This window comes from Microbacterium sp., assembly GCF_046295495.1.
In the GTDB taxonomy this organism is placed as follows: domain Bacteria; phylum Actinomycetota; class Actinomycetes; order Actinomycetales; family Microbacteriaceae; genus Microbacterium.
On sequence record NZ_JBKBNC010000019.1, the window covers coordinates 1 to 51,453 of the forward strand.

Annotated in this window: 44 protein-coding genes and 1 pseudogene; 20 read left to right on the top strand and 25 right to left on the bottom strand. The window is 72.3% G+C overall.

Translation table 11 applies throughout. The features are described from left to right. Positions 1 to 60: 60 nt before the first annotated feature. Positions 61 to 1,338, bottom strand: a complete 1,278-nt coding sequence (locus ACK4LS_RS09030) for a hypothetical protein (protein ID WP_409716289.1) — start codon at positions 1,336 to 1,338, stop codon at positions 61 to 63. 51 nt (positions 1,339 to 1,389) lie between these two features. Here ACK4LS_RS09030 and ACK4LS_RS09035 point away from each other — a divergent pair, with 51 nt between their 5' ends. The 10 genes from ACK4LS_RS09035 (at position 1,390) to ACK4LS_RS09080 (ending at position 11,838) form a co-directional block, all read left to right on the top strand. Continuing rightward, a complete protein-coding gene (locus ACK4LS_RS09035; RefSeq protein WP_409716291.1) occupies positions 1,390 to 2,073 on the top strand; it encodes a hypothetical protein in 684 nt (227 codons plus the stop codon). Then, positions 2,073 to 3,107, top strand: a complete 1,035-nt coding sequence (locus ACK4LS_RS09040) for an HAD-IIA family hydrolase (RefSeq protein ID WP_409716369.1) — start codon at positions 2,073 to 2,075, stop codon at positions 3,105 to 3,107. The genes ACK4LS_RS09035 and ACK4LS_RS09040 overlap by 1 nt, the downstream gene beginning before the upstream one ends. Before the next feature lie 19 nt (positions 3,108 to 3,126). After that, positions 3,127 to 3,312 carry a hypothetical protein gene (locus tag ACK4LS_RS09045; RefSeq protein ID WP_409716293.1) on the top strand — a complete coding sequence of 62 codons (186 nt, stop codon included), beginning with the start codon at positions 3,127 to 3,129 and terminating at the stop codon, positions 3,310 to 3,312. Then, entirely contained in the window at positions 3,309 to 4,109 is an 801-nt protein-coding gene (locus tag ACK4LS_RS09050) for a TlyA family RNA methyltransferase (RefSeq protein ID WP_409716294.1), read from the top strand. Before ACK4LS_RS09045 ends, ACK4LS_RS09050 begins: the two co-directional genes overlap by 4 nt. Continuing rightward, the gene (locus tag ACK4LS_RS09055) at positions 4,106 to 5,026 is read left to right on the top strand and encodes an NAD kinase (protein WP_409716296.1); all 921 of its coding nucleotides are present in this window, start codon (positions 4,106 to 4,108) and stop codon (positions 5,024 to 5,026) included. The genes ACK4LS_RS09050 and ACK4LS_RS09055 overlap by 4 nt, the downstream gene beginning before the upstream one ends. After that, the gene (gene recN, locus ACK4LS_RS09060) at positions 5,023 to 6,717 is read left to right on the top strand and encodes a DNA repair protein RecN (RefSeq protein WP_409716298.1); all 1,695 of its coding nucleotides are present in this window, start codon (positions 5,023 to 5,025) and stop codon (positions 6,715 to 6,717) included. Before ACK4LS_RS09055 ends, recN begins: the two co-directional genes overlap by 4 nt. 133 nt (positions 6,718 to 6,850) lie before the next feature. Next, the gene (locus ACK4LS_RS09065; RefSeq protein ID WP_409716371.1) at positions 6,851 to 8,545 is read left to right on the top strand and encodes a CTP synthase; all 1,695 of its coding nucleotides are present in this window, start codon (positions 6,851 to 6,853) and stop codon (positions 8,543 to 8,545) included. 1 nt (position 8,546) lies between these two features. Next, on the top strand, positions 8,547 to 9,125 hold the full coding sequence (locus ACK4LS_RS09070; RefSeq protein WP_409716300.1) for an NUDIX domain-containing protein: 579 nt from the start codon (positions 8,547 to 8,549) through the stop codon (positions 9,123 to 9,125). 1 nt (position 9,126) lies between these two features. Continuing rightward, positions 9,127 to 10,056, top strand: a complete 930-nt coding sequence (gene xerD / locus ACK4LS_RS09075) for a site-specific tyrosine recombinase XerD (protein WP_409716302.1) — start codon at positions 9,127 to 9,129, stop codon at positions 10,054 to 10,056. Between the two features lie 141 nt (positions 10,057 to 10,197). Beyond that, the gene (locus tag ACK4LS_RS09080) at positions 10,198 to 11,838 is read left to right on the top strand and encodes an ABC-F family ATP-binding cassette domain-containing protein (protein WP_409716304.1); all 1,641 of its coding nucleotides are present in this window, start codon (positions 10,198 to 10,200) and stop codon (positions 11,836 to 11,838) included. 202 nt (positions 11,839 to 12,040) lie between these two features. Here the strand turns inward: ACK4LS_RS09080 and ACK4LS_RS09085 are convergent, their stop codons facing one another. The 9 genes from ACK4LS_RS09085 to ACK4LS_RS09125 all read right to left on the bottom strand — a co-directional run bounded on the left by ACK4LS_RS09085 (position 12,041) and on the right by ACK4LS_RS09125 (position 22,647). Next, the gene (locus ACK4LS_RS09085) at positions 12,041 to 12,385 is read right to left on the bottom strand and encodes a LysR family transcriptional regulator (protein ID WP_409716306.1); all 345 of its coding nucleotides are present in this window, start codon (positions 12,383 to 12,385) and stop codon (positions 12,041 to 12,043) included. Positions 12,386 to 12,494: 109 nt separating this feature from the next. Next, positions 12,495 to 14,045 (bottom strand): GMC family oxidoreductase, encoded by a 1,551-nt coding sequence (locus ACK4LS_RS09090; protein WP_409716308.1) that lies wholly within the window; start codon positions 14,043 to 14,045, stop codon positions 12,495 to 12,497. Beyond that, positions 14,042 to 15,436 (bottom strand): alpha/beta fold hydrolase, encoded by a 1,395-nt coding sequence (locus tag ACK4LS_RS09095; RefSeq protein ID WP_409716310.1) that lies wholly within the window; start codon positions 15,434 to 15,436, stop codon positions 14,042 to 14,044. Before ACK4LS_RS09095 ends, ACK4LS_RS09090 begins: the two co-directional genes overlap by 4 nt. Positions 15,437 to 15,737: 301 nt before the next feature. Beyond that, complete coding sequence (locus ACK4LS_RS09100) at positions 15,738 to 16,640, bottom strand: SDR family oxidoreductase (protein ID WP_409716312.1); 903 nt, start codon at positions 16,638 to 16,640, stop codon at positions 15,738 to 15,740. 73 nt (positions 16,641 to 16,713) lie between these two features. Beyond that, a complete protein-coding gene (locus ACK4LS_RS09105) occupies positions 16,714 to 17,769 on the bottom strand; it encodes a glycosyltransferase family 4 protein (RefSeq protein WP_409716314.1) in 1,056 nt (351 codons plus the stop codon). Positions 17,770 to 18,122: 353 nt separating this feature from the next. Beyond that, positions 18,123 to 19,310 (bottom strand): nucleotidyltransferase family protein, encoded by a 1,188-nt coding sequence (locus ACK4LS_RS09110; RefSeq protein ID WP_409716316.1) that lies wholly within the window; start codon positions 19,308 to 19,310, stop codon positions 18,123 to 18,125. Between the two features lie 177 nt (positions 19,311 to 19,487). Further along, positions 19,488 to 20,483 carry a LacI family DNA-binding transcriptional regulator gene (locus ACK4LS_RS09115; protein ID WP_409716318.1) on the bottom strand — a complete coding sequence of 332 codons (996 nt, stop codon included), beginning with the start codon at positions 20,481 to 20,483 and terminating at the stop codon, positions 19,488 to 19,490. 173 nt (positions 20,484 to 20,656) lie between these two features. Further along, positions 20,657 to 21,811 (bottom strand): Gfo/Idh/MocA family protein, encoded by a 1,155-nt coding sequence (locus tag ACK4LS_RS09120; protein WP_409716320.1) that lies wholly within the window; start codon positions 21,809 to 21,811, stop codon positions 20,657 to 20,659. Next, positions 21,808 to 22,647, bottom strand: coding sequence for a class I fructose-bisphosphate aldolase (locus ACK4LS_RS09125; protein ID WP_409716322.1), 840 nt, complete (start codon positions 22,645 to 22,647; stop codon positions 21,808 to 21,810). Before ACK4LS_RS09125 ends, ACK4LS_RS09120 begins: the two co-directional genes overlap by 4 nt. 129 nt (positions 22,648 to 22,776) lie before the next feature. Between ACK4LS_RS09125 and ACK4LS_RS09130 the strand changes: the two genes are divergently transcribed. The 8 genes from ACK4LS_RS09130 to ACK4LS_RS09165 all read left to right on the top strand — a co-directional run bounded on the left by ACK4LS_RS09130 (position 22,777) and on the right by ACK4LS_RS09165 (position 32,098). Then, positions 22,777 to 23,775 carry an aldose 1-epimerase family protein gene (locus ACK4LS_RS09130; RefSeq protein WP_409716324.1) on the top strand — a complete coding sequence of 333 codons (999 nt, stop codon included), beginning with the start codon at positions 22,777 to 22,779 and terminating at the stop codon, positions 23,773 to 23,775. Between the two features lie 85 nt (positions 23,776 to 23,860). Next, entirely contained in the window at positions 23,861 to 25,162 is a 1,302-nt protein-coding gene (locus ACK4LS_RS09135; RefSeq protein WP_409716326.1) for a substrate-binding domain-containing protein, read from the top strand. Next, the gene (locus tag ACK4LS_RS09140) at positions 25,159 to 26,199 is read left to right on the top strand and encodes a class I mannose-6-phosphate isomerase (RefSeq protein ID WP_409716328.1); all 1,041 of its coding nucleotides are present in this window, start codon (positions 25,159 to 25,161) and stop codon (positions 26,197 to 26,199) included. The genes ACK4LS_RS09135 and ACK4LS_RS09140 overlap by 4 nt, the downstream gene beginning before the upstream one ends. Then, positions 26,196 to 27,587 (top strand): FGGY-family carbohydrate kinase, encoded by a 1,392-nt coding sequence (locus ACK4LS_RS09145; protein ID WP_409716330.1) that lies wholly within the window; start codon positions 26,196 to 26,198, stop codon positions 27,585 to 27,587. The genes ACK4LS_RS09140 and ACK4LS_RS09145 overlap by 4 nt, the downstream gene beginning before the upstream one ends. Positions 27,588 to 27,589: 2 nt before the next feature. Beyond that, positions 27,590 to 28,369 carry an ATP-binding cassette domain-containing protein gene (locus ACK4LS_RS09150; RefSeq protein WP_409716332.1) on the top strand — a complete coding sequence of 260 codons (780 nt, stop codon included), beginning with the start codon at positions 27,590 to 27,592 and terminating at the stop codon, positions 28,367 to 28,369. Further along, positions 28,366 to 29,448, top strand: coding sequence for an ABC transporter permease (locus ACK4LS_RS09155; protein WP_409716334.1), 1,083 nt, complete (start codon positions 28,366 to 28,368; stop codon positions 29,446 to 29,448). Before ACK4LS_RS09150 ends, ACK4LS_RS09155 begins: the two co-directional genes overlap by 4 nt. Before the next feature lie 41 nt (positions 29,449 to 29,489). Then, positions 29,490 to 30,476: an ABC transporter substrate-binding protein gene (locus ACK4LS_RS09160; protein ID WP_409716336.1), complete on the top strand. Its 987-nt coding sequence runs from the start codon at positions 29,490 to 29,492 to the stop codon at positions 30,474 to 30,476. Between the two features lie 158 nt (positions 30,477 to 30,634). Continuing rightward, entirely contained in the window at positions 30,635 to 32,098 is a 1,464-nt protein-coding gene (locus tag ACK4LS_RS09165) for a mannitol dehydrogenase family protein (RefSeq protein ID WP_409716338.1), read from the top strand. A 61-nt stretch (positions 32,099 to 32,159) separates the two neighbouring features. Here the strand turns inward: ACK4LS_RS09165 and ACK4LS_RS09170 are convergent, their stop codons facing one another. The 8 genes from ACK4LS_RS09170 to ACK4LS_RS09205 all read right to left on the bottom strand — a co-directional run bounded on the left by ACK4LS_RS09170 (position 32,160) and on the right by ACK4LS_RS09205 (position 40,914). After that, a complete protein-coding gene (locus ACK4LS_RS09170; RefSeq protein WP_409716340.1) occupies positions 32,160 to 33,296 on the bottom strand; it encodes an alpha/beta hydrolase in 1,137 nt (378 codons plus the stop codon). Continuing rightward, on the bottom strand, positions 33,293 to 34,216 hold the full coding sequence (locus ACK4LS_RS09175) for a hypothetical protein (protein ID WP_409716342.1): 924 nt from the start codon (positions 34,214 to 34,216) through the stop codon (positions 33,293 to 33,295). The genes ACK4LS_RS09170 and ACK4LS_RS09175 overlap by 4 nt, the downstream gene beginning before the upstream one ends. Next, positions 34,213 to 34,674: a hypothetical protein gene (locus ACK4LS_RS09180; protein WP_409716344.1), complete on the bottom strand. Its 462-nt coding sequence runs from the start codon at positions 34,672 to 34,674 to the stop codon at positions 34,213 to 34,215. The genes ACK4LS_RS09175 and ACK4LS_RS09180 overlap by 4 nt, the downstream gene beginning before the upstream one ends. Positions 34,675 to 34,696: 22 nt before the next feature. Further along, positions 34,697 to 35,341 (bottom strand): helix-turn-helix domain-containing protein, encoded by a 645-nt coding sequence (locus ACK4LS_RS09185; protein ID WP_409716346.1) that lies wholly within the window; start codon positions 35,339 to 35,341, stop codon positions 34,697 to 34,699. A 231-nt stretch (positions 35,342 to 35,572) separates the two neighbouring features. Next, a complete protein-coding gene (locus ACK4LS_RS09190; protein WP_409716348.1) occupies positions 35,573 to 37,231 on the bottom strand; it encodes an alpha-amylase family protein in 1,659 nt (552 codons plus the stop codon). A 154-nt stretch (positions 37,232 to 37,385) separates the two neighbouring features. Continuing rightward, positions 37,386 to 38,357 carry a LacI family DNA-binding transcriptional regulator gene (locus ACK4LS_RS09195; protein ID WP_409716373.1) on the bottom strand — a complete coding sequence of 324 codons (972 nt, stop codon included), beginning with the start codon at positions 38,355 to 38,357 and terminating at the stop codon, positions 37,386 to 37,388. A 210-nt stretch (positions 38,358 to 38,567) separates the two neighbouring features. Further along, entirely contained in the window at positions 38,568 to 39,455 is an 888-nt protein-coding gene (locus ACK4LS_RS09200; protein WP_409716350.1) for a hypothetical protein, read from the bottom strand. Between the two features lie 64 nt (positions 39,456 to 39,519). Next, positions 39,520 to 40,914, bottom strand: a complete 1,395-nt coding sequence (locus tag ACK4LS_RS09205; protein ID WP_409716352.1) for an FGGY family carbohydrate kinase — start codon at positions 40,912 to 40,914, stop codon at positions 39,520 to 39,522. 56 nt (positions 40,915 to 40,970) lie between these two features. Between ACK4LS_RS09205 and ACK4LS_RS09210 the strand changes: the two genes are divergently transcribed. Next, a complete protein-coding gene (locus ACK4LS_RS09210) occupies positions 40,971 to 42,212 on the top strand; it encodes an HAD-IA family hydrolase (RefSeq protein ID WP_409716354.1) in 1,242 nt (413 codons plus the stop codon). Positions 42,213 to 42,251: 39 nt separating this feature from the next. Here ACK4LS_RS09210 and ACK4LS_RS09215 read toward each other — a convergent pair whose 3' ends face one another. Next, positions 42,252 to 42,974: a TetR/AcrR family transcriptional regulator gene (locus ACK4LS_RS09215; RefSeq protein WP_409716356.1), complete on the bottom strand. Its 723-nt coding sequence runs from the start codon at positions 42,972 to 42,974 to the stop codon at positions 42,252 to 42,254. A 102-nt stretch (positions 42,975 to 43,076) separates the two neighbouring features. Between ACK4LS_RS09215 and ACK4LS_RS09220 the strand changes: the two genes are divergently transcribed. Further along, positions 43,077 to 43,967 (top strand): NAD(P)H-binding protein, encoded by an 891-nt coding sequence (locus ACK4LS_RS09220; protein WP_409716358.1) that lies wholly within the window; start codon positions 43,077 to 43,079, stop codon positions 43,965 to 43,967. A 129-nt stretch (positions 43,968 to 44,096) separates the two neighbouring features. Here the strand turns inward: ACK4LS_RS09220 and ACK4LS_RS09225 are convergent, their stop codons facing one another. The 6 genes and pseudogenes from ACK4LS_RS09225 to ACK4LS_RS09250 form a co-directional block, all read right to left on the bottom strand. Next, entirely contained in the window at positions 44,097 to 46,949 is a 2,853-nt protein-coding gene (locus ACK4LS_RS09225) for an FAD-binding and (Fe-S)-binding domain-containing protein (protein ID WP_409716360.1), read from the bottom strand. Further along, entirely contained in the window at positions 46,946 to 48,010 is a 1,065-nt protein-coding gene (locus tag ACK4LS_RS09230; RefSeq protein WP_409716362.1) for a 1-phosphofructokinase family hexose kinase, read from the bottom strand. Before ACK4LS_RS09230 ends, ACK4LS_RS09225 begins: the two co-directional genes overlap by 4 nt. After that, a complete protein-coding gene (locus tag ACK4LS_RS09235; protein WP_409716363.1) occupies positions 48,007 to 48,834 on the bottom strand; it encodes a class II fructose-bisphosphate aldolase in 828 nt (275 codons plus the stop codon). The genes ACK4LS_RS09230 and ACK4LS_RS09235 overlap by 4 nt, the downstream gene beginning before the upstream one ends. 241 nt (positions 48,835 to 49,075) lie before the next feature. Continuing rightward, positions 49,076 to 50,062, bottom strand: coding sequence for an ABC transporter substrate-binding protein (locus tag ACK4LS_RS09240; RefSeq protein WP_409716365.1), 987 nt, complete (start codon positions 50,060 to 50,062; stop codon positions 49,076 to 49,078). A 69-nt stretch (positions 50,063 to 50,131) separates the two neighbouring features. After that, positions 50,132 to 51,214 carry an ABC transporter permease gene (locus ACK4LS_RS09245; RefSeq protein ID WP_409716367.1) on the bottom strand — a complete coding sequence of 361 codons (1,083 nt, stop codon included), beginning with the start codon at positions 51,212 to 51,214 and terminating at the stop codon, positions 50,132 to 50,134. After that, positions 51,211 to 51,453, bottom strand: a pseudogene (locus ACK4LS_RS09250) (sugar ABC transporter ATP-binding protein); the annotation flags it as partial. The gene ACK4LS_RS09245 and the pseudogene ACK4LS_RS09250, both read right to left, overlap by 4 nt.

Below are 51,453 nucleotides of genomic sequence, written 5' to 3' on the forward strand. Positions count from 1 at the left end.
CAGCGCCGATGGTACTGCAGGGGGGACCCTGTGGGAGAGTAGGACACCGCCGGACTTCCTTTACCGAAATGGCCACCCAACGCTGGGTGGCCATTTCGCATTTACGGGCACAAAAACCCCGGGAGGACAGTCATGTCGACGGACGACGCGAACGACCGCAAGCGCAGCGAGGGTTCCTCGCGCGATCGCGCACCGGGAAACCGGTCGTCCTCTCGGGATGGCGGGTCCGCACCGCGTGGAGAACGTCCCTTCCGCCGGGAAGGTGAGCGGCCGGCCCGCCGCGATGGTGACCGCCCGGTGCGTCGTGACGGCGACGCGCGTCCGTTCCGTGGCGATGGCGACCGCCCCGCCCGTCGCGATGGTGGGGCTCGTCCCTTCCAGCGTGACGGTGAGCGTCCCGCGCGCCGTGACGGTGATGCCCGCCCGTTCCGTCGTGACGGTGAGCGTCCGGTGCGTCGCGATGGTGATGCCCGTCCGTTCCGTCGTGATGGTGACCGCCCGGTGCGCCGTGACGGTGATGCCCTTCCGTTCCAGCGTGACGGTGATCGTCCGGTTCGTCGTGACGGTGACCGCCCGGTGCGCCGTGACGGTGATGCCCGCCCGTTCCAGCGTGACGGTGACCGACCGGTGCGTCGCGATGGTGACCGACCGGTGCGTCGCGATGGTGATGCCCGTCCGTTCCGTCGCGATGGTGACCGCCCGGTGCGTCGCGATGGTGATGCCCGTCCGTTCCAGCGTGATGGTGACCGACCGGTGCGTCGTGATGGTGACCGACCGGTGCGTCGCGATGGTGATCGGCCGGTGCGCCGTGACGGTGATGCCCGTCCGTTCCGTCGAGATGGCGAGCGTCCGGTGCGTCGTGACGATGGTGGTCGCCCGTTCGCGCGCGACGGCGAGCGACCCGCACGTCGTGAGGGGGACTCGCGACCGTTCCGTCAGGGCGGAGACCGTCCCGCTCGACGTGAGGGCGACTCGAGCTCCTTCCGCGGTGACGGCGGCGACCGCTCGTCGTACCGGAGCGGCGAAGGTCGTCCCGTGCGTCGTGACGGCGACTCCCGTGGTTTCGGCGGCGGGGATCGCCGTCCTTCCCGCGATGGGCGCCCCGGCGCCGGCGCGCCTCGTCGATTCGACCGTGACGATGCCCGCGCGACCCGGCCTCCGCAGGACCGTCGCGAGCGCGGCCCGGAGCTGCCCGAGGACGTCACGGCCTTCGACCTGCCCGGTCAGGCCCGCAACGAGCTGAAGACCCTGAGCAAAGACAACGCCGACAACGTCGCGCGCCACCTCGCGATGGCGGCTCGGCTCATCGATGAGGACCCGGCGGCGGCGCACGAGCACGCTCTGGCAGCGTCGCGCAGCGCCGGCCGTGTCGGTGTGGTGCGTGAGACGGTGGCGATCACGGCCTATGCGGTGGGCGATTTCGCCCTCGCCCTGCGCGAGCTGCGGACGCACCGCCGCATCACCGGTTCCGACGAGCAGCTCCCCCTCATCGTCGACAGCGAACGTGGTGTGGGTCGCCCCGATCGCGCCCTCGAGGAGGGGAGAGCGGTCGACCGTTCGACACTCTCCGTCCCCGTGCGCGTTCAGCTGGCCATCGCGATGTCGGGAGCCCGACTCGACCTCGGCCAGACCGATCGTGCCCTGCAGGAGCTCGAGATCCCCGAGGCCGACCCGGATCGCGCATTCGAATGGAGCCCCGCCCTCTTCGCCGCGCGCGCCGCCGTACTCGAGGAGCTGGGTCGTGACGACGAGGCGGCCGAGTGGGAACGTCGCGCGGAGATCGCCGCCGAGGCTCTCGACGCCGCGGCAGGTGTGGCAGACCGCGAGGTGATCGTCGTCGAGGAGATCGAACTCATCGACGACGAGGGCGGAGTCGACGTGGCATCCGGGGTCATCCCGGTCGAGCACGACGATGACGACGACACGGCCGAGCTCGACGACGTCGTCGACGCGTCCGATGTGGACGGGCCGGCGGACGCCGCGGCGCCCGACAGCGCAGACGCCTCCGCGTCGGTGGAGGCGTCCGCCGAGAACCACACCTCGGCGGAGGACGAGGCGGGAGGATCGCGGTGATCTTCCGCCGAACTCCGGAGCCGCCCACGCCCCTGGACGGGGTCGACGTGGTGCTGGCCGACCTCGACGGCGTCGTGTACGCCGGACCCGGCGCCCTCCCTCACGCGGTCGACAGCCTGAACCGGGCTCAGGATGCCGGCCTTCGGCTCGGCTACATCACCAACAACGCCTCGCGCACGGACGTGTCTGTCGCAGAGCACCTCACGACGCTGGGACTGCGGGTCGCCCCGGACGACGTCACCACGAGCCCGCAGGCGGCCATGCGTCTCATGCGCGACCTCGTTCCCGCGGGGTCGACGCTGCTGGTGATCGGCGGAGAGGGGCTCGTCGTCGAGGTCGAGAAGGCCGGCTTCGTCGTCACCCGCAGTGCCGACGACCGGCCGGCGGCCGTGGTGCAGGGCTTCGCGCCCGAGGTCGGCTGGGCGCAGCTCGCCGAGGCCGCGTACGCCCTCGCGACGCCGCCCGAGGAGGGCGGCATCCCGTGGATCGCGACGAACACGGACTGGACGATCCCTCAGGCGCGGGGGATCGCTCCGGGAAACGGCACGCTCGTGTCGGCCGTCCACACGGCGGTGGGGCGGCTGGCGACGATCGCCGGCAAGCCCGAGCGGCCGATCTTCGACGAGGCCGTCACCCGCACGGGCGCCCGGACGCCCCTGTTCATCGGGGATCGTCTCGACACCGACATCCAGGGCGCGCGCACGGCCGAGATGCGCTCCCTGCTCGTGCTGACCGGGATCGACCGCCCGAAGCAGGTGCTCGCCGCCCCGCCCTCCCAGCGGCCGGACTACATCGTCGAGGACCTGCGGCAGCTCTTCGAGCCCTACCCCGCCACGATCGTCAAGGGCGAGCGCACGCGAGTGGGCGACGCGGTCGTCGAGATCGACGGTGTCGACCTCCGCATCGTCTCGGAGGGCGCGCGTCAGATCGACCTTCTGCGGGCGGGAGCCGCCGCCATCTGGAACTCCGGACGGGCCATCTTCGGCTTCCGAGTGCCCGAGCAGCTCTACGCCGACCCGTTCCGCGTTCGCTGACCTCGGTAGCATGGCATCCATGTCGGACAGCGCCGCCCCGGATGCCTCCCCCGAGTTGATCGATCGGCTGCGCCTCATCGAGGAGCAGCCCCTCGAGGCGCGCGCTGCGGCCTACGCCGCGGTGCACGACGAGCTCGCCCGCCGACTCGCGTCGGCTCCGACCGACCGCGCTTCGACCGACCCGGCTGCGACGTCGAGATCGTGACGGCGCGCCTCGACGCCGAACTCGCCGCACGGGGACTCGCCCGCTCACGATCACACGCCGCTCAGCTGATCGCCGCGGGCGCGGTGAGCGTCGACGGACGCCCGGTCGTGAAGGCGGCGACGCCGGTGGGGTCCGAGAGCGAGATCACGGTCGCCGGCGCGGACCACTACGTCAGCAGAGCCGCTCACAAACTCCTCGCCGCGTTGGAGGCCTTCCCGGTCGACGTGCGGGATCGGGTCGCGCTCGATCTCGGGTCGTCGACCGGAGGCTTCACCCAGGTGCTCCGCGAGCGCGGGGCGCGACCGGTCATGGCGGTCGACGTCGGTCATGGGCAGTTGTCCACCGTCGTGGCATCCGATCCGGAGGTCAGGTCGGTCGAGGGGTATAACGTGCGGTTCATGACCGCCGCCTCCCTCTCCGCCGCCACCGGCGTCGCCGAGGCGCCGCGGGTGGTGACCGGTGACCTCTCGTTCATCTCGCTGCACCACGTGCTCCCCGCGATCGCCGAGACCGCGTCGAGCGACGCCGACATCGTGCTGCTCATCAAGCCGCAGTTCGAAGTGGGACGCACCGCCGTCAAGGGAGGCCTCGTCACCGATCCGGCCCTGCGTTCGGATGCGGTGCACGGTGTGCTGTGGGCGGCGTGGGACGTGGGCCTTCGTACCGCGGGTCTGATCGCCTCGCCGATCGTGGGAACGCACGGCAACCAGGAGTACGTCGCGTGGTTCTCGGCCGCCCAGGGCGGCGAGCCCTCAGAATGGGAGAGCACCGTGACCCGACTGACCGGAAGCCGATGACCCCCAGCGATCGCCGAATCCTCCTCGTCGTCCACTCTCGCCGAGACGACACCGTCCACGCCGCCGAACGCATCATCACGGCCGTGCGTGCGGCGGGGGCGATGCCGGTCGTGTCCGCCGAGGACCGCCCCGAGCTCGCCGAGCGACTGCCGCTCGACGGCGTGGGGACCCTGGGGGTCGACGTCAGCATCGACGACCTGGAGCTCGCCATCGTGCTCGGCGGCGACGGCACGATCCTGCGCGCGGCCGAGACGGTGCGCGGGGGGACGGCACCGATCCTCGGCATCAACATGGGCCACGTCGGCTTCCTCGCCGAAATCGAGCGCGACGACATGGACGACGCGGTGCGCCGCGTGATCGCCCGCGACTACACGGTCGAGGAGCGGCTGGCCCTCGCCGTACGGGTGCTCGACGCCGACGACGAGGTGATCTTCGAGACCTGGGCGTTGAACGAGGCCACCGTCGAGAAGGCCAGCCGCGAACGCATGCTCGAGGTCGTCATGGAGGTCGACGGGCGTCCGCTGTCGTCGTTCGGGTGCGACGGCGTCGTCATGGCCACGCCGACCGGCTCCACGGCCTACAACTTCTCCGCAGGCGGCCCCGTCATCTGGCCCACCGTCGAAGCGATCGCCGTGGTGCCGCTGTCGGCTCACGCCCTGTTCGCCCGCCCGCTCGTGGTCAGCCCCGACGCGACGGTCGCCGTCGAGGTGCTCGAGCGCACGAGCGGGAGCGGCATCCTGTGGTGCGACGGTCGTCGGTCGCACGAGCTTCCCCCGGGAGCGCGCGTGGTCGTGCGCCGGTCGTCGCGGCCCGTGCGCCTCGCGCGCCTGCATCCGGCCGCCTTCACCGATCGCCTCGTGCGCAAGTTCCGACTGCCGGTCACCGGGTGGCGCGGATCGACCGGGGGTGCCTCGTGATCGAGGAGATGCGCCTGCGCGATCTCGGAGTGATCGCCGACGCGACGCTCCCCATCGGGCGCGGATTCACCGCCATCACCGGCGAGACGGGTGCCGGAAAGACGATGGTCGTGACGGGACTGGGCCTCCTGCTGGGCCAGCGCGCCGATTCGGGCGCCGTCCGCTCGGGCGCCGCCCAGGCCGCGGTCGAGGGCGTCTGGCTCGTTCCCGAGGACGGGGCCGTGGCGGCTCGCGTGCGCGAGGCGGGCGGCGACGTCGAGCCCGTGGGGGAGGGGACCGCGGAGCTGTACCTCGGCCGCACGGTCTCGAGCGAAGGACGAGGCCGCGCCACGGTCGGAGGTCGCACGGCGCCCGCCGGCGTGCTCGCCGACCTCGCCGACGATCTCGTCGTCGTGCACGGCCAGTCCGACCAGTTGCGGCTGAAGACATCGTCGGCGCAGCGCGACGCGCTCGACCGTTTCGGCGGCGAACCGGTGCAGACCGCGCGAGCGGCGTATCGCACCGCGTGGGACACGTGGCGGGCCCTCGACGCCGAGTTGACGGCCCTCACCGGGGACCGCGACGATCGCGCCCGCGAGGCGGAGCGGTTGCGCGCGGCCATCGCCGAGATCGAGGCGGCCGCCCCCGTGGTGGGCGAGGAAGACGAGCTCGCGCGCCGCGCTGAGCGTCTCGCCAACGCGGAGGAGCTGCGCATCGCGGCGGTCACCGCGCACGCCGCGCTCTCGAACGACGACGGCTCGCCCGACGTGATCACGCTGCTCGCGGAGGCCCGACGTGCGCTCGAGCGGATCTCGGACTCCGATGACGCCCTCGCCGCCATCGGCGAGCTGGTCGCCGACCTCGGCTATCGCGCGACCGACGCCTCGGTCGCCCTCTCGGGGTACCTCGCCGACCTCGACGAGTCGGGACCGCACGAGTTGGCCGCCGTGGACGAACGTCGAGGTGTGCTCGCGGGCCTGGCCCGCGCGCACGGTTCGGTGGACGCCGCGATCGCGCTGCTCGAGACGGGGTCGGCGCGCCTGGTGGAACTCGACGACGACGATGACCGACTGGAACGGCTGACGATACGACGCGACGCGGCCGCGGTCGACCTCGACCAGGCAGCCGACGCTCTGACGGCCGCCCGGCGGGAGGCCGCCGAGCGCCTGGGCGCCGCCGTCACCGAGGAACTGCACGCCCTGGCCCTCCCCGACGCCCGCCTGACGGTGGAGGTGGCCCCCGCCGCCGCGGCCGGGCACGGGCGCGACGAGGTGTCCATCCTCCTCGCGCCGCACCCGGGTGCGGATCCGCGCCCGGTCTCGCGCGGTGCGTCCGGCGGCGAACTGAGTCGCGTCATGCTCGCGATCGAGGTCGTCATCGCCGGGGTCGACCCGGTCCCCACGTTCGTCTTCGACGAGGTCGACGCCGGCATCGGCGGGGCGGCGGCGATCGAGGTGGGGCGTCGCCTCGCGCGGCTGGCGGAATCGTCGCAGGTCATCGCCGTCACTCACCTCGCCCAGGTCGCCGCGTTCGCCGGGAACCACCTCACGGTGGTCAAGGGCAACGACGGCTCCGTCACGGCATCCAGCGTGCGCCGACTCGACGGCGCGGAACGCGAGGCGGAGATGGCGCGCCTGCTGTCGGGGCTCAGCGACTCCGACGCGGCGCTGACGCACGCCCGCGAGCTTCTGGAGACCGGGCGCGCGCGCTGAGCGGGGGCCCGCGGCCGGCGCCTCGCACGATCGTCCGACGCGATGTCGGAGGGGGATGCCAGACTCGTCAGGCGAGCCGGACGGAATCGGCGAGAACCACCCACCGACGCGACTGATAGGATCGAAGCCCGTGATGCAGACTTCGGACGCGGGACATTCAGACACGACTTTCACGACGAAGCACATCTTCGTGACCGGAGGAGTCGTCTCCTCCCTGGGTAAGGGCCTGACGGCGGCAAGCCTCGGCAATCTCCTCACGGCCCGCGGGCTCCGCGTGGTCATGCAGAAGCTCGACCCCTATCTCAACGTCGATCCGGGAACGATGAACCCGTTCCAGCACGGTGAGGTCTTCGTGACCGACGACGGGGCCGAGACCGACCTCGACATCGGCCATTACGAGCGCTTCCTCGACATCGAGCTCAGCCAGGCGGCCAACGTCACGACGGGCCAGATCTACTCGCAGGTGATCGCGCGCGAGCGCCGCGGCGAGTACCTCGGCGACACCGTGCAGGTCATCCCGCACATCACCGACGAGATCAAGCGCCGCATGCGGCTGCAGGCGAGCGAGAGCCCGCAGCCCGACGTCATCATCACGGAGATCGGCGGCACGGTCGGCGACATCGAGTCGCAGCCCTTCATCGAGTCGGCCCGTCAGATCCGTCACGAGCTGGGCCGCAAGAACGTGTTCTTCGTGCACGTGTCGCTCGTGCCCTTCATGGGCGCCTCGGGCGAGCAGAAGACCAAGCCGACGCAGCACTCCGTCGCGACGCTGCGCTCGATCGGCATCCAGCCCGACGCACTGGTGCTGCGCAGCGACCGCCCCGTCACCGAGTCGAACAAGCGGAAGATCGCGCTCATGTGCGACGTCGACGAAGACGCGGTCGTCAACGCGATCGACGTGCCGAGCATCTACGACATCCCCACGATGCTGCACGACCAGGGACTCGACGCCTACATCGTCGACGCCCTCGACATCGCCACGGCCGCCGACGTCGACTGGTCGCGCTGGAGCCGCGTGCTGCAGGCGGTGCACAACCCCAAGCACGAGGTCACCATCGGTCTGGTCGGCAAGTACATCGACCTGCCCGACGCGTACCTCTCGGTCACCGAGGCGATCAAGGCCGGCGGGTTCGGTCAGGAGACGCACGTGAAGATCACGTGGATCCCCTCCGACCTGTGCGAGACGCCCGAGGGCGCGGCCAAGGCCCTGGGCGCCGTCGACGGGATCATCGTGCCCGGCGGTTTCGGCATCCGCGGCATCGAGGGCAAGCTCGGTGCGCTTCGGTTCGCCCGCGAACAGGGCATCCCCACGCTCGGCATCTGCCTCGGCCTGCAGTGCATGGTCATCGAGTACGCGCGCACCGTCGCCGGACTCGAGGGCGCGTCGTCGAGCGAGTTCGACCCCGACACCGCGCACCCGGTCGTCGCGACGATGGCCGAGCAGGTCGACATCCTCCAGAGCGGCGACCTCGGCGGAACCATGCGCCTCGGGCTCTACCCGGCGGCTCTGGCCGAGGGGTCCCTCGCGGCCGAGGTCTACGGTCAGCCGCAGATCTCGGAGCGCCACCGCCACCGCTACGAGGTGAACAACGCCTACCGTCAGCAGCTGAGCGACGCCGGGCTCGTCTTCTCGGGGCTCAACCCCGACCTCGACCTGGTCGAGTTCGTCGAGCTGCCGCGCGACGTGCACCCGTACTACATCGCGACGCAGGCGCACCCCGAGCTGCGCTCGCGCCCCACCGAGCCGCACCCGTTGTTCCGCGGTCTCGTCGCCGCCGCGCTGGACCGTCACCGTTCGAGCGAGCTGTTCGACGTCGAGGAGGACTGACGTGGAAGAGTTGCGTGACGAACGCGTCGACCTCGAGATCGTCTCGAGCGAACTGGTCTACGAAGGCGCGGTGTGGGACGTCCGCAGTGACACCGTCCGCTACGGCGACGGGGAGATGACGCGCCAGTACGTCGACCACCCCGGGGCCGCAGCGGTCGTGGCGATCGACGACGACGAGCGCGTCGTGCTCATCCAGCAGTACCGCCACCCGATCAAGGAGCGCGACTGGGAGATCCCGGCGGGTCTGCTCGATGTGGCGGGCGAGCCGCCCCTCGAGACCGCCCAGCGCGAGTTGACCGAGGAGGTCGATCTCGAGGCCGAGCGGTGGCAGCACCTGCTGTCGATGCACACGACACCCGGCGGCAACGACGAGATCGTGCACATCTTCCTCGCTCGAGGGCTGCGCCCGGTCGAGACCGACTACCAGCGGGAGCACGAAGAGTCCGACATGCGCGTGGAGCGGGTGGCCCTCACCGACGTCATCGACGGCGTGATCGCGGGGCGGCTGCGCAACGGCATCCTGGCCGCGGGCGCGCTCGCCGCGGCCGAAGTGCTGCGCCGCGAGGCCGCGTCGGCCTGACGTGAAGCTCGAGCGCGCGGTCGAGACCTACCTCCGGCACGTCGCGCTCGAGCGGGGTCTCAGCGACCACACCGTCGCCGCGTACCGCCGTGATCTCGCGGTGTACGCCGAGTGGCTGGGCCTGCGCGGCGTCGTCGATGCGGGAGCGGTGACGCCCGACCTGGTCGCAGATTTCGTCGCGGAGCGCGCATCGGCCGAACCCCCGCCGGCAGCTTCGTCGCTCGCGCGCCTGCAGTCGTCGGTGCGCGGTCTGCACCGCTTCCTCGTGCGGGAGGGGCGGGTCGACGTCGATCCGAGCGGACGGCTCCGACCGCCCAAGACGCCCCGCCGTCTGCCGAAGGCGCTGACGATCTCGCAGATCGACGAGCTTCTGGATGCCGCGGGACCCGCGCCCGGATCGACCGACGCATCGGCGGCGGAGCCGGCGGCCGTCCGCGATCGTGCGCTGCTCGAGCTGCTGTACGCCACCGGAGCGCGCGTGTCGGAGATCGTTCAGCTCGACGTGGACGACACCGCGCACGGCGACCTGCTGCGCGTGCGGGGCAAGGGCGACAAGGAGCGCGTCGTGCCCGTCGGCTCGTACGCGCGCGCGGCGGTCGAGGCGTACCTCACCCGCGTGCGCCCGCAGCTCGCCGCGCGCGGACGCACGACGCCGCGGCTGTTCCTCGGGGTGCGAGGTGCCCCGCTGTCGCGCCAGAGCGCGTGGCTCGTCATCCAGGCCGCCGCCGAACGCGCGGGGCTGACCGCGCACGTGTCGCCGCACACCCTCCGGCACTCGTTCGCGACGCACCTGCTGCAGGGCGGTGCCGATGTCCGCGTCGTGCAGGAGCTGCTGGGCCATGCCTCGGTGGCGACGACGCAGATCTACACGCACGTCACCGTCGACGCACTGCGCGACGTCTACGCGACGGCGCACCCGCGCGCGCGCTGACGGCCGGCGCGGATCTGCGGTTCGTCGACGCCCCGGGGCCCCGGGACTCGCGCGAGCGGGGGGCCCGCCGGCATCCCGCCCTCTGCGCGTGCGCGGACCGCCGGGAACACGGTGTCGCCTCGACCCTGAGAAACTGGATCCATGACCGCCACCCTCGTCGCTCAGAACCTCGCCGGGGGACACGGCCACCGCACGCTCTTCGACGGCGTCGACCTCACCGTCGCGCCGGGAGACGTGATCGGCGTGGTCGGGGCCAACGGCGCGGGCAAGTCCACGCTGCTGCGCCTTCTGGCCGGAGTCGACGAACCTCAGGGCGGCTCGATCAGCCTCGCTCCCTCCGACGCCTTCGTGGGCTGGCTCCCGCAGGAGCACGAACGCGTGGGCGGTGAGTCGGTCGCCGCCTACATCGCCCGTCGCACCGGGTGCGCCGAGGCGACGCGCGAGATGGATGCCACGGCAGCGGCGCTGGGCGACCCCGGGGCCGTGGGAGCAGACGACGCCTACGCCACCGCCCTCGAGCGCTGGCTCGCCAGCGGCGCGGCCGACCTCGACGAGCGGATGCCGCAGGTGCTGGCCGACCTCGGGCTGGAGGTGGGGCCCGACGCGCTCATGACCGGACTGTCGGGCGGACAGGCGGCGCGCGTGGGGCTGGCATCCCTGCTGCTGTCCCGGTTCGACATCGCCCTGCTCGATGAACCCACCAACGACCTCGACCTCGACGGGCTGGAGCGACTCGAGACCTTCGTGAAGGGCCTGCGCGGTGGGGTGGTCCTCGTCAGTCACGACCGCGAGTTCCTCGCTCGCTCGGTGACCCGCGTCCTCGAGCTCGACCTCGCGCAGAACACGCATCGCGTGTATGGCGGCGGCTACGACGCGTACCTCGAGGAGCGGGCGACGCTGCGCCGCCGGGCGCGGGAGAAGTACGAGGAGTACGCCGACACGAAGGCGGATCTCGTCGCCCGTGCCCGCACGCAGCGGGAGTGGTCGAGTCAGGGCGTCCGCAACGCGATGAAGAAGTCGCCCGACAACGACAAGATCCGCCGGAAGGCCGCGACCGAGTCGAGCGAGAAGCAGGCGCAGAAGGTGCGGCAGATGGAGAGCCGCATCGCGCGGCTCGACGAGGTGGAGGAACCGCGCAAGGAGTGGCAGCTCGAGTTCACCATCGCCTCGGCGCCGCGCTCCAGCTCGGTCGTCTCCACCCTCTCCAGTGCCGTGTTCCGCCAGGGCGACTTCACGCTGGGGCCGGTTTCGCTCCAGGTCGACGCGGGGGAGCGGATCGGCATCACCGGTCCGAACGGTGCCGGCAAGTCGACGTTGCTGCGCGGCATCCTGGGCCGTCAGACGCCGGATGACGGGACGGCGAGCCTCGGTGCCAGCGTCGAGATCGGCGAGATCGATCAGGCGCGTTCGCTGCTGGTGGGCGAACGGCCCCTGGCCGCGACGTTCGAGGGCTTCGTGCCGGAGATGAACGCGGGCGAGGTGCGGACGCTGCTGGCGAAGTTCGGCCTCAAGGCCGACCACGTCACGCGCCCGGTCGACCAGCTCTCGCCGGGCGAGCGCACGCGCGCGGGGCTCGCCCTGCTGCAGGCGCGCGGCGTGAACGTGCTGGTGCTCGACGAGCCCACGAACCACCTCGACCTGCCGGCGATCGAGCAGCTGGAGCAGGCCCTGGAGTCGTACACGGGCACGCTGCTCCTGGTCACGCACGACCGCCGCATGCTCGCGGCCGTGCAGACCGATCGCCGCTGGCGCGTCGAGGCCGGGGTCGTGACCGAGCTGTAACGCGGATGCCGGGCGGCAACCGGCGCATAAACGCGATTCACTCGCGTAAACACGATGACAGCGCGTTTATGCGCGCGAATCGCGTTTATGCGTGGGTGGGGTGGTGGCGCGCCGGGGCCGGATGGCGCGTCGGGCCGGGTGGGGCGACGGGGCCGGGTGGGGCGCGGGGGGGGGGGGGGCGCCGGGGTCGGTGGGCGCCGGCTCAGCGGCCCTGGCGCTTCTTGTAGGGTTTCGGCTCGCCCTTCACGATGGGCGCGCGACCCTTCCCCTTCGATGCCCTGGCCTTGCCCCCGCCGGGGGCCTTCTGCTTCGGTGCCGGGGGTGGGGCGTCGGCGATGCGGTGATGCGCCTCCTCGAGCAGCAGCCGCCCGGCGGGCGTGAGCTGCGTGGGGGGAGTGCGCGACACGATGGGCTGGCCGACCTCCTCCTCGAGCTTGTCGATGGTCGTGTACAACGACGCGAGGGGGATGCCGAGTTTCTCGGCCGAGCGCGGGAAATGCAGCTCCTCGGCGAGGGCGGCGAACCGGCGGAGATGCTCGAGCTTCATGGCATCCATTCTCCCGTGCCCCGCGGCATCTCGCTGAGTGTCCCGAACACGCCGCATCGCACGAGGGGCGAACGGCGTGTTCTGGACACTCAACAGGGGGGACGGGGGGTCAGGCGGCGGAGGTGAGGAAGCGGTCGGCCGTGCGCAGCGAGAGCGCCATGATCGTCAGCGCCGGGTTCGCGGCGATCGCCGAGGGGAAGACCGAGTTGTCGCAGATCCACAGGTTGGGGATCTCGTGCGACCGGCCGTCGGCGTCGACCACGCCGTCGGCGGGATCGGTCGACATGCGGCACGTGCCGATCGTGTGCGCCGTGCGGGCGAGGACCAGGGTCTCGCGTGCCCCGGCGGCTTCCATCACCCGCAGCATGAACGCCGTCGCGTGCCGGTCGATCGCCTTCTCGTTCTCGCCCGCCGTGAACGTCACCCGCGCGCGGGGGATGCCGAACTCGTCGGTCTCGTCGGCCAGCTCGAGGCGGTTGTCGTCGGAGGGCAGGCAGTCGGCGTTGATGCCGATGCCGGCCATGAACCGCGCCTGCTCCAGCCGTTGCACGAGTTCCGGGCCCCACAGGCCGCCACCGCGCACGAGCGTGGTCGCGAAGGTGAGGGGCATGACGCCGAGGCTCTGCACGAGGTAGCCGCCGGCGAAGTCGGCATCCGCCGGGCGCATCATGTCTTCGGAGATCAGCGACGAGGGGTACCCCCGATGCCCGCGCACGGGCTCGTCGAACCGCCCCCACACCTGGGTGGCCCCGTGCGCGAGGAAGTTGCGGCCCACCTGGCCGTTGTCGTTCGCCAGCCCCGTGTGCAGGAGCAGACGAGGCGTCTCGACGCCGCCGCCGGCGAGCACCAGCGCACGGCAGCGCACGCGGTGATCGGCGCCGTTCTTGCGGTAGACGACGGCCTCGACGTGGCCGCGGGCGTCGCGCTCGATGCCGTGGACCATCGCCTCGCTGCGGATCTCGGCCCCGGCGGCGACCGCCGCGGGCAGGTACGTGTTGGCGGTGGTGGCCTTGGCATCCACCCGGCATCCCTGGTGGCACTCGCCGCAGTTGACGCACGCGCCCCGCTCGCCGTGGTGATCTTGCAGGCGCGCGCGGGTGAGGACCGCCGCGGGCGCGTCGGCCCAGCGCACGCCGAGGGCGTCGCAGCCCTTGGCGACGAGGTTCGCGGGGGCGTTGCGCTTCGCCGGGGCGTAGGCGTAGCGGCGCGAAGGGTCCCAGGGATAGGGGGTCGGGCCCGAGACGCCGATGTCGCCCTCGACCCGCTCGACGTACGACAGCAGTTCGTCGGGGTCGACGGGCCAGTCGCGACCCACGCCCGACTCCGTGTGCAGGGCCAGATCGCGGCGGTCGGGGCGCGGGGTGAACGCGCCCCAGTGCAGCATCGAGCCGCCGACGCCGCGTCCGCTGTTGTTCGGGCCGAACGCGGTGGGATCGCCGCCGCCGCTCAGGCGCTCCGACATCCAGTTGATCTCGACCGCCTCGGTCTCATCGGGGGTGAGGTCGTCGAGCGCGAAGTGGCGCCCGGCCTCGAGGGCGACGACGCTCAAGCCCTTCTTCGCCAGCTCCGCGGTCAGGGGCGCGCCACCGGCGCCCGTGCCGATCACCACGACGTCGACGATCTCGTCGTCGGCGAAGGTGCGCATCGTCTCGAGGTTCATGCCGCGTCTCCCGTCGCGATCGTGCCGCCGACTCCGGACGGCTCCCAGTCTTCCCGGCGCCCGAGGCGCAGTTCGACGTATCCGCGCATGGGGCGGCCGCCGGTGGCGAACCCGTCGTATCCCACGCGCGCCATGCTCGCGGGGTGCGCGAGCCACTGGCGCGCGAGGTCGTTGCGGACGTCTTCGAGCCACGCCGTCAGCCGGGCGGCGTCGAGTGGGCCGACGGCATCCGAGGTGCCCTCGATCGCGGCCCCCAGCACCCGTTCCCGCGCGGCGGGGTCGGTCGGCCAGACGGCCGCGAGGGTGTTGAGTCCCGCGCGGTACGCCTCGGGGTCGGGCGGGAGATCGGCGTTACGCCATCCGTCCCCCTCGCCGCGCTCGAGCTGAGCGTCCACGCGGGCCGCGATGTCGATCGCGGGCCCCTCCTGCGGCACGACGAGATCGGCGATCTCGCGCAGTAGCGTCAACTGCGCGACATCGAGCACCGCGGGGGCGTACCCGCGGTCGTCCGGGACGGCGCGGATGTTCAGGATGCCGCGCACCCGGGCGTCCACGCGGTCGCTCGCGATGAGAGCAGCCCACTCGTCGGGCACGACCGGGCCCACGAGCACCTCGTCGGCGACGAAGTCGGCGATCGCCTCGGCGGCCTCGGGGGCGCGCTCGAGCGGGATCATGTGTCCGGTGTCGTCGAGGGAGACGAATCGGGCCCGCGGATAGACGGAGGCCAGGAGGCCGGGCTGGGCGGCGGCGCCGAGGTCGGCGTCGTCGGTGCCCGCCAGCACGAGGACCGGCAGGTCGAGGGTGCCCACCTCCGCCGTCGCGTCGATCCGGCTGCCGGTCTCGAGCCATGCGCGCCAGGCGGTGGGCGAGGTGCGGCGCAGATCGGCGAGGGCCAGGCTCTGGGCGCCGGGATCGAGGGGCTCGGCGGTGTTCTGGTCGATGAAGGTCTCGGCATCCTGATCCGAGATCGCCCCGTCGGCGACCCACGAGAGCATGAGCTCGCGTCGTTCCTCGTCCATCGGCTCGGGGCGCGGGGGTGACGGCGCCATGAGCACCATGCCGCGGAGTCCCACCAAGGGCGCGTCTCCACGGAGCACGCGCGACGCGACGAGGGCGGCGATCTTGCCGCCCATGCTGTGGCCGCCGAGCATCCACGGCCCACCGCGGTGGGCGGTGAGGCGCTCGACGACGTGGTCGACGGTCTGCTCGAGTGTGGCGTCGGGGGACGAGGTCGCCGAGCCGAATCCGGGGAGGTCGATCCCCTCGACGTGCACGCGGCCGGTGAGATGTGCGGACAGGCGGTCGAAGGAGCCCGCGCTCGCGCCCAGGGCGTGCAGCAGGTACAGGGTGACGGGCGCCCCGCCCGGGGCGGTGGCGTTCTCGATGGGCATGTCTTCACGCTCGCCTACCGGCGGGGTGGGCGAGGGTCGCTTGCGGTTCGAGACGTTTTGCGCAAGCACCCCGGCGGGGTGGGGGTCGCCGGTGGCGGGCGGGTGCGGGCGGCGTGGTCTTCGGCCGAGCGGGACGCGTGCCGGGCTCCGGAGAAACCGCGCGGCGGGCGACCGTGGAGGCGGGCCCGAGGGCGAGGAGGCCCGGGAAATCCGGAGCCCGGGCCGCGGGGTGGGTGCGCGACCTGCACGAACCGACGCCCCGGACCGCGCGGGGCGGACCGGGGCGTCGAGGGGGGCGGTGTTACGGCGTGACCATGCCGCCGTTGACGTTCAGCGTCTCGCCGGAGACGCAGCTCGACTCCGCCGACGCGAGGAAGACGAAGGCCGGAGCGATCTCGGCGGGCTGACCGGCGCGCTGGTACGTGCTCTCGTCGTCGAAGTGTTCCATCTGATCGTCGGAGACGCCCTGGCTCACCTGGAGTGCCGACCAGGTCGGTCCCGGTGCGACGACGTTGACCCGGATGCCGCGCGGAGCGAGCTGCTGCGCGAGCCCCTTCGACAGGTTGTTGACGGCCGCCTTCGTCGCGGCGTAGTCGAGCCGATCGGGCGCGGGCACGTACGCCTCGAGGGAAGCGGTGTTGATGATCGTTCCCCCCTCGGGCAGGTGCGCGAGCGCCGCCTTCGTGATCCAGAAGGGGGCGAAGACGTTCGTGCGGAAGGTCTGCTCGAACTGCTCGTCCGAGAGGTCGTCGACCTTCTCGACCATCACCTGCTTGCCGGCGTTGTTCACGACGATGTCGAGTCCGCCCAGGGCCTCGGCGGCGTGGGCGACGAGCTCGCGGCATGCGGCGGGGTCGGTGATGTCGGTCGCAATCGAGACGCCGGTGCGGCCGGCATCCCGGATCTGGCCCAGGATGTGATCGGCGTCGCGCTGTTCGTCGGGCAGGTGCACGATCGCCACGTCGGCGCCCTCACGCGCGAACGCGATGGCGACCGCGCCGCCGATGCCCGAGTCTCCGCCGGTGATGAGGGCCTTGCGGCCGATGAGCCGACCGAGGCCGCGGTAGGTCTTCTCGCCGAGGTCGGGGACGGGCGTCATGTCGGCCTGCACCCCGGGCTCGGGCTGGTGCTGGACGGGCGGCTCGACGCGCGCGTAGCGGGTGACGGGGTTGTCGAAAGTGAACTGGTCGCGATCGGAGGTCATGCCTCGACGGTAGGCACCGTCACCCGGACGCGACGAGCCCTTGACGAACGGGGGACCCGGGTCGTCGCGAGGGTCATCGGGCGTTGACGACCTGGTCGATCACCGCCGAGACCCGTTCGGCGGACTTCCGCCAGGAGTATCTCCCCGCGTTGCGCAGGCCGGCCGCCGTGAGCTGCGCGCGGAGGTTCTCGTCGTCGGCGACCCGGGTCATCGCCGCGGCCATGTCGGATTCGTCGTGAGGATCGACCCAGACGGCGGAGTCGCCGAGCACCTCGGGCAGGGATGCCGCGCGGGCGGCGATGACGGGGCATCCGCACTGCTGCGCTTCGACGGGTGGGATGCCGAATCCCTCGTAGAGGGAGGGGAAGAGGAACGCGAGCGCGCCGCGGTAGAGGGCGGTCAATTCGTCATCGTCGACGCGGCCGAGGAACCGCACCCCCTCGCCGGCGGTGTACTGCTGCCGCGAGAAACTGTTCGTCTGGCTGCCCACGACCCGCAGCTCGACACCGGGGTGGGAGGGGGAGAACAGGGCGAAGGCCGCCAGCATGCGTTCGAAGTTCTTGTGCGCGTTCGGAGAGGACACCGCCAGGAAGTAGGGGCGGCCCCCGGGCTCCGGCGGGACTTCGCCGGGGTGGAACCGCGCGTCGGCCGCGCAGGGGATGACGGTGTAGCGCTCGCGGGGGACGCCGAAGTGGGAGGCCAGCTCGGAACGCGAGAACTCGCTGATCGTCAGCAGGTGCTCGCTGTGCGCGACGACCCGCGGGACGATGAACCCGTACAGCAGGCGGAACCGGCGGCCGAAGCTCTCGGGGTGACGGACGTAGGTGATGTCGGTCTGCGTGGAGATCTGGGGGCGGTACCAGAGCGGACCGGTGCCGCTGAGGGTGAGCAGCAGGCGGCGCTGCCGGCGCGCGTAGAGGGGGAGATCGAGATGCTCCCACGCTCGACCACCGCGCCGGCCGATCTGCACGATGCGGTGCGGGTCGAGGCCGGCGGCGTCGAACGGGCCGGGTGGGACCGCGAGTGTGAGGTCGGGGCGCAGATCGAGCAGCTCCCGGCTGATCTCGGTGGCGAACCGCTGGGTGCCGGTCGTGCTCTGCGTGAGGAAGCGGGCGTTGACGAGGGTCATTCCGAAACTCCCTCGACGGAGAAGGTCGCGGATGCGGCGAGGAGCGCGGGCGAGGTGACGTCGCGCCCCCTCGTCTCGGTGGCGTGCGGCACGTTGCTCATGCGGTCGTCGTCTCCATGCGGGTTCGGGGGTGGCCCCGGGTGGCGATCCGGGGAGCGCGCCGGCTGACCGGCGGGGCTCGGACTGCTCGACGATGCCCGTCGCGCGAACGAGCCGCTCCCGCCCGCGGAAACCACGTGCGGGGTGAACCGGAGGTCCCGCCGGGCGGTCCGTCGGAGCCGCGCCCACGGGGGCGTCCCCGGTCGTCGGCCCCGTTCGCCAGCTGGTTCGCCTGGGCCGCCGGGAACCTCACCTCAGCGGCCCGGGGACGCCCGACGCCGTCTCACCGCCGCGTCGCGAGCCATTCGCGCAGACCGCGGCGCAGGCGCGACCAACGCGCTCGTCGCGGTGTCGACGGCGTCTCGCCGGCCTGCTGGGCCGAGGCGAGCGCGACGTCGTCCGGCGGCCAGAGGAACCGCAGCACGAGACGCAGGCGCATGGGCAAGGGCTCGGAGCGCATCGCCATCCGGTACGCCCGCACGTGATCGGGCTGCTGCCGCCACACCCAGTCGCGCGGGGTCCCGACGTCGTCCGCCGCCAGCGACCCCGGCGCCACGAGGGGGTCGAGCACGCGGCGCAGGGCCGGCACCGCGCCCATCTCGCGCGCCCGGTGCACCGACCCCGGCGCACGCGTGAGCAGCTCCCGCGCCGCGGCGGCGGCGGGCGGGGGGAGGGGGCCCCGCGCCGATCAGCGGGCGCACAGCGTGCAGCGCCGCGAGCACGGCGTGGGTGGCCGGGTCGGGGACGAGCAGGTCGACCGAACCGAAGCGCATCGGGATGGCGTCGCGGTGCACGAGATCGAAGGAGGTCGCGTCGTCCAGGACGAGGCCGGGGATGCGACGGTGCACGTCGATCTCGCAGCCCCAGCTCCGGGGAGCGAGCGTCACCGTGTGGTGCACGGTCGTCCCGCGCCAGGGGTCGGCCGCCCGTCGCCATCCCCACTCCTCCAGCGCCACGACGAGGTCGTCGATGCGCGCCGGGTCGCACCACACGTCGACGTCACCCGAGTGCTCGCGGTCGCGGAGACCCTGGAGGTGCAGTGCCGGGCCTTTGACGAAGACGCACCGGATGCCGTGGGCCTCGGCCACCCGCGCGACCAACGCGTAGACGAGCTCGTGCAGGGCGGAGGAGAGCACCGGGGGGCGCAGCACGGTGATCCGGGCGGGGTGGGTCTCGCCGAGGGTGGCGAGGCCGGCGGCCCGGAACTCCTCGACGAGGGCGGTCTCGTCGCCGGTGAGAGCCGACGGCGGCAGGGGGGCCGCCGCCACGAGGCGCCGCCAGAGGTCGGCGGCGGGTCCGAACAGGCACAGTGCCTCGCCGGGTTCGGAGGGGACGACGAGGAGCTCGGCCTCCGGGGTGAACGCGGTCGAGTCGTGGACGTCGATCGCGCCGCCGGCGAGGGGCAGCCACCCGTGACCGGGCGGGAGGGGAGGGGATGGCATCGGGTGGACCTCGGGGAGATGACGGGCGACCTCCCAGTGTCGCCACGGCGGGGCCTTCCTCGCGCCCGAAACCGGGCCCCGAGCGCGGCGGACGTCTATCGATGACCCGTCAGCTCACCTGCCGGTGCGCAGCGCTTCATCCCACGGCACCCCCGTCGAGGTGGCGAGGGGCAGGAGTCAGCGGATACCGCCGCGGTCGACGAGGCGCGTGGGTACGAGGTGCGTCTGGGAGTCCGTGGCCGGCTCGGCGACGCGCGCGAGCAACGTCTCGGCGGCGCGGGCGCCCAGGTCGGCGACGTCGTAGTCGACGATGCGGATGCGGCGGGGGAGCAGACGGGACAGCTCGAAGTCGTCGAACCCGGCGACCTCCACCCCCGCGCCGCGCGGCAGGATCGCCTCGAGGGCGCCGATCGTCACGCGGTTGTTGGCGCAGAACACCGCGGTGGGAGGGGCATCGGAATCGAGCAGGCGCTGCATCGCGTCGCGTGCGACGGCGGGGGTGTGCAATCCGTCGACGACGAGGGCGGGATCGGGATCGCGTCCCGCGGCGGTGAAGGCCTCGGCCACGCCCGCCCAGCGTTCGGTCATCGTGTAGATGTGGCGTGCGTCGAGCAGGACGGCGATGCGGCGGTGTCCGGCCGCGAGCAGCTCGGCGACGGCCGCCCGCGCGCCACCGCGGTTGTCGAGCAGGATCGCGTCGGCGGGGATGCCGCTGCCGGGGCGGTCGAGGAACACCACGGGCGTGCCGAGCTCCACTTCGCGCCGCAGGTAGGAGTGGTCGTCGGCGGTCGGGACGACGATGAGACCGCCGACCTGGCGCTGGCAGAGGTCGAGCGCGAGGGTGCGCTCGGTGGCGGCATCCTCTTCGCTGGATGCCATGACCAGGTGCATCCGCTCGCGCGCGGCGACGGCGGAGACCGCGGCGGCGACGGCCATGTAGAAGGTGTTCGACAGGTCGGCGGCGATGAAGCCGATCGTGTCGCGGTTGCCCGAGCGCAGGCTCGCCGCGAGGGCGTTGCGGTGGTACCCGAGGCGGTCGACGGCGGCGAGCACCCGCTCGATCATGGCCGCGTCGACGTTGGGCTCGCCGTTGATGACCCGCGAGACGGTCTTCAAGCTCACCCCCGCGGCCGCGGCGACGTCGACCATGGTGGGCCGGCCGGTCTTGCGCATGCGTCTCCTCGGGTGATGCCGCAGGCGGCGGCATCCTCCGAGCATAGGGATCCGGGCGGGCCGACCTCGAGATCCGCGTGCCGAGGGTGCGGGCGCGCGTGGGGTGTCCAGGACGCGCCGCCACCGCTGCGACGGCGCGGCGCGTCCTGGACACTGCCGGAGGCAGGGGCGGGTCAGGCCTCGGGGGCGATGAGCGTCCCGGTCTCGTGCGAGGCGATCGCGGCGGCGAAGAGACGGTGCGTGAGCGCAGCCTCGCCGGGGCGCACGCAGCCGAAGCCGTCGCCCAGATCGCCCACGTACTCGGCGAGGAAGGCCGCCCACATCTGCAGGATGGCATCCGAGAAACCCGACTCGAAGTTCGGGCCCGTCACCGTCGGCCACACCGACTGGCTGCCGGCGTCGATGCTCTGCCAGCTCTGCTCGCGGCCCACCCCGGGGACGTCGACGAACGCGAACACCTCGACCTGCTTGGGGTTCTTGGTGCTGAAGCGCACCCCGCCCGACATGCCGATCGCCTCGAACTCCCAGGTGTTCTTCTGACCCGGCGCGATGCGCTTGGTCTTGGTCGTGAGGGGGAAGGGGGCGCCGTCGTGGCGGGCCCAGGAGTGGATGACGGCGTTGTCCCACGTGTCGCAGGGCTGCGGCGATCCATCCGGACCGGGGCGTTCGGTGACGATGTCCTGCAGGATGCCGACGACCTTCTCGGGCGTCCACCCCAGGCGGAGCGGGACGTGCCACGTGTGCATGCCGAGGTCGTTGAGAACGCCCGCGTCGCCGCAGAACTGCTTCTGCCGCTTCCAATTGAGCGGCTTGTTCACGTCGATGTCGCTCGCGTGCAGGAATGAGCAGGTCGCCTCGACGATGCGGCCGAGGGCTCCCGAGCGCACGTAGTCGACGGCCCACTGGGCACCGGGGAAGAACGGCATCTCGCTCGAGACGCGGACGAACGTCCCCGGCGTCTCGTCGATCGCGGCCACGACCGCGTCGGCGGCGGCACGGTCGATGCCGAACGGTTTCTCGGCCAGCAGGGCCTTGCCGGCCCGGATCGTGTCGACGTAGAGCCGCTCGTGGAGGTCGTGGCGCACCGCGATGTACACGACGTCGACGCGCGGGTCGGCGAGGAGCTCATGATGATCGGTCGTGGTCAGCTGCACGGTGTCGATGCGCTCGAAGAACTCGAGAGCGGTGGGGTTGATGTCGCACACGGCCACCAGCTCGGGCTCGGCGGGGTGGTCGATCAGGGCGGGCCAGCGGCGCAGGGCGGCGGCGATCTCGCGCCCCATGAGCCCGCCGCCGATGATGCCGACGCCGATCCTGCGCCCGGTCATGCGGCACCGCCGATCAGGGCGAGGGCCTCGTCGACGGAGGCGTCGTCGTGCACGACGGCCATGAGCGCCGCGGTGATGCCGGCGGGGTCGTGGTGCTGGATGACGTTGCGGCCGTAGACGATGCCGCGGGCGCCCTGCTCGAGCACGGCGCGGGTGCGCTCGAGCAGCGTGCGGTCGTCGACCCGGCCGCCACCGCGAACGAGCACGGGGGTGTCGCCCGCGGCCTGGATGACCCGGTGGTAGTCGGTGATGTCGTCGGTGGGGTCGGCCTTGATGAGGTCGGCGCCGAGCTCGCGGGCCTGGCGCACGAGGGTGACGATCTTGGCGGTGTCGCCGTCGACGCCGTAGCCGCCGGTGCCCGGCTTGGTCTGCATGACGAGGGGCTCGATCATGAGCGGCATCCCGTACCGCTCGGCGTCGGTGCGCAGCGCCAGGATGGAGCGGATGCACTGCTCGCGCACCTGCGGCTCGCCGGGGAGGTCGAGCAGGTTGACGCACACCGCGACGGCATCGAGGCGCACGGCGACCTCGATCGCGTCGGGGACGTGGATGCTGTGCAGGGGCGACTCGAGCGGGTCGCCGTAGACGTTGGCGATGTCGGTGCGCAGGACCAGTCCCGGCTTCTGCTTGCCGGGGACGGACTGCAGCAGCGGCGCCTGACCGAGGGTGAGCTGCACGGCGTCGGGCCCGGCGTCGACGAGGGTCGCGACGGTGGCGGCCATGTCTTCGATGCCGGTCAGGAAGGCGTGCTCGTGGAACGCGCCGTGGTCGACGGCGACGTCGAGCGCGCGGCCGGAGCGCGCGTTGAAGAGGCGGTGGAGGCGGGGTTTCGACATGGGGTGTAGGTCTCCGAGACGTCGGTGTCGAGGCGCGGCTCTGCGCTCGACGGTCAGTATGCGGGGAGCGAGACAACGTTGTCAATCACTGCTAGCGTGGGCGGCGCAACGGCGAGGAAGGCGGGGCTCATGGGCGAGTTGTTCGGTTCGACGGTCGACGAGGTGCGCCGACGCACGGGTTCGCTCGCGCAGGTCGCGAGCGTGGAGGCCTCGGTGCGCAGCGACGGACCGGATGCCGGCACCCGGCGCCTACGCCTGATCGCGGGCGACCTCGACGTCGAGCTGCTGCCCGACCGGGGGCTCGACCTCGGGCAGGTGCGCCACCGCGGTGTGCCGCTGGCGTGGGTGTCGCCGACCGGATGGCCGCGCCCGGGCCTCGGCGGATTCGGGGCGTCGTTCGGCGGGGGCCTCGTCACGACGTGCGGGCTGCTGTCGTTCGGTCCGCCCTCGGTCGACGCCGAGGGCGAGCATCCGCAGCACGGGCGTTACAGCGCGCTCGCGGCATCCGTCACCCGCGCGGCGGTCGACGACGACGCCGTGGTGGTGGAGGCGACGGTGGTGGAGGCGACGGTGCTCGGCGCCCACCTGGAGGTGCGGCGTCGCGTGCGGCTGCCGTTCGGGGAAGGGTGCATCGAGCTGCGCGACGAGATCGTCAACCGCGGCTCGCGCGAGGTGGAGCCGATGGTGCTGTACCACGTCAACCTCGGCTGGCCGGTGGTCGACGAGGGCTCGGTGCTGCGCTCGCCGGCCGGGCGGGTGATCGCGCGCGACGCGGAAGCGGCTGTCGGGCTGTCGTCGTGGGCGGAGTTCCCCGCGCCCGTCGCGCACTACCCCGAGCAGGTGTTCGTGCACGAGCTGCCGTCCGATCGCCGCGTGAGCGCCGAGGTGGTCGCGCGGTCGGGGCTCGGCATCCGGATCTCCTTCGACACCGCGGCGCTGCCGGGGATGTTCCAGTGGCGCGTGGCGCAGGAGGGCGGGGTCGTGCTCGGGGTGGAGCCGGCCACGGCGGCGACGATCCTCGGCCGGGGGCACGCGCGATCGGCGGGTCTGCTGCGGCCGCTCGCGCCGGGGGCGACGTGGGAACTCGGGCTCGACATCGATGTCATCCGAGATGCATCCGTGACTTGACAACGTTGTCCCACCGGGCTCATGCTGACTCCAGCGAAGCCCGAACGAGGGTTCACGTCCGGATGACAACGATGTCGGAGATGCGATGACGCACGAGCGCGAGACGGCCCCCGTGGCCGCCGAGGCCGCGATGCCCCGTCCGCGCGCCCGGCTCATCGACGTCGCCACCGCCGCGGGTGTGAGCCCCAAGACCGTGTCGCGCGTCATCAACGACGAAGCCGGGGTGCTGCCCGGCACCCGCGACCGCGTGCTGGGCGCCGTGCGCGAGCTCGGCTTCGTCCCCGATCGCAGCGCCCGTGAACTGAAGCGCCGCGACGCCGACACCATCGGCATCCTCATCGACGCCATCAGCGACCCGTTCTTCGCCACCTTCGTGAGCGTCGTCGAGGAGCTCGCGGTGGCGGAGGGACTCAGCGTCATCTTCGCCAGCACGGGGTACGACGCGGCGCGGGAACGCGCCCAGCTCGACCGGCTCACCGGTCATCGCCTGGCGGGTCTCATCGTCGCGCCCGTCGCCGTCCCGGCGGCGACGCTCGCGGGCCTGCGCACCCGCTTCCCGGTGGCCTGCATCGACCGCGCGCGCTCGGGCATCGACGCGGTGGTCATCGACGATTTCGGCGCCGCCGCCGAGGCCACTGCCGCCCTCATCTCGCGGGGACACCGGCGCGTGGCGTTCATGGGCGAGGACGTGCCCTACCCCACGGTCAGCGACCGCCTCGCCGGCTACCGGTCGGCGCTGGAAGCCGCGGGAGTGGCGTTCGACCCCTCGCTCGTGGTGACCCACGAGCGCTTCGGTCGGGGCGAGGCCGCCGAGGCCTCGCGCCTGCTCGAGCGCGAGGACGCGCCCACCGCTCTCCTGTGCGCGACGAGCCTCGCCGCGATCAGCACCGTGCGCGCGATCCGCGCGAAGGGCCTGCGGATGCCGGCGCTCGTCTCATTCGGCGACTTCACGCTCGCCGAGGTGCTCGAACCCGGCATCACCTTCGTCGATCACGACCCGCGGCTGCTCGCCCTCGCCGCGTTCCGCCTACTGCGCGAGCGCGCCGAGCGGCCCGACGAGGGACCGGCGCGCGTCGTCGTGCCCACCCGCCTCGTGCCGCGGGGGTCGGGCGAGATCCCGGCGCCGGAGTCGTCGGCATCCGCGCCCTCGGTCGACGCCCCGGATGCCGTGCGCTCCGCCTCGCCGACGGATGCTCCCGCCGGTCGGGGCGCGGTGTCGTCGGCCGCCGCCCCCTTCGCCGGCGCGGGGTCCGCCCGCGTGGAGCCGCTGCCCGGCGCCTTCCTCGAACCCGCCGTGGCCCTCGCAGCCACCGCGCTCTCCCTCGCCCGCCCCGAGCCGAGCGGCGACGCCTCCGCTTCGGCCTCCGAACCGATCGGAGCCTCGTGATGAAGCCCGTCCTGCTGCCCCCGAACCCCGTGCAGCACTTCTACCGCGGCGGAGACCGCATCGCCGCCCTCCGCGGCATCGTGCCCGAGACCGACCGCCAGCCCGAGGAGTGGCTCGGCTCGACGGTGTCGCGGTTCGGTTCCGACACGATCGGCCTGGCGGTCGCCGCGGACGGCTCGTTCCTGCGCGACCTCGTCACGGCCGACCGCGCCGCGTGGGTGGGGGCCCGGGGCGGGCGGGATGCCGCGGACCTCGGCATCCTGGTCAAGCTGCTCGACGCGCGGCAGCGCCTCCCCGTTCACGTGCACCCCGATCGCGGCTTCGCCGGCGCCCACCTGGACTGCCCGTACGGCAAGACCGAGGCCTGGTACGTGCTCGAGACCGAGGACGACTGCGCCGTGCACGTCGGCTGGAACCAGAGCGTCGACCGCGACGAACTCGACCGCCGTCGCGACGCGCAGGACAGCGAGTGGATGCTCTCGCGCATGAACCGCGTGGTCGTGCGGCCCGGCATGGGGGTGCTGGTGCCGGCGGGCACCGTGCACGCGATCGACGGCGGGATCTTCGTCGCCGAGGTGCAGGAGCCCACCGACTTCTCGATCCTGCTCGAGTGGTCGGTCACGACCTCGACGCGCGAGGAGTCGCACCTCGACCTCGGCTTCGACGCGGTCATGCCCGCGGTGTCGACCGAGAAGCTGGACGCTTCGGCCCTCGACGACCTGATCAGCACCGTGGGCACGACCCCGGCGGGGCCCGCGTTCCGCTCGCTGCTGCCCGCGGCCGCGGACGCGTACTTCCGCCTCTTCGACGCCGCGGGTGAAACCGGCGCTCGCGAGGCGGGCTTCGCCGTCGTGCTCGTTCGCGAGGGTGCGGGCGCGCTCGTGTCGGACGCGGGCTCGGTCGACGTCGAGCGCGGACAGGTCTACGCCGTGCCCCACGCGTTCGGCGCCTGGCGGTTGAGCGGCGAAGCCGAGGTGCTCGTGGCCGCGCCGGGTGCCGGCTGGCCCGTCACCCTCCGCGGGGGAGACGTGCGATGAGCGACTACGTCGTCGGCATCGACATGGGCAGCACCAGCACCAAGCTGCTGGTCGCCACCCTCGACGGGCGGCAGGTGCTCGTCGTGAGCCGCCGCTCGCCCTGGACGAACCTCGACCACGGACGCGCCGAGATGCCCGCCGAGCGCGCGATCGCGGTGGTGCGCGAGCTCGCCGCCGAGGCCGACGAGCGCCTCGACGCGGGGTACCGCATCCTCGCCCTCGGGGTCTCGGGCATGGCCGAGGCGGGGGTGCTGCTGGATGCCCAGGGCACCGCGCTCGCACCGATCATGGCGTGGTTTGACCCGCGCGGCGCGGAGCAGATCCTGTCGACGCCGGACGCGTTCCGCGCCGAGTTCCTCGGCCGCACCGGGTTGCCGGTGGGGCCGCTGGCATCCCTCTCGAAACTGCTGCACCTGCGCGACGAGGGGATCGCCCTGGAGGGGAAGACCTTCCTCAACGTCCCCGAGTTCATCGTGCACGCGCTCGGGGGGCCGCGGGTGGCGGAGTACTCACTCGTCTCGCGCACCGGGCTCATCGATCAGGACGACAGCACCCCGTGGCAGGCCGCCCTCGACGTGCTGGGCGTCGACGAGTCGATCCTCGGCACACTCGTGAGCGCGGGGGAGTCGGTCGGCGCTCTGAGCGATGCGGAGATGCCCGCGGGCTTCCGGGGCGCCGCCCTCACGGTCGCCGGCCACGACCACCTCGTCTCGGCCGTCGCCGCGGGTGCGACCCACACCGGACAGCTCTACGACTCCATGGGCACCGCCGAGGCCCTCGTGCGCGTGCTCGACGACACCCTGCCCTTCGACGCGCGCGAGCGTCTCGCCCACGCCGGCATCAACTGCGTCCGGCACGTCATCCCGGGCAAGTACGTGCTGCTCGCGGGCACGAAGTCGGGCCTGCTCATGCGGCGCGTCCTGCAGCTGCTCGGGATCACGGATGCCACGGGCCGGGCCGCCATCGACGCCGCGGCGCTCGCGCTGCCCGTCGTCGGGACGCTCGCCGACGGCGGTCTCGAGGTCGCGGGCGCGCCCAATGACGACGGGGTGCTCAAGATCGTGGCCCAGAGCGACGGGCTCAGCCCCGCGGAACTCTTCGCGGCGACCCTGCGCCACGGCAACGACGTGCTCGCCGAGCTGATGGATGTCATGGACCGCGAGGTCGCACCGCCCACCTCGACGGTGCTCACCGGCGGCTGGTCGAGCATGGCATCCGTCGTCCGCTCGCGCTCCGCGCTGCTGCCCGAGGTCACCGTCTCGACCCACGACGAGGGCACCGCGTACGGAGCGGCGCTCTTCGCGGCGTTCGCCGTCTCGGCGGGCTCCTTCGACGACGTCGCCGAGACGTTCCTGTCTTCCTCCGTCCTCATCACTGAAAGGAGCTGACGATGTCGTCAGTCACCACCGCCGTCCCGGTGCTGCAGGCGCGGGGCCTGTCGCGCCAGTTCGGCCACGTCCGGGCGTTGAACAACGTCGACTTCGAGGTCTTCCCGGGGGAGGTGACGGCCCTGATCGGCGACAACGGCGCCGGGAAGTCGACGCTCGTGAAGGCCCTGTCGGGCAACCTCGCCGTCGACGAGGGCGAGATCCGCTTCGACGGCTCGCCGATCGACATGTCGAACCCCCAGGTCGCCTCCGCCCTCGGGATCGAGACGGTCTACCAGGACCTCGCCCTCGCCCCCCACCTCGACCCGGTGCAGAACATGTACCTGGGCCGCGAGATCCGCCGCCCCGGCCTGGCCGGTGCCCTCGGCTTCATGAAGACGAAGGACATGGCCACCGCTTCCCGCGCGGCGTTCGACGAACTGGGCGCGACCGTGCGTTCGCTCACCTCGCCCGTGGGCGAGATGTCGGGCGGTCAGCGCCAGGCGATCGCCATCGCCCGCGCCGTGCACTGGGCGAGTCGCGTCGTCTTCCTCGACGAACCGACCGCCGCCCTGGGCGTGCGGCAGACGAAGAACGTGCTCGAGACCATCCGCCGCGTGCGCGACAAGGGCATCGCGGTCGTGCTGATCTCGCACTCGATGCCGCACGTGATGGAGGTCTGCGACCGCATCCAGGTGCTGCGTCTGGGCACCCGCGTGGCCAACGTCGACGCGAAGAAGACCTCCATGGAAGAACTCGTCGGGCTCATGACCGGCGCCGTGACGAAGGACGACCGCAAATGAGCCTCAAGACCCCGCCCACCGAGACGGTGGCCATCGGCACCCTCGAGGACCGCAAGCCCGGGTTCCTCCGTGGATTGCTCAAGGCGCAGGCGTTCCAGATCCTGCTCATCCTCGTCGCGATCGTGCTGGTCTTCAGCGCCCTCGCGCCCGACTCGTTCGCGCAGTGGTCGAACTTCCGCTTGATCATCCAGAACGCCTCGATCCTCGCGGTCCTCGGCGTGGGCATGACGTACATCATCATCACCTCGGGCATCGACCTGTCGATCGGCTCGGTGCTGGTGTTCTCGGGAGTCGTCTCGGCCCTCACCATGCGCGCCCTCGGCGGCGAGGGCTGGGGCGTCGCGACCATCGGCATCGTCGTCTCGATCCTGAGCGGTGTGTGCTGGGGGCTGTTGAACGGCTTCCTCATCGCGAAGGCGAAGATCCCGCCGCTGATCGTCACGCTGGGCTCGCTCGGCATGGCGCTGGGTCTGGCGCAGATCCTCACCGGCGGCGTCGACGTGCGCGACGTGCCCACCGTGCTGACCGTCTCGATCGGCTACGGCAACGTGTTCGGGTCGCTGCCCATCATCAGCGTGATCGCGCTAGTGGTCGTCGTGATCGGTGCGGTGGTCCTGCACTTCACGAAGTTCGGGCTATACACCTACGCCGTCGGCTCGAGTGAGCTGGCCGCCCGTCGCGTGGGCGTCAAGGTCGACCGCCACCTCATCGCGGTGTACACACTGTCGGGCGCGCTCGCCGGACTCGCCGGCATCCTGGCCCTGTCGCAGTTCTCGACCACGGCCATCGCGGGTCAGTCGCAGACCAACCTGAACGTGATCGCTGCCGTCGTGATCGGTGGGACCTCGCTGTTCGGCGGCGTCGGCACGATCTTCGGCACCGTCGTCGGCCTGTTCATCCCGGCGGTGCTGCAGAACGGCTTCGTCATCACCGGCGTGCAGCCCTTCTGGCAGCAGGTCGCCGTCGGCGCGGTGCTGATCACCGCCGTCTACATCGACCAGGTACGCCGCACCGCCGCGACCCGCGGCAACACCCAGAGCCTCTGGCGGAAGTTCGTCAGCGGAGGACGCCGCGGCTGAGGCCCGGCATCCGACACCACACCAAGAGAACGGTCATCACAATGCAGTGGAACAACAAGGTTCTCGCGTTCGCCACCCTCGGCGCCGCAGCCACCCTCGTCCTCGCCGGGTGCTCCGGCGGAGCCTCGTCGGGTTCCGCCTCGGGCGGCTCGGACGGCTACAAGATCGCGTTCGTGCAGGGCGTCGCCGGAGATGAGTTCTACATCTCCATGCAGTGCGGCATCCAGGACGAAGCCGAAAAAGAAGGCGCCACCGTCACCACCCAGGGCCCCGAGAAGTTCGACCCCACGCTCCAAAAGCCGATTGTCGACGCCGTCGTCGCCTCCCAGCCCGACGCCCTGCTCATCGCACCCACCGACGTCTCCGCGATGCAGGCACCGATCGCCGCGGCCGAGGCCGCCGGCATCAAGGTCGTCCTCGTCGACACCACGCTGGAGGACCCCTCCGCCGCGGTGTCGCAGATCTCCAGCGACAACGAAGGCGGCGGCGCGGCCGCGTTCAAGGCCATCCAGGACGCCAACCCGAACGGCGGCAAGGTGCTCGTCGTCTCCGTCGACCCCGGCATCTCCACCACCGACGCCCGCGCGAAGGGCTTCGAAGACGCCGTCGCCGAAGACAGCAAGTTCGAATCCGTCGGGGTGCAGTACTCGCACAACGAGCCGTCCACCGCCGCGGAGATCGTCACGGCCGCGCTGCAGAAGGACCCCGACATCGTCGGCATCTTCGCGGCCAACCTGTTCGCCGCCGAGGGCTCGGCCACCGGTGTGCAGCAGGCGGGCAAGCAGGGCGCCGTCACCATCGTCGGCTTCGACGCCGGCCCCGCCCAGGTGAAAGCGCTGCAGGCCGGCACGGTGCAGGCCCTCGTCGCGCAGGAGCCCGCCACCATCGGCTCCGACGGCGTGAAGCAGGCCATCGCCGCCCTCAAGGGCGAGGCGACGGAGGAGAAGATCCAGACCGGGTTCACCATCCTCACCAAGGACAACATCGACGGCGAAGGCAAAGACGCCGTCTACAAGTCCTCCTGCTAACCCCCACCCCACCCCCGCGTGAGGGGTCACAAGCCGTCGCCGCGGCACGCTCCCGGCGACACGAAACGACCCCTCACACGGAACGGATGCCGGGACCTCCGCCACGAGGTCCCGGCATCCGCCCCTCGCCCCGAGCCCCCAGAACCACGGAGCCCCGCATGACCGATCTCAGCGCCGCCGCCCTCCCCTCCCTCGCGGCGAACGTGTCCGTCCCCACGTACGACCGCGCCGCGGTGCGGTCACGGATCGTGCACTTCGGCGTCGGCGGCTTCCATCGCGCCCACGAGGCGATGTACCTCGACCGCCTGCTCGAGGCCGGCCACACCGAGTGGGGACTGTGCGGTGTCGGCGTGCTCTCGTTCGACGCCGCGATGCGCGACGCCCTGCGCGCCCAGGACGACCTCTACACGCTCGTCACGACCGCTCCCGACGGCACCTCGACCGCGCGCGTGGTCGGCTCGATCGCCGAGTACCTTTTCGTCCCCGACGACCCCGAGGCCGTCGTCGCCAAGCTCGCCGACCCCGACACGGCGATCGTCTCCCTCACCATCACCGAGGGCGGCTACGGCATCGACGACGCCACCGGCGCCTACGCGCCGCGTGACGAAGCCACCCTGACCGACCTCGAGGGCTCCGGCTCCCCCCGGAGCGTCATGGGCCTGCTGACCGAGGGACTTCGTCGGCGACGGGATGCCGGTGTCCCGGCGTTCACGGTCATGTCGTGCGACAACATCCAGGGCAACGGCCACGTCGCCCGCGCCGCCCTCCTGGGGTTCGCCGAACGCCGCGATGCGGAGCTGGCCGCCTGGATCGCCGAGAACGCGACGTTCCCCAACTCGATGGTCGACCGCATCACGCCGGTCACCACCGACGAGACCCGCGCCGCGGTCGCCGAGGAGTTCGGCATCCGCGATCGCTGGCCCGTGCGCTCGGAGTCGTTCGAGCAGTGGGTGCTCGAAGACGACTTCGCCGCCGGCCGCCCGCCGTTCGACGAGGTGGGCGTGCAGCTCGTGGTCGACGTCGAGCCGTACGAGCTCATGAAGCTGCGCCTGCTCAACGCCTCCCACCAGGCGATGAGCTACCTCGGCATCCTGTCGGGGGCGCACCACGTGCACGAGGTGTGCACCGATCCGCTGTTCGTCGACTTCCTCCAGGGGTACATGCACGCCGAGGCGATCCCGACGCTCCGGCCGGTGCCCGGCATCGACCTCGACGCCTACTGCGACCAGCTCATCGCCCGCTTCGGCAGCGAGGCGATCCGCGACACGCTCGCTCGCCAGGTGGTCGACGGGTCCGACCGGCTGCCGAAGTTCCTCCTGCCCGTCGTGCGCGAGCAGCTCGCCTCGGGCGGACGCATCGACCACGCCGCCCTCGTGCTCGCGGGCTGGAGCGTGTTCCTCGAGGGGCGCACCGAGACCGGCGAGGAGACCCCCGCCGTCGACAGCCGCCTCGGCGAGCTGCGCGCGATCGTCGCCGACGACCCCGCCGGCCTGCTCGACTACGCCCCGGTGTTCGGCGACCTGGGGCAGCACGCGCGCCTCCGCGAGGCCTACCTCGAGGCCCGCGCGTCGCTCGCCGCCCGTGGCGCCCGCGGCGCGATCGCCGAGGTCATCGCCCGCTGACCGACGGCGCCCGCCACCCGGGTTCGTCGCCCCGCGGCGGAAGCGACGCCACGCGCGCCGCTCAGCCCCGGGGCAAGCTCCGCAGGAAGCCGGCGATCGCGTCGTGGAACCGCTCCGGCTCCTGGTTCGCCTCGTTGCAGTGACCCGTCGCGTCGAAGGCGACCAGCTCGGCATCCGGATGCCGCTCGACGTAGGCGACCGAACCCGAGAACGGCACCACGGGGTCGACGCGGCTGTGCAGGATGAGCGTCGGAAGGTCCGGACCGGACCGGTGCTCTCCGACCCAGGTCAGCGCGCGGGCGTCGACCGCCTCGACGAGTCCGAGCGCGCGAGCGCCGACGCGGCTGCCGAGCACCCGCATCGAGGCGACGGCGACCGTGCGCGGGAGGTGCGCTCCCGCCACGGCGTTCTCGACGACGCGTGTCCAGTCCAGGGCGGGCGCGACGAACACGAGACCGATGATCGCGTCGCGATGGGCCGACTGCTCGACCGCGAGCATCGCGATCGTTCCCCCCATCGACCACGCCACGAGCACGATCTCGCGCGCCCCCTGCGCGACGGCGTAGGCGATCGCGTCGTCGACGTCGCGCCACTCGCGCGTGCCGAGCGACGAGGGCAGGGCATCGGCGGGGGCGCACTCCTCGTCTCCCGCGTACGAGACGATCAGCGACATCCAGCCGGCGTCCGCCGTCGCCGGCGCCGACCGCAGGGCTCCGTTCCGACTCGAGCGCAGCCCGTGCACGTGGATCGTCCACCGCCCGTTCGCGCTCTCGCGGTCCCCGATCTCCCAGGCCTCCGCGCTGCCGCCGCGACGCAGCGGCACGGCGACGTGCCGCGTCGGGCCGACGTCTTCGGGGGCGCCGATGTTCTGCGAGGTCCAGGCCGCCACGGCATCCCCGTCCGACAGACCCGTCGGTCTCTCGAGGATCGAGCGGACCACGCGGTCCCCATCGACGCGCACGATGTCACCGACCATCACGTGGGAGCCGTCGTCGAGACGAAGGCCGTAGGTGCCGGGCTGGCGGCTGTCGTCGGTCGCCGGCACCGACACGGTGTCGCCCTCGATCCCGACCGGGGCGAACACCTTCGGTGCACGCGGGGCGACGAGCCGCCGGGCCACGTACCCCGCGAGCGCCGTGTGGGCGAGGGCGACGGTGGCGGCGGTGACGCCGGCGCCGATGGCGACGGATCGGATCATGGGCGGGCTCCCGGGGTGAGGCGTAAGAGATGGGCGTCGACCTCGTCGAGCAGGACGCGTTCGACGGGGGTCAGTGGCGTCGAGGTCGAGATCGCGTCGTCCTCGACGGCCACGCGCAGTGCGTGCAGGCGGGTGTCGTCGAGCGCGTCGTCGTCCAGACCGGGCAGGCGCGCGACGCCGCGCGCTGCGGCGACCACCTCGAGCCGTCGCAGCAGCGTCTCGCCGCGGCGGCGGGTTCTCGCCGTCACGCGCGAGGCGAGGAAGATGCCGATCACGAACGCGAGCACCCCGAGGTAGAACAGCGGGTCGAACAGCGAACTGACCACCGCGTTCGCCGTGGCGAACCGGGCGAGGGTGAGATCGACGATCTCGCTGACGCACCCGAGCACGATGCCGATCGCGCCCGCCCGGAACAGCACCCGCACGCCGGGCAACGAGGCACGGGCCGAGACGCACAGCATGGCGCCCACGAGGGCGATCCCCGCCATGTGGAAGACGCCGTACGCCCACGCCCCCGTCGAGGTCGCCGCGGCGTCCTCCACGAACTGGAACGACGACGGTCCGCGATCGGGCAGGGCGACGAAGAACACGACGGCGAACAGGACGCCGAGCACCAGCGGGAACCGCCAGCGCAATGTGGTCACGCGCGCCGACAGCGGTGCCGTTCCCGCTTGGATGCCGAGCCAGAGCGCCACCATCGTGAGGACGTTCTGCACGAGCTTGAGGACATTCGTGCCGCCGACGACTCCGTCGAGCACCTCGAGCGGGATGAGCGTGCCCTGCGTCAGCAGCGCGATCGCGCCGATGAGGGCGGCGAGCCACGCGATGCGGGCGCGCGGCTGTCGCCACGCCGCGCGCGCCCGGCCGACCACGACGAGCAGCAGCGCGGCGAGTGCCGCGTCGATCAGGAGCACGGTCACCACGACGACTCGGCCACCCGGGGGCTCGCGTACAGCAGACGGGAGATGCGATGGGCGACGTGCTCGGCCACGAGCTCCGCCTCGAACTCCGGTGTCGTGAGGGCGGGGTCGTCGTACGGCGACGCCGACGAGCGCTCGCGGAGAGCGCCCGTGCAGTGCGCGTCGTCGAGGAGGTGCCCCAGCTCGTGCGCGGCGGCGAACTGGCTGTAGACCGCGGCGTCCGAAGCGCGCACGTGGATGCTGCCCTCGCGTCGGTCGGCGAAGTAGGTCAGGAAGCCGGTGAGGGTTCCCCACCCGCTCGTCTCGGTCTCGCGCACGACGCGCAGACGGATGCCGAGGGCGTGCTCGACCGCGCGCACGACGTCGGAGAAGTCCATCCCGGGGACGAGCGCCGCGCGCGCGACCGCGCGATCCACGCGCGCCTGCACGCGCGCGAGCATCTCGTCCGGCCCCTTCACCGCTCTCCCCCTCCGCGGACCCTCATGCCGTCGGCGGCCTGCTCTGCAGCGAACGGGCGATGGCGCGCAGGGCGTCGGGCGACATCTCCCCGAGGGCCCGGAACTGGATGCTGCTGGCTCCGGCGTCGCGCATCGCATCGCGCAGCTCGAGCTCGGCCTCGGTGCGGTCGGTCACCGCGTCGTCGGTGTAGTCCGTGAGGTACTCGGTGGGCACGTCGGCCCACTGCGTGATGAGTCGCAGCACCTCCTCGTCGAGGACGACGGTGCCGCCGACCGCAGCCGCCAGCGCCCGCGCGCTCTCGGCGGCCGCGGGGTCGATGCCCTCGAGGTGGGCGAGCAGGTCGTCTTCGCCGGAGACCTGGCTCTGGATCAGGCGGCGCACGCGGGCGCCGAGAGGGCCGGCGGGCACGCGCATCTCGACGCGGGGTGCCGTCTCGGGACTCGCGACCTCTTCGGGCGAGACGCCGAGCGCCGACGCCAGCGCCTCGATGTCGTTGGTGTTGTACGGGAGCGAGAACCCGGCGCGCGACTGGTAGTAGCTCTTCGTCATTCCGGCGCGACTGAGCAACTCGCCCACGGTCAGGCCTTTCGCCCGACGCAGGCGGTCCACGTTCGCCACCACTCGACGGGAGTACCGGGAGGGTGGTCCGACGGCTCCACGACCCACGTTCCGATCGTAGACGACCGACCCGCGAGCCCGGATGGTCGTATTTACGCCCCAGGTGCGGGTGCTAAATACGAAGCACTGTGATTTCATGGACGTGACCGCGCGTGGGGCGGACGTGGGGGAACCCCCGCTCGCGGACCGGTCGGGCGCACGCCGCCCGGTCGCTTCGGCAGCGGGCGCGACACCATTGGGGGGTGCCGCGCCCGTTCGCCCCCTCCGTGCGCGACGGCGTCAGGCGATCCGCCGCTCCCCCGGCCGGATGACCCGCCACCATCGATACCCGTACCCGTCGAGGCTCACCTCGAACCCGTCGCCGTCGAGCGTCTCGATGCCGGCCGCGTCGTCGAGCAGGTTCACGACGCTCCAGCCCTCGGCATCCGCGCCCTCGATGCGCAGCCGGAACGCCCGTCCGTCAGGCGCGAAGTTGTGCGCCGCGACGAGCATGCCCAACTCGCTCGTGACCGAGTGGACCAGCACGCACGAGTGCGGCTGCTCGAGGATGCCGAACTCCCCCCACCCGATCTCGGGCGAGGCCCGGTAGTGCCGCACGAGGTTCTGCACGAAACGCAACATCGAGTCGGGGTCGTGACGCTGCTGGGCGACGTTGACGTGCGGCGGACCGAAGCCGCCCGGGACGATCCCGGCGACGAGGTCGTCGGCGGCGGCGCGCGAGAAGCCGCCGTCGTCGGTCGCAGTCCACTGCATCGGCGAGCGCACGGCCGCCCGGCTGCCGGTGATCGTGGGGTTCTCGCCCATGCCGATCTCCTCGCCGTAGTAGAGCACGGGGGCACCCGGCAGCGAGAAGATCAGGCTGTAGACCATGCGGATGCGACGCGGGTCGCCCTCCAGCATCGACGGGAGGCGGCGCGTGATCCCGCGCCCGTGGATGCGCTGGCCGTCCTCGGGCGCGAACGCGTCGAACACCTCCTCGCGCTCGGCGGCGGACAACTGGTCGAGGGTGAGCTCGTCGTGGTTGCGCACGAAGTTCCCCCACTGGTTGCCGCGGGCGATCGCGGGGCGCGAGGCGAGCGCGTCGCGAAGGGGAGCGGCATCCTGCCTCGCGAGTGAGAGGTAGAGGCGCTGGTTGGCGACGAAGTCGAACTGCATGGTCAGTTCGTCGCCGTCGGCGTCGCCGAAGAAGCGCAGTTGCTCGTCGTACGGGAGGTTCACCTCGCCGAGCATCATGGCGTGGCCGCTGCGGCGCGAGACGTACCCCCGCAGGGTGCGGAGGAACTCGTGTTCGGGGCCGTCGTCGCCGTCGATGAGGTGGGGCACGGCATCCACGCGGAAACCGTCGATGCCCAGCTCCAGCCAGAATCCGATGACCTTGGCGATCTCCTCGCGCACCTCGGGGTGGTCGGTGGCGAGGTCGGGCTGGTGCCGGTAGAACGAGTGCTTGTAGTACTGCCCCGCCGTCTCGTCGAAGAACCACACGCCGTCTTCGACGTCGGGGAACATGCTCGCGGGGGCGTCATCGGGCACGTCGTCGCGCCACTGATAGAAGTGGCGGTAGCGGCTGTCCCGGCTCGCGCGGGCCTCCTGGAACCAGGGATGCCGCTCCGAGGTGTGGTTCACCACGAGGTCGACGATCACGCGCATGCCGCGGTCGTGGGCGGTGCGCAGCACCTCGACCATGTCGCCGAGGGAGCCGTAGCGGGGGTCGACGCCGTAGTAGTCCTCGATGTCGTAGCCGTTGTCGCGCTGCGCAGACGGGTAGAACGGCGCGAGCCAGAGGCACGTCACGCCGAGCTCGGCGAGGTGGTCGAGGCGCTGCGCGAGGCCGCGCAGGTCGCCCACACCGTCGTCGTCGGCATCCAGATAGGTCTTGACGTCGAGGTTGTAGAAGACGGCGGTCTTCCACCACAGGTCGCTGGTGTCGGTGAGCCTCACGGTGTCACCCCCGTGCGGGCGGGGGATCGGCGCGGGTCGTGCGGGGAGGTCGTCATCGGAGCCCTCTTCTCGGGAACGGCGGCGCGGTGACTCCCCTTCCTACCGTGCGCACCTGATCACGAGCGGGCGGTTGCCACACCCCGTCGACCGTGCCTCAGACGCGGCAGGACTCCCGCTCGATCAGCGAGACCTCGATCACGGTCAGCTCGTCGAGGCCCAGACCGGCGTCGGGCTGCAGCCGCGCGAACACCCGCTCGGCGGCGAGCGCGCCGATGCGCCGCGGGTCTTGATCGATCACGGTGACGGCCGGGGTCAGGGTGTCGGCCATGGGGAAATCACCGAACCCGACGAAAGGAAGCGGTCGCCCGCGAAGCACGTGCGCGAGCGCCATGGACGAGCGCGCGTTGGCGGAGAAGAGGGCCGTGGGCGGTTCATCGAGCGCACGAAGGCGGTCGAGGGCGGATGCCGCGGACTCCCTGTCCGAGACCTGCGAGGCGACCAGGCGCTCATCGATCGGCACCCCCGCCTCGCGCAGCGCTCGGCGCCATCCCTCGACGCGCTTCGTCTCGGTGGACAGATGCACCATGTCGCCGAGGTAGGCGATGCGGCGATGGCCGTGCGACAACAGGTGCGACGTGGCCAGGTGCGCACCGGTCTCGTCGTCCTCGGTGAAGGTGTCGGTGATGAGCCCCACCGGCGCCCGGTCGACGAACACGATCGGGGTGTGCCCGCGCCAGCGCTCGAGCCACGAGTGGTCGGTGCCGACCGGGGCGATGACGAGGCCGGTCAGCTGTCGGCCGAGCAGCGACTCGAGGGCGGGCCGTTCGTCGGCGGGGTCTTCGCCGAGGCTCGTGACGAGCGTCGACAGGCCGTGACGGCGGGCGGTGTCTTCGACGGCGCGCGCGATCGCGGCGAAGAACGGGTCGACCACGTCGGGCACGGCCACCCCGATCACCGAGGCGCGCCCGGCGCGGAAGGTGGTCGCCAAGGCGTTGGGCACGTAGTTGAGCTCGCGCATCGCGGCCTCGACGAGGGCGCGGGTGTCGGGGAGCACGTGCGGGTCGTCGTTGAACACGCGCGACACGGTCTTCGTGCTCACCCCGGCGCGCTGGGCGACGTCGCGCATCGTGGTCACGAGGCACCTCCGGGGTGTGGGCGAGTGGGGGCTTCGACGTGCAACCCTATCCGCCGGGTGCCGTCGCCCTCCGCGGCCCCGACGCGCGAAGATCCCCGCCGCCGCGCCGCGGGCGCCGATCCCGCCCGCCCGGCGCGACGGCATCCCTCCCCCGCGTGCACCCGCGGGGGATCGGCCGCGTACCGGGCGGGCACGATCACGTCAGCGACCGTCGACGGCGTCGGCGAGTTCGCGCAGGCGCGGCAGGGCGCGGCCCGAGAGCAGCTCCTCGCGGCGGTCGGCGTCGATCGAGAGGCTGTCCTTCCACAGCGACCGGCCCGCCATGGCGCCCGAGGCGCCGTTGGCGACGGCGGTGCGCACCTGCTCGATGAAGGTCTCGTGGTCGACACCGGCCGAGAGCACGGCCCACGGCACACCCTGGGCGACCTCGGTCACGCGCGCGCTGGCCTCGGCCGAGCCCGGGTACTGGAGCTTCAGGATCTTGGAGCCGCACGCGACGGCGAGGGCGGCACCGTCGACGACGAGGTCGGCGAACTTCGCCTTGTACTCCTCGTCGCTCTCGTCCTCGAGCTGGTAGGTCAGCAGCTCGACGATGAGCAGGAGCCCCTCGGCCTCGCACGCGGCCACCAGGTCGCGGATCTCCTGCGCGACGCGGGAGTCGGCATCCTGCTTGTCGGGGCGCGTGTAGTAGAGCATCTTCGCCACGGTGCCGCCCATGTCGCGGACGGTGCGCGGCGTGACACCGGGCACGAACCGGGTGTACTTCAGGCCGTCGACAGTCTCGAAGCCCGAGGCGTCGAGGCCCACGACGAGCCCGGTGTCGCGGTCGAGCACACCGTCGTCGACGATCTGCGGCAGAGCGACCTCGGGGTCGAGGAGGATCGCGGGGGCGTGGTTGGCGAGGTGGCGCACGAGGTCGGCCTTCACCTCGGCGAGCTCGTCGCGCGAGATCGCGTCGGAGCCGTTCGGGGCGTCCTTGATCGCGGCCTTCATGCCGTTGCGCTGGTCGGCGGCGACGATGAGCATGTGGCCGTCGGGGGTGCTGATCGACTGGAGCGCGCGGCGCTCGAGCGTGGTGAGTTCGTTCATGATCTCTCTTCTCTGGGGTTCTCTCGCGCGCCCGGTCTCGGGCGGGATGCGGTGGGGGCGGGGGTCAGGAGGGGACGGATGCCGAGACGAGGCGCCGCGCCCTGTCGGCGGCTCCCCACGCGACGTCCTGCTCACGGGTGGACAGGGATGCGGCGGGAAGCACCTCGGCGCGGGCGCGACGGACGGAGGCCATGCCCGCCCATCCCCCGGTCAGCGTGGACCGCGTCGCCGGCGCGACCTCGCGGTCCATCGCCGCGATGAGCTGGGCGATCTCGTCGTTGCTGTGGCGCAGGACGGCGCCGAAGATCTCGGCGGGCGAGGCCTCGGCGTGCAGCGTCAGGCGCAGCACACCGTCGTCGTTGCGCGCCCCGGTGACCTCGACGGCCCCGGCGGGCAGCTCGCCCTCGTACGGCAGCGCCATGACCGCCGCGTCGAGGGCATCGCGCCCCGCGCGGTCGCTGATGCCGGCCGCGTGAAGCGCCCGACGCAGCAGGAGGCCGGTCTTCACCCCGGCCACGAGCACGTGCTTTCCGGGAACGACGTGACGCACCTCGTTGATCAGGGCGTCGGCCAGACGCCGGCGGGCGGCGAAGCCGAGCGGTGCGTCGAGCACGCGCAACAGCACCTCGGCCGTGCCGAGCGAGACGTGGTAGCCGTCGGCATCCAGGATCCCGTTCGCCTGCGCGGCGACGAGGTGGTCGTGGCCGGCGACCGTGAGCGCTGCTCCCGCAACGCGGGGTCCGAAGGCGGCGGATGCCGTGCCCCAGGGCAGTCCGCCCCCGCGGAGCGGCGGCAGCAGGTCGGCGGTGACGCCGAGCGCCTCGAGCATCGCGGGCCAGGCGGTGCCGGAGTCCTGGTCGATCAGACCCGTTCGGGAGGCCAGCGACAGCTCGAGAGCGATGTCTCCGCCGAGGGCCGCCACGACGAACTCGGGCAGGTCGAGCCAGCGCAGGCCCGCGAGCGAGGTTCCCTGGTCGCGCAGCCAGGCGAGCTTCGCGACGCTCACCTGCGCGCCGAGCGGCAGGCCGGTGCGACCGGCGAACTCCTCGCGTACCTCGGCGGGGAAGGCGGCGATCTGCTCCCACCCCCGCGGGTCGAACCACGCGAACCCGGGGGCGGCGGCGGCTCCGTCGGCGTCGATCAGGATGCCGGTCTCCCCCATGCCCGCGACGGCGAGCGAGGTCAGCGGCTCGGAGGTGAGAGGGGCCAGCTCGGCATCCACGAGGTCGATGAGCGTGCGCACGGCCCGCAGGAGGTCTTCGGCGGCGATGTCGGTCGTGCCGCCCTCGCCGACGCGCCACGGGGTGGGCACCTGCGCCCCGGCCACCTCGGCGCCGTGGTCGTCGATCACGAGCATCTTCACGCCCGTGCTGCCGAGGTCGATGCCCGCGTGCAGGCGGCGCGGCGCCGTCGCGGCGGGGCGCATCGCTGCGGAGACCATGTCACCGGTGTCGTGCATGAGCGGCTTTCCTTCCCGGAACCTCTTCGAGTCCCGGAATTTCAAGCATGACACCGGTGACTTGCTACGTCTATGGTGGGGGTATGCCGTCGTCGTGTCAAATACCCGAACCGCTCGCCGTGATCGTGGCCGGAACCGCCGGCAGCGGAAAGAGCACGCTCGGCCGGGCGATCGCCGAGCGCCTGCGGGCGCCTCTCGTCGACCTCGACAGCGTCACCACACCGCTCCTCGACGCCCTCCCCGACGAGACCCTCGGGGGCCACTGGCTCACCTCGCCCCAGGCGAGCGTCATCCGCGCCGGGCGGTACGCGGCCCTTCGCGCGACGGCGGCCGACGCCCTGTCGACGGCGGGCCGAGTGGTCGTCGTCGCGCCGTTCACCGCCGAGCTCGCGGGGGGCGACGAATGGCAGGCGCTGCGCGCTGCGCTGTCGCCCACCGAGCCCCACGTGGTGCACGTCGACGGAGACCCCGCCGTGCTGGCATCCCGCCGCTCGTCGCGCGGCGCCGCGCGCGACGCCCACCGTCCCGACACCGCCCCGGTGGCGCCCTCGATCCCGGTGATCTCCGTCGACGCCGAGCTGTCGACGGCGCAGCAGCTGGCCCGCGTCCTGCCGGCGCTGGGGATCCGGCGGCCGGTCGACGCGCACGCCGAGATCTTCACGCGCGAATTCGACGCCGTGCTCTTCGACCTCGACGGGACGCTGGTGGACTCCACGGCATCCGTGGTGCGGTCATGGCGCCGATTCGCCGAGCACTTCGGCGTGTCGATGGAGGCCCTGCACGCCAATCACGGCCAGCCCGCGCGCACGCTCGTGGGCCTGCTGCTGCCCGCCGATCGCCACGACGAAGCCCTCGCGCACGTCACCGATCTGGAGGTGACGGACGCCGCGGGCCTCGCTCCCATCCGCGGGGCCGCCGCCTTCTTCGCGTCGGTGCCCGCCGGGCGCCGGGCCATCGTCACATCGGGCTCGGTGCCGATCGCGACCGCCCGCCTCGCCGCCTCCGGCTACGACCGGCCCGACGTGTTCGTCACGGTCGACGATGTCGAGAACGGCAAGCCCCACCCCGAGCCGTTCCTCACGGCCGCCGCTCGCCTCGGCGTCGATCCGGCTCGCTGCCTCGTCGTCGAAGACGCCCCCGCCGGCATCGCCGCGGCCCGCGCGGCGGGGTGTGCCGTACTCGCCCTGACCGGCACGACGGCCGAGGAGGAGTTGACCGCCGACCTCGTGGTGGACGGGTTGGATGCCGTGCGGGTGGAGGTCACGGCGTCGGGGGCGTTGCGGCTGGGGCCCGCCTGACCCCGGCGCAGCCCGCCGCCCCGCCCGCTCAGCGGTCCCTTACCGGGCGGGCGGTTCGGAGATGATCCGGTCGAGCCATTCCACGAGGAGGTGCCGCTCGGGATCGCTCAGCTGGTCGAGGTCGGGGGCGACGGCGCGAAACGCGACCACTGCGGCCAAATGACCTGGCCGAGCCGCCGCGGGGGCGTCGGTCAGGATCTGCGCCAGGACACCCGCGAACACGGCATCCGCCAGTCCGGGGTCACGCTCGGCGGGAGGAGTGGCGAGGATCGTCGTGACGACGCCCACACCCCCCGCCTGGATGAGCCCGACCGCTCGCGCCTCCGGCACCGCGAGACGTCCGGCGGCGGCGACCCGGCGGACTCGAGCCGCGAGGACGTCTCTGCCCAGGCGAGCGGCGGGCGAGCCCGCGACGCGACGCGGGTCGCTGAGAAGGGCGAAGAGAGCGGGGTTCTCGAGCCCGAACTCGACCTGACGACGCCACCCGTCCCCCAGCTCCTCCACGGGGTCGACATCCGCCTCGGCGGCGGCGGCCACGGTCGAGGCCTTGGCCGCGACGAAGGACGCCATGACGTGCTCGGCAACGGCCTCGAGCAAGCCGTCCTTGTCGCCGAAGAGCCGGTAGATCGCGGGCGCCTGAACGCCGGCGGCCTGCGCGACGCCTCGCGTCGTGACGGCGCCGGGGCCCTGCTCACGCAGGAATCGGGCGGCGACCTCGATAATGCGCGTCCGGGTGTCGGCAGATACGGGTTCGTCGGTCACAGGATCAACGATAACGCCCACTTGCTATCACGCTGATTCCAGCGATAACGTTTGTAGCGTTCCGTCGATAACACGTCGCGGTCCGACGGGAGGCTCATCCGCATGATCATCGTCACCGGCGCCACGGGCGCCCTGAACGGCTCCACCGTCGAGCACCTGCTCGACGCCCTGCCCGCGTCCGAGATCGCCGTCGTCGCCCGCGACGCTGCGAAAGCCGCCCCTTTCGCAGACAGAGGAGTCGAGGTGCGCACCGGTGACTACGCCGACCGCGCGTCTCTGCCAGCCGCGTTCGCGGGAGCCGATCAGCTCCTCCTCGTCTCGTCGAGCGACCCGCACGCCGACGCCGTCGCGCTGCACCGCAACGCCGTCGAGGCCGCGGTGGAGGCGGGCGTCGGCCGCGTCCTCTACACGAGCCACCAAGGGGCGGCCCGGGACACGCCCTTCGGGCCGGGCCGCGACCACGAGGCCACCGAGCGCCTCCTCGCCGGGTCGGGACTCCCCTGGACATCGCTGCGCAACGGCTTCTACGCGCACAGCCTGACCTGGCTCCTCGGAGCCTGGCGCGAGACGGGCGTCATCACCGTGCCCGTCGACGGTCCGGTGTCGTGGACCTTCCGGGAGGACGCGGCCGAGGCGGCCGCGCGCATCCTGCTGTCGGACGGGGCATACGACGGGCCGACGACCCTGACCGCACCCGAGGCTCCCACGTTCGCGGACGTCGCAGCGATCGCCGCCGACGTCGCGGGACGACCGGTCGAGACCGTGGTGCTCGGTGACGACGGCTGGGTCGCGCACCAAGTGTCGTCGGGACAGCCGGAGTTCATGGCGCGGTTCATGCTCGACATGTACCGAGCCGCCGCCGGCGGGTTCTTCGCCGGCACCGACCCCCTGCTGGGGGAGATCCTCGATCGAAAGCCCGGCTCCGTCCGCGACCTGCTCGCCGCGCAGCTCGCGACCACCGGCAACGGAGGGACATCCATCCCCGCGACCTGATCCCTCGGGCTCGACGCCCTCCCGGGAGGCGCTGATCAACGCTGTCGTGCCGGCCGTCGCGGGCGAGAAGCTGAAACTGCCTGAGCCGAAGAGAGATGGGAGAGGACGCGCCCGTCCGGACGCGCCCCCTCAGCGCGTCGCCCGCTCCAGCAGCTCCAGCACGTGCACGTACGGCTCCCCCGTCGCCTTCGTCATGCCCAGCTCGCACGTGCGATTGCACGAGGCGTGCGCGTCGGCGCCCCAGCCCGCGACCTCGGCCGCCTCGGGGGCGGTCGCGGCCTCGGTCAGCTCGGGGTGCAGCATCCCCCGGTCGCCGGCGTAGGCGCAGCACCCCCACGCGTCGGGGACGCGAACCTCGGATGCCACGGCTTCGCCGACGGCCCGCAACGCCGGGTCGATGCCCAGCTGTCTCGACGAACACGTCGGGTGGAGGGCCAGCAGTTCCGCCACCGGCGTGGGGCTGAGGGCCGGAAGCAGAGCGGATGCCGCGAAGGCCACGGCATCCAGAACCCGGATGCCGTCGTCACGCAGGGTCGCCGCGAACCCCTCGGTGCAGCTGGACGCGTCGCACACGACCGGCAGCGTGCCCTCGCGGGTGGCCGCGCGCACGGCGGCACGCACGCGGGCCGACATCGTGGCGTGGCCCTTCGCGTAGCCCTTCGACGACCACGGGGTTCCGCAGCACAGCGCGTCGACGCCGTCGGGCACGATCGCGGACACCCCGGCACGCTCGAGCAGTCGCACGAACGCCGCGGTCGCCCCGATGCCATCGGCGGAGGCCGGCCCGAACATGCTTCCCACGCAGGCGGGCAGGAACACCGCGACCGGCTCCACACCCACGGCCCCGACGACGGAGCCCAACGATCGCCGCGACGCCCCGCCCGCGGGAAGCTCCCCCGAGTACCGCGGCACCGTATCCGTGCCCAGAACCTTACGCGCCGCGTCGGTCACCGTCCGCACGACGGGCAACGGAACGGCCGAGGCCACGGAAAGAGCAGCCGACCCCGCCCGCGTCACCGCACCCCACCCGGTCGCCGCGGCCGACCATCCCGCGGCCAGCGCCGGGTTGGCATCCTCCCGCCGGAAGCGCTTCATCAGCGCCCCGGTGTTGATGAGCACCGGGCACGCCGTCTGGCACATGCCGTCGACGGCGCAGGTCTGCACGCCGTCGTAGTCGTAGTCCTTCTCCAGCTCGGCGACGAGGGCCCCGTCGCCGCGTTCGCGGGCGGCGGTCGACGCGCGCCGCACGACGATGCGCTGACGCGGGGTGAGGGTCAGCGACCGGCTCGGGCACACGGGCTCGCAGTATCCGCACTCCACGCACCGGTCGGCCTCGGGCTCGATCGACACCGGCGCCTTCAGGTGGCGCATGTGCGCCCCGGGGTCGTCGTCGATGATCACGCCGGGATTCAGGATGCCGCTGGGGTCGAGCAGACGCTTGAGCCGCACCATCACGTCGTACAGCTCGTCGCCGTACTGCCGCCGCACGTACGGCGCCATCGCGCGACCCGTGCCGTGCTCGGCTTTCAGGTTGCCGCCGGCGTCGAGCACGAGGTCGACCATCGCGTCGGTGAAACGCTCGAAGCGCGCGAGCGCTCTCGCCCCCTCGAACCGGTCGGTGAGCATGAAGTGGATGTTGCCGTCTTTGGCGTGGCCGAAGATCACGCTGTCGGCGTAGCCGTAACGCGCGAACAGCTCCTGCAGGCCGCCGCAGGTGTCGGCGAGACGCCCGACCGGCACGACGACGTCTTCGAGAAGCGCCGTCGTCCCGCTCGGACGCGCGCCCGCGACCGAGGCGTAGAGGCCCTTGCGGAAGGTCCAGGCCGCGGCGCGCTGCGCGGGGTCGCTCGAGAAGACCGCCGCGGCGCGCAGGTCCTCCGCGGCGAGCGCGCGCGAACCGCTCTCGGCGAGCGAGCGCAGGGCGTCGGCATCGTCGGCGTGGTACTCCACGAGCAGCGCCGCCTGGGTCGTGGCCTCGAAGCCGTGGATCGCGGCGGGCGTGCCGGCCAGGCGCTGTCCGACGCGGAGGGACGTGGCATCCATCAGCTCGAGCGTCGCCGCGCCCGTCGCGACCAGCGCCGGGAGGGCGCGCGTGGCCGCGTCGAGGGTGGGGAACACCGCGAGGGTGGTCGCGGTCGCGGGTCGGATCGGCACCGTACGGAAGGTCGCTTCGGCGACGAAGGCGAGCGTGCCCTCGGATCCCACGACGAGGTGCGCGAGCAGGGCCGCCGGGGTGTCGAAGTCCAGGAAGGCGTTGAGGGCGTAGCCCATCGTGTTCTTCATCGCGAACTGGCGCTCGATGAGCGCGACGCTGGCCGCGTCGCCCACGACCCGGTCGCGCAGGCGCATCAGCTCGGCCACGAGGGCGGGCTCGCGCTCGGAGAGCAGCCGGTCGGCATCCGGATCGGCCGTGTCGACCACGGTCCCCGAGGCCAGCACGAGCACGAGCGACTCGAGCGTGCGGTAGGAGTTCTCCGCGGTCCCGCACGCCATCCCGCTGGAGTTGTTCGCCACGACCCCGCCGATCGTGCAGGCGGCCTCGCTCGCGGGATCGGGCCCGAGACGGTGCCCGTGCCGCAGCAACCGTGCATTGACCTGGCGCACCGTCGCCCCGGGCTGCGACCGCACGCGGCGACCGCTGTCGAGCACGTCGATGCGGCCGAACCCCTGGCGCACGTCGACGAGCACCCCCGACCCCGACGACTGCCCCGACAAGCTGGTGCCGCCCGAGCGGAAGGTGACCGGGGTGCCGGATGCCGTGGCCCCGCGCAGGATCGCGCCCACCTCGGCGGCGTCGGCCGCGATGACCACGGCGTCGGGGGTCAGCAGGTAGTGCGAGGCGTCGTTGGCGTAGGCGACGCGGTCGATGGCCCGGGTGCGGATGCGCGAGACGTCGCCGACGGCGGCCGCGATCTCGGGCGCGAGTGCGAGCGAACCCCCCGACGCAACGTGCGACCCGACCTCCGGCGCGACGGCGCTCACGCGTCGCCCTCGGGACTCAGCGCGCGGAGGAGGTCGGGGGCGTCGTCGAACTCGGCCCGGATGCCGCTCGGCGGCCCCGCGACGATCGTCGAGGCGTGGGCGACGGCGTGCGCCCCCCACTCGGCGGCGGAGGCTGCGGCGGCAGCGAGGCGATCGGCGTCGGGGCGTCTGGCGGCGGGAGGTCCGGCGTTCGGGGCAGAGGCGCCCGCGGCCGCGGCGTCCGGGCGGTCGGCATCGACGGGAGGCACCAGGGTGAGGCCGAGCAGGAAGCCCGCGAGGGCGGCATCCCCCGCTCCGGCCGTGTTCGCGATGACGGGCGCCTGGGCGCGGGCGAAGACGGCACGCTCGGCGGTGACCGCCAGCAGGCCGTCGGCGCCCATGCTGGCCAGCACCGTCGGTACGCCGCGCGCGACGATCTCGCGTGCGGCGGCGATGACGTCGCCGATGCTCGCGAGCGGCCGCCCCACCGCCGCGGCGAGCTCGTCGACGTTGGGGGTCAGCAGGTCGATGCCCGACGGGTCGGCGAGGAGCGCGTCGAGGGCGGCGCCGCTCGTGTCGACGGCCACGCGCGCGCCCAGCTCTCGCGCCAGCACGCGCACGGCGGCGAGCTCGACCGGTGCCGCCGTTCCGGCGAGTTCCGGCAGGCTCCCCGAGATCACCAGCCACGGCTTCTCGCGCGCGGCGAGCTCGTCGCGCAGCGCCGAGATCGTGGCCTCCCACGCGTCGGCCGACAGCGGCGGAGTGGGGGCGTTGACCTTCGTCGTGGCACCCTCGGCGTCGATGATCGAGGTGTTCACGCGCGTCGCTCCGGGCACCTCCACGATGCGCAGGAGCGCGGCCGTGCTCCCCGCGCGGGCGAAGCGCACGTCGTCGGTGCCGAGCACGACGACCGCCGCGGTGTCGGCCCCACCCGCGGCGAGGGCGGCCGAGACGTTGACGCCCTTGCCGCTGACCTCGCGCGTGTAGCTCTCGGCGCGGGCGAAAGCGCCGCGACGCAGCGCGTCGACACGGTAGGTCGCGTCGATGGCCCCCGCCGCGGTCAGGGTGACGATGCCGGTCACGCGCGGGACCCCGTCACGACCCCGAGCAACCGGCGCACCTCGTCGGCGACCGCCGCGCGGCCCGGGGCGATCCAACGGCGCGGGTCGATGGCATCCGGATCGCGCGCGAGCTCCTCGCGCACGGCGCCGGTCAGCACGGTGTTCAGGTGCGTGCCGATGTTGATCTTGCGCATGCCGGCGCGCACGGCGCCGTCGATCCCGGCGTCGGCGACGCCGCTCGAGCCGTGCAGCACGAGCGGGACGGGGAGCGCGGCGGCGAGTCGGGCGATGAGGTCCTCGTCGAGGGTCGCGCTGCGCTCGCGCATGGCGTGCTCGCTGCCGACGGCGACGGCCAGGGCGTCGACCCCCGTCTCGCGCACGAACCGTACGGCCTCGTCGACGTCGGTGCGCACGCCGGGCGCGTGGGCGCCCTTGCCGCCGATCTCGCCGAGCTCGGCCTCGACCCAGGCCTCGGCGGCGTGCACGCGGGCGGCGACGGCGGCGGTGCGCTCGAGGTTCTCGGCATCCGGAAGGTATGCCGCGTCGAACATCACCGAGCGGATGCCGACGGCGAGCGCCTCGTCGATGAGCTGCTCGTCGGTCGCGTGGTCGAGGTGCACCGCGACGTCGACGCGGGCGCTCTCGGCCAGGCGCAGCGCGGCGGAGGCGGCGGGGGCGAGACCCCCGTGGAACGCGATCGCGTTCTGCGACAGCTGCAGGATCACGCCGGTGCCGGCGGCCTCGGCCCCGGCGACGATCGCCTCGGCGACCTCGAGGGTGATGAAGTTGAAGGCCCCGACCGCGCGATGCGCGGCGAGCAGGGCGGGCATATCGGCCAGCGGCACGGCGGTGTCTCTCTTGTCGGGGTGAAGCGGGCGCGAGCCCGGTGGCTGAGCCTGTCGAAGCCTCCGGGCGGGGGTACCGGTCCCTTCGACGAGCGCAGGGACCTCCGCAAGGCGGATGCCGTGACCTCACGCGACGCGCGGGCCCCGGCATCCGGGTTCTCCCGCATGAGGGGTCAGTTTCTGTCGCTGGGAGCGTCTCGCGGCGACAGTTTCCGACCCCTCACACGAGGAAGGGGGTGGGTTAGCAGGAGGACTTGTAGACGGCGTCTTTGCCTTCGCCGTCGATGTTGTCCTTGGTGAGGATGGTGAACCCGGTCTGGATCTTCTCCTCCGTCGCCTCGCCCTTCAGCGCCGCGATGGCCTGCTTGACGCCGTCGGAGCCGATGGTGGCGGGCTCCTGCGCGACGAGGGCCTGCACCGTGCCGGCCTGCAGCGCCTTGACCTGGGCGGGGCCGGCGTCGAAGCCGACGATGGTGACGGCGCCCTGCTTGCCCGCTTGCTGGACCCCGGTGGCCGAGCCTTCGGCGGCGAACAGGTTGGCCGCGAAGATGCCGACGATGTCGGGGTCCTTCTGCAGCGCGGCGGTGACGATCTCCGCGGCGGTGGAGGGCTCGTTGTGGGAGTACTGCACCCCGACGGATTCGAACTTGCTGTCTTCGGCGACGGCGTCTTCGAAGCCCTTCGCGCGGGCGTCGGTGGTGGAGATGCCGGGGTCGACGGAGACGACGAGCACCTTGCCGCCGTTCGGGTTGGCGTCCTGGATGGCCTTGAACGCGGCCGCGCCGCCGCCTTCGTTGTCGCTGGAGATCTGCGACACCGCGGCGGAGGGGTCCTCCAGCGTGGTGTCGACGAGGACGACCTTGATGCCGGCGGCCTCGGCCGCGGCGATCGGTGCCTGCATCGCGGAGACGTCGGTGGGTGCGATGAGCAGGGCGTCGGGCTGGGAGGCGACGACGGCGTCGACAATCGGCTTTTGGAGCGTGGGGTCGAACTTCTCGGGGCCCTGGGTGGTGACGGTGGCGCCTTCTTTTTCGGCTTCGTCCTGGATGCCGCACTGCATGGAGATGTAGAACTCATCTCCGGCGACGCCCTGCACGAACGCGATCTTGTAGCCGTCCGAGCCGCCGGAGGCGCCGCCCGAGGTCGTGCCGCCGGAGCAGCCCGCGAGGGTGAGCGTCGCCGCCATGCCGAAGACCGTCAGGGCGGTCGCCTTCTTGTTCCACTTCATTGTGATCACCGTTCTGTTGTGAGGTGTTGCTTCGGGTCGGGTAGGGGTGGAGTGGGCGTCGCGGCGGGCTCAGCCGCGCCGGCCCCCGCTGACGAACTTGCGCCAGAGGCCTTGGGAGTTGCCGCGCGTGGCGGCCGTACGACGCACCTGGTCGACGTACACCGCCGTGATCAGCACCGCGCCGACCGCGACCTGCTGCCAGAAGGGCTGCACGCCGGTGATGACGAAGCCGTTCTGCAGCACCGCCGGGATGAACAGGCCGACGACGGTGCCCATGATCGTGCCGACGCCGCCGAACAGCGAGGTCCCACCGATGACCACCGCAGCGATGACGTTCAGGTTGGTCTGCGACTGACCGGCGATCGCGGTCGTGGAGAACTGCGAGAGCGACAGGATGCCGCCGAGCCCCGCGAGCGCGCCCGAGATCGTGTAGATCTTGATCAGCTGCGCGTCGACCTTCACGCCGACCCGGCGGGCCGCGATCTCGCTCGAGCCGACGGCCAGCGTGTAGAGACCGAAGCGCGTGTAGTGCAGCACGATCGCGCCGATGATCACGACCACGAGCGCGATGACGCTGATGATCGGGACGCTGCCGAACACGTTGCCGTAGCCGATCGAGACGGTCAGCACGGTGGGCACGTCGCGCACGTCGACGCCGCCGGTGAGGATCTGCGCCAGACCCAGCGCCATGCCGAGCGAGCCCAGCGTGACGATCAGCGGCGGGATCTTCGCCTTCGCGATGAGGAAGCCGTTCAACAGCCCCCAGCACACACCGCTCAGGATCGAGACGACGATGCCGGCGATGGCGACGCCCCAGCCTTCTCCGCCCATCGCCCGCATGACGAGAGCGGCGACGACGCCCGAGAAGACGAGCACGGATCCCACCGAGAGGTCGATGCCGGCGGTGATGATGACGTAGGTCATGCCGACCGCCAGGACCGCGAGGATCGAGGCGTTCTGGATGATGAGGCGGAAGTTGGTCCACTGCGCGAACGAGTCGGGCGCGAGGATGCTGAACACGATGATGATCGCCAGCAGCACCAGGAGGATCTGGAAGGCCTGCGTGCGCAGGATCGCCTTGATCGGGTTGGTCTTCTGATTGTCGAGCGTGCCGATGGCGACGGTCTCGGTGGGAGGGGTCTTGAGGCTCACTTCTGGTCGTCCTTCGTGACGGCGCCGGTCATGAGTCCGACGAGTTCTTCCATGGAGGTGTCCTTGGCGTTGATGTTCGCGACGCGGGTGCCCAGGCGCAGCACCTGGATGCGGTCGGACACATCGATGACGTGGGGCATGGAGTGCGAGATGAAGACCACGGCGATGCCCTTGTCGCGCACGCGGCGGATGGTCTCGAGCACGTTCTTCGTCTGCCGCACGCCCAGGGCGGCGGTCGG

Excerpts from the sequence above, each read along its gene's own strand:
- ACK4LS_RS09135 (WP_409716326.1), top strand. The coding sequence starts at position 23,861 with ATGACGCACGAGCGCGAGACGGCCCCCGTGGCCGCCGAGGCCGCGATG.
- ACK4LS_RS09065 (WP_409716371.1), top strand. The coding sequence starts at position 6,851 with ATGCAGACTTCGGACGCGGGACATTCAGACACGACTTTCACGACGAAG.
- ACK4LS_RS09205 (WP_409716352.1), bottom strand. The coding sequence starts at position 40,914 with ATGCACGACACCGGTGACATGGTCTCCGCAGCGATGCGCCCCGCCGCG.
- ACK4LS_RS09095 (WP_409716310.1), bottom strand. The coding sequence starts at position 15,436 with ATGCCCATCGAGAACGCCACCGCCCCGGGCGGGGCGCCCGTCACCCTG.
- ACK4LS_RS09145 (WP_409716330.1), top strand. The coding sequence starts at position 26,196 with ATGAGCGACTACGTCGTCGGCATCGACATGGGCAGCACCAGCACCAAG.
- ACK4LS_RS09200 (WP_409716350.1), bottom strand. The coding sequence starts at position 39,455 with ATGAACGAACTCACCACGCTCGAGCGCCGCGCGCTCCAGTCGATCAGC.
- ACK4LS_RS09155 (WP_409716334.1), top strand. The coding sequence starts at position 28,366 with ATGAGCCTCAAGACCCCGCCCACCGAGACGGTGGCCATCGGCACCCTC.
- ACK4LS_RS09090 (WP_409716308.1), bottom strand. The coding sequence starts at position 14,045 with ATGAACCTCGAGACGATGCGCACCTTCGCCGACGACGAGATCGTCGAC.
- ACK4LS_RS09085 (WP_409716306.1), bottom strand. The coding sequence starts at position 12,385 with ATGAAGCTCGAGCATCTCCGCCGGTTCGCCGCCCTCGCCGAGGAGCTG.
- ACK4LS_RS09125 (WP_409716322.1), bottom strand. The coding sequence starts at position 22,647 with ATGTCGAAACCCCGCCTCCACCGCCTCTTCAACGCGCGCTCCGGCCGC.
- ACK4LS_RS09105 (WP_409716314.1), bottom strand. The coding sequence starts at position 17,769 with ATGACCCTCGTCAACGCCCGCTTCCTCACGCAGAGCACGACCGGCACC.
- ACK4LS_RS09165 (WP_409716338.1), top strand. The coding sequence starts at position 30,635 with ATGACCGATCTCAGCGCCGCCGCCCTCCCCTCCCTCGCGGCGAACGTG.
- ACK4LS_RS09220 (WP_409716358.1), top strand. The coding sequence starts at position 43,077 with ATGATCATCGTCACCGGCGCCACGGGCGCCCTGAACGGCTCCACCGTC.
- ACK4LS_RS09100 (WP_409716312.1), bottom strand. The coding sequence starts at position 16,640 with ATGACCTCCGATCGCGACCAGTTCACTTTCGACAACCCCGTCACCCGC.
- ACK4LS_RS09130 (WP_409716324.1), top strand. The coding sequence starts at position 22,777 with ATGGGCGAGTTGTTCGGTTCGACGGTCGACGAGGTGCGCCGACGCACG.
- ACK4LS_RS09080 (WP_409716304.1), top strand. The coding sequence starts at position 10,198 with ATGACCGCCACCCTCGTCGCTCAGAACCTCGCCGGGGGACACGGCCAC.
- ACK4LS_RS09170 (WP_409716340.1), bottom strand. The coding sequence starts at position 33,296 with ATGATCCGATCCGTCGCCATCGGCGCCGGCGTCACCGCCGCCACCGTC.
- ACK4LS_RS09045 (WP_409716293.1), top strand. The coding sequence starts at position 3,127 with ATGTCGGACAGCGCCGCCCCGGATGCCTCCCCCGAGTTGATCGATCGG.
- ACK4LS_RS09240 (WP_409716365.1), bottom strand. The coding sequence starts at position 50,062 with ATGAAGTGGAACAAGAAGGCGACCGCCCTGACGGTCTTCGGCATGGCG.
- ACK4LS_RS09120 (WP_409716320.1), bottom strand. The coding sequence starts at position 21,811 with ATGACCGGGCGCAGGATCGGCGTCGGCATCATCGGCGGCGGGCTCATG.
- ACK4LS_RS09115 (WP_409716318.1), bottom strand. The coding sequence starts at position 20,483 with ATGCGCAAGACCGGCCGGCCCACCATGGTCGACGTCGCCGCGGCCGCG.
- ACK4LS_RS09150 (WP_409716332.1), top strand. The coding sequence starts at position 27,590 with ATGTCGTCAGTCACCACCGCCGTCCCGGTGCTGCAGGCGCGGGGCCTG.
- ACK4LS_RS09195 (WP_409716373.1), bottom strand. The coding sequence starts at position 38,357 with ATGCGCGACGTCGCCCAGCGCGCCGGGGTGAGCACGAAGACCGTGTCG.
- ACK4LS_RS09110 (WP_409716316.1), bottom strand. The coding sequence starts at position 19,310 with ATGCCATCCCCTCCCCTCCCGCCCGGTCACGGGTGGCTGCCCCTCGCC.
- ACK4LS_RS09055 (WP_409716296.1), top strand. The coding sequence starts at position 4,106 with ATGACCCCCAGCGATCGCCGAATCCTCCTCGTCGTCCACTCTCGCCGA.
- ACK4LS_RS09160 (WP_409716336.1), top strand. The coding sequence starts at position 29,490 with ATGCAGTGGAACAACAAGGTTCTCGCGTTCGCCACCCTCGGCGCCGCA.